Genomic DNA, 52,088 nt, shown 5'->3' with positions numbered 1-52,088 from the left:
TGGTGCACCAGTTGTCGTGCCAACGGCATAGCTGGGTAGCTACGTATGGACGAGATAAACGCTGAAAGCATCTAAGCGTGAAACTCCCCCTAAGATAAGTTCTCCCATCCTTTAAGGAGTAAGGGTCGATGTAGACTACATCGTTGATAGGTCGGAGGTGTACGCACGGTAACGTGTTCAGCTGACCGATACTAATAACCCGAGGGCTTGACCTGACTATGCAGGCAAACTGGCCTTGCTCCATCATCGCATATTCTTCATTGTTCGGTTTTCAGGGCGCAGGCCCTATATAGTTGGTGTTGCTAACGGTGGGGGTCCACCCGTTCCCATTCCGAACACGGCAGTTAAGCTCACTCGTGCCGACAATACCTGGCTGGCGACGGCCCGGAAAGATAGGTAAATGCCAACACAAAAAGACGAACTCTTTTGAGTTCGTCTTTTTTTCAGGCTTTATTCGACAAGGGGCTGCATGAGAAGTGCCGCTCTGGCGGCAAACTCTGCGAGGCTTTTCCCTCTGTATGCTGGTTCTTTGCGTCTAAGAAGATGCGGCAATTTCCCGCAGCGTAAGCCCATTGCGGTAAAGCCGCGCGCAGAGCGCCGTACATTCCCCATACCGGGTAAAGACCGCGGCGGCCTGCTTTTCGTTATGGTAAACCTTCCAGGCCCCGGTCAGCCGGCCGTTTTGCCCCTTGTTGTCGATAAAGGCGGCTACATCCGCAACGGGATAGCCCAGAAAAACGCCGACCTCATGGGGGAACGGGCGAAGCCGTATCAGCCGCGCTTTTAAAGCGTCGATATAATCTCTGGGGCAGCCGGGCGCATACCCCGCGTGCCGAAGGAAATCCCGCGTGCCTGGGTCCAGCAGGCAGCCGCCCAGAAGCGCCGGGCGGTACACGTAAATCAGGGACCGCTCCTTGCCGAAACGCACAGCCTCTAAAAAGACACCCCCGCCGTTCAGCTCCCGGTTCATTTTTTGGACAGCCGGCATAATTTGGCCGGGCTCGGCGCACGGATATGAAAACAGGCTGCCGGGTTTTAAATTTGCCAGCGTCGGCGCGCAGTATTTGATCAGATAATCCTCCAGCACAGTGAATCCTCCGCTGTCATATGGTATCAAGATATATTTTGTCCATGCGGCGCCGGGATATCATGCCCTTCCTTAAAAAGCGCTGCGCTGCCAGTATGACGACGCCCGGGCCATCATAGATTGGTAAGGAGACGCACGGCATCGCAATACTGTAGAAAATTGGAATTAACGGTGTTATATTGAAAGAGAAGTTTACGCGTACATGGTCCAGCTCCGGCAACTCATCTTTTCCGCCGTACAGCGCTGCGGTCAAAAGGCAGTAAATAAGTTGAATATATATTCAATAATGAGGGGAGTCGGCTTCATGAATTATTTTCGCGCGACATTTTACGACAGGTACACACCCCTGAACGAAGAACAGATCCTGCAAAAGCTTACACCGCCCTACGCCGCCTCCGGCGCTTCGCCCGTATCCGACGCACTGGAAGGCAAAACCCTCAGAATCGTCCTGGACGACGGCCCGGCCCTTGAGTACGCATTTTCGCGGGACACGCTCACGCTCGTGGAGGGCGGCGGCGCGCCTGTGGAGGCGCCTTATACCGCGAAGGAGTTAGGGGAGATCGTCCTGCTGACGCACCTGATCCCCGGCACGGTCCGGGGGTACAATGTTGTCGTCGACAGGGAAACCGGCCTTGCCACGGTGTTCGAGGTCTGGTTCTGCGGCTTTGAGCAGGACAAGAGGGAGGTTCGGCGCCACTGCAGCTTCGGCTATATCGATACGGGCGCGCCCGCGCCTTCGGCCCGCCACGGGCTCACGAACCGCATCGAGGGCCTGGGCACCTGGTGGAAAAACGACGACGGCGCCGAGCTGCTGTACTTTTTCCCGTCCGTCGTCTGGTCCTCCTTTGTGGAACTGAGCGATCCGCGCGGCGGCATCACCCGCACGGCCCCGTCGGACTATATTAAAATCAGCGACAGGTATTACATATACTCCCGGGCGGAGCAGGAATTTTCCGGCGCGTTCACGCTGGAGGTGCTCGACCTGTTCAGCGTCCGCCATATCGGGGTGCGCCTTGGCTTTGATCTGAGCGACGCGCTGGATTATAAGGTTTACGAGGGCAGCGGCGAGATCACGGGGCGATGTGCCAATCTGGAGTCCCTGACGGATTACGGCACCGAGATCCCCTTCGACGAGGCGCAGCGCAAAATGCTGGACGGCCTCAAGGGCGCGCGCCCGCAGTACCGCCCCCGCTTTCTCCACCGCGATTATACAAAAGACGAGGTGGACGCGATCGTCCGGGAGAACACCAGAGCCTTTGCGGGGCAGTCCATCATGTCGGGCTTCAACACCATGGAGGTTTCGGGATATTTGGCGGGCAGGCGCTTTACCCTCCGCTACGACGACGGCCCCGCATGGGAGTACGACGTCATGGATTCCTCCCGCCTGAAATGGCGGACAGAGGGGGAGGATGGCTGGCATGAGGAGACCTACCAGTGCTTTGAGCCGGCAAGGGATATCTTTCTGTTTGCCCATATCTGCACCGGCAGCGATCCGCTGCGCTGCCTGACGCACGCGGTCGATTTCTCAAACGCCCTGACCACCTGCGTGGACGCGGCGCTGGACAACGGGCGCAAGCCGTGGGAGGTCGGCCACAGGGCAATTTTCGGCGTGCTTGAGATGACCGGAGGCCCCACGCCCCCGGCGGTGCGCCGCCATGGCTTTACAACGGACCTGGTGGGCAAGGCTTACGCCTGGACGTACAGCGACTTTATGCAGTCCATCCACGTCTACAGCACGCCGGAATCCTATTCCTGGACCATCATGCTGCCGAAAAACGCGGGCGGCGTGATGTGGAGTTCCCCGTGCTTTTATGTCAAGCTGCGCGACGACGCGTATCTTATGAGCTGGACGGAGGATGCGTGCAACGGCAACCAGGGGACGTTTATCTTGAATCCGCGCATCATGCACGACGCTGGTTTTTTCTTCGGCATCGGCGACACGGAGGCGGCGCACGACGTCCATCTGACAGCCCTGGGTGCGTATGCCCGCCCCCTCGGCGAGTTTGAGCTCAAGCGCTTTTTCTGATATAAAGCGCCTTGTGTTGTCCTGAAAAGCGATACTCCGGAAGCCAGGCCGGAAAAACGGCCCCGCTTCCGGGGTATCGTCGCGAAAAAAAGGTTACAAAAATGATATCTTTTAATTGACAAGGCAACTTATCGATATTATTCTTAATAACATCATGCAATTGACAGATAGAGAATTACTAATATTTCACAGAAGACCGAGGCTGATGAAGAAACTTACTTTAACGCTGCTGCTGCTGCTGATTTTCCTGAGCGATATTCCTATTCCCGCCCATGCCGCCGACACGGGCGGCGTGCCGGACGTCGGGTCCGAAACGGCCGTTCTGATGGTTGCGGACACCGGGCAGGTGCTCTATCAAAAAGACATGGACAAGCAGATGTATCCCGCGAGCATCACGAAAATCATAACCGGCATGCTCGCGCTGGAAAACGGCAACCTGACTGATACGCTTACAATGTCCGGCAGCGCCGTTGACGCCGTGGAAAGGGATTCGGCAAACATTGCCTTGAGCCCCGGCGAGCAGATCAGCATGGAGCAGGCGCTCTATGCCATATCGGTCGCGTCGGCAAACGACGCGGCCAACGGTATTGCCGAAAACGTCGGCGGTTCGCTGGACGGTTTTGTAGCCATGATGAACGAGGCCGCGGCCGAGGCCGGCGCGACAAATACGCATTTTGACAACGCCAACGGCCTGCCGGATGAAAATCATTACACCACCGCCCATGATATGGCGCGCATCACGGCCAAGGCGCTGAAGGTTCCCGGATTTATCGATATATTCGGCACCAGCCGGTATAAAATCCCGCCCACGAACATACAGCCCGAGACGCGCATCGTCAATTCCAGCAACAGATTCTTAAATGGGGATATCCATTATGAGGGCATCCTTATCAGTAAGACCGGCTGGACGCAGGACGCGCAGCATACGCTGGTCACCGCAGCGCAGAGAAACGGCGTGACGCTCATTGTGGTGGTGATGAAATCCTCCGACTCAACGGTCAAGTGGTCGGATACGTCCGCGCTTCTGGATTACGGCTTTGATCAGTTCAGCCCGGTCACCGTCACCGAAGACGAGATTCTGGGCGCCCTGCCGGACGATCTGACCGTACCGGGCGCCGAGGCTTCGGAAATCGACGCCGCCACATATGCCGCGGAGGATGTCTCTGTCCTGCTGCCGAAAAATGAAACGCCGGCTGATATACGTTTTTCCGTCGGCGAAGCGCTGACCGCCGGCGGCCAGGTACAGATACCGGTACGCCTGAGCCTCGTGCCGGCGGCCTCGGCCGGCGAATTGCCGCTGGACCTGCTGACCACGACGGTAAAGGCCGCGCTCCGGCCTGTCAGCGCGCCCGCCGCCAACGCCGCCGCCGTGGCGGCGGAATCCTCCGGCCCCGGCGTTTTGCGAGTCCTCCTGACGGTGCTTTTGCTGATCGTCGGCTTCCTGGCCGCTGTATTTGTCCTGCTGCTTATCCGCCGCGCCGTTATTGTCAGAAAGAGAAGGCGCAGGAGAAGTGCCTCGGGGCATCACCATCATCATCACCATCACCGCCATCGGAGATATTGAGCGCTGAAAAAAGCCGCCTGTGCAAAGCCCGTTCCGGTTATGCCCGGAGCGGGCTTTTTTCAATCGCCCTTGCGTAAACGGCGATAAAATGTTAATTTTATATTAGATATATCAGAAAACAGGATGTGATGGGGGAGAAATATGGACACACTGCAGCTGAAGCTTTTTATTTCGGTATCCCAGACACTGAACTTCACCAGGACCGCGACAGAATTCTTTATGACGCAGCCGACCGTGAGCAACTATATCAAGTCGCTGGAGAACAGCATCGGCGTGCGGCTTCTGAACAGGGACAGCCACAGCGTTTCGCTGACCCCCGAGGGACAGGAGTTTGTCGGCTATGCCAGCCAGCTGCTGATGATCCAGACAGAGGCGGAGAACAGGCTGCGCAACATCTCCGAGGGCCGGCGGGGCTATATCCGCATTGCCATGCTGTCCAGCGCGGCGGAGCTGTTCTCCGCGTGCCTGGACGAGTTTTCCAGAGCGCAGCCCAACGTGCAGGTGGATGTGGACATCAAGGAGGGCACCGAAATGATGCGCGACATCAGCCAGTGCGCTTACGATATCTATTTTGCCAACCGTTACATGATGCCCGAAAACGACAGTATCGACTATATCGTGACCGGGACGCATCATCTGCACCTTTTCGTCCACAGGGATATCGCGGACAGCATCGACATAAACGACTGGTCGACGCTGGCCGGGCATAAGTTTGTCTCCGTGCCGGAGACGGATTTTGCCCTGTCCGGGCAGCTCAAGAACATCTGCATGAGCCGCGGCGTCGTCCCGGACATCATCAATTACTACAACAGGGCCGACACGCTCTTCCTGGCGGTGAACTCCAATATCGGGCTGACGATACTGCCGCCGGGGCTGACGTACTTTTACAACTTCCCGAATGTGGTGTCCATGCCCATCGGCGGAGACGACGCGGTGATCAACTCCGTTGTGGCGTGGCACAAGAGCAAAACGAATCCGGACGCGCATAAATTCCTGCAGCTGCGCGCGCTGGCCAGGGTGCGGCAGCCCTCTTGATTTGAAATCGTTATGGCGCTATAGGAACAACTTTTTGACAAAAGGCGTTTGGGTAATTTATAATTAAGGTTGGCACATTGCCGAATACTAAATTTGAAGCAAATGCACAATGATATTTTTATTATGAAAGGATCTTCATCATGGCCAGTAAGAGAAAAGTCATCCTGACAGTCGCCCAGACGGGCAATTTCCAGGGCAAAGCGCAGAACCCCAATTTGCCCGAGCAGCCGAATGAGATCATCCAGTCTGCCTATGAATGCTACAACGCAGGCGCCTCGATCGTCCATATCCACGCCCGCGACAAGGCAGGCAATTCCTCCAACGATCCCAAGATCTTCGCCGAGATCAACTCCGGCGTCCGGGCCAAGTGCTCCCTCATCATCCAGAACTCCACGGCGCCCGCCACAAAGCCGGGCTCGGAGGCGGACGACGGCGTTGCGCTCCTCTATGACGATTCGATCAAGGGTGCGCTGCCCGAGATGTGCTCGCTGGACACCTCCCTCATCACCACTGTCTGGGGCGATTTGTCCTTCATCTACAGATGGGAGCGCCCGTGGCTCATCAAGCAGGCCAAGAGGATGCAGGAGCTTGGCATCAAGCCCGAGCTCGAGGTCTTCAACCCCTCCAGCGTCGAGGAGGTCTTCGGCATACTGTCCCCCGCCGGCGTGCTCCCGGAGCCTATTTCCGTCACTCTCGTCATGGGCATGAACAAGGTCAGCCAGGGCGCCATCTCTTATACACAGTTAAATCACGACCATATGATCAATCTGATCCCCAAGGACCGTCCGGTGAACTGGACAACCATGGCCATCGCCGCCAACCAGCTGCCGGGCGTGACCTACGGCGTCCTGAAGGGCGGCAATGCCCGCGTCGGCATGGAGGATAACATCTATTATTCTCACGGTCGTCTGGCCAAGTCGAACGCCGAGCTCGTCGAGCGCATGGTGCGCATCATCCATGAGCTTGAGATGGACGTCGCCACCCCGGAAGAGGCCAGGCAGCTCATCGGGCTGAAACCCTTAAAGTAAGTCTGGAGAGCGACAAATGAAACTTGATAATGTAAAGCATATCGGCATCATCGGCCTGGGCATGATCGGCGACAGTATGGCCGTTTTGACCACAGGCCACGGCTACCGCACCACGTGCGTTGCGCGCCGGGCGGAGATGATCCCCGAATATCAGAAGACGTACGACATGTATTTCCGCCAGATGATCGACCAGGGGCTCATGCCCGAAAAGCAGCTCGACATCTGCAAAAAGTACGTCAAGTACACCCTGGACTACAACGAACTGGCCGATTGCGACGTTATTTTCGAGTGCGTCACGGAGAATATCGGCTTAAAGCACGATATCTATGCCAAGCTGGAAAACATCTGCACGAACCTCAAGGTGATTTGCTCGGTCAGCTCCTCGTTCGTGCCCGACGTGCTGGCCGAAAAGGCTACAAAGTTCAAGGACCGCATCATCGTCACGCATCCCTTCAACCCGGCGCATATGGTGCCCTTCTTCGAGCTCTGCGGCGGCGCCGCCACGGACCCGGCCGCGCTCCAGTTTGCCAAGCAGGTGCTTGAATCCCTGGACCGCAAGCCCGTCATCCTCAAAAAGCCCGCCCCCGGCTTTATCGGCAACCGTCTCCAGTTCGCCCTGTGGCGCGAGGCGCTGAACCTCGTCGAGAGCGGTATCTGCGAGCCCCGGGACGTGGACACTTGCCTTAATTACAGCTTTTGCCCCCGCTATACCTCCATCGGCATTTTCGAGCACTTTGACAACGGTGACCTGCGCCTGAACATCACCACCTGCAATACGGTGTTCCCGACGCTCAGCAATATCTCCGAGGCGCCCCCCGCCATTACCGACAGGATCGCCCGCGGCGATACCGGCGCCAGAGCCGATTCCCACAAAGGCTTTTATGATTGGAACGGCGTGGATATGCCGGCGTACAGGGAGCGCGTCAACGCCCCTTACTGGAAGTTCATCGACTGGGATATGCCCAAAGAGTAAGAAGGAGAAATTATGGTTTACGACAACAACAAAGGCGGCGAGTACGGCAAGTATTTCGTGCAGGAGCTGCAAGAGCCCGCCAATATGGGCACCCCGGAGTTCCGGGAGATATACAAGAAATTTGCCAAGCGCATCCTCTGGATGGACGGCAACGTTTGCCCCGGCGCTTTTCAGATGAACACCGCGTGGTATTGCGCCGTCCCGGAAAGAGATCCGATCTTTACCGAGCACAGCCACGATTATGACGAGCTCATCGGCTTCTACGGGAGCAACCCGGACGATCCCTACGATCTTGGCGGCGTGATCGAGTTTTCCATCAACGGCGAGGCCCACAGGCTCACGCGCTCAACGATGATCTGGCTGCCCGGCGGCTCGACGCATAACCCGATGCGCATCCTTGAGGTCAAGCGGCCGATCTTCCATTTCTCCATCGTCACAAACACGATTTATGACGGCAATGCGACATATAAATAAATAGCGGGCAGAAACTCAAAAAGCATTTTCGGCGCCCGGTAACCGTCCAACGAGGGAACGATTACCGGGCGTTTCGAAAACACAGAAGTTTTCAGAAAGGGAATTTAAACAGTATGCCTAAGTTCGTATCACTGGAAGAAGCCGTGAGTCACGTACAGGACAGCGTGGCGCTGATCGTGGGCGGCTTCGGTTCTTACGGCAGCCCCGAGGAACTCCTTGAAGGTCTGGCGGCGCGCTATGAGGAAACCGGCCATCCAAAGAATATCACGGCCATATGCGGCATCTCCCCGGGAGACAAAACGGAGAGCACCGAGCCGCTGAAAGGGTTTAATATCGGCCTGAACAGGCTCAGGGCGGAGGGGCTCGTCGACACGGTCATGGTGGGCAATCTCACCGACGCCAGAGCGATCGCCAAGGCTGTCGGCGACAATAAAATCGCCGGCTATCTCCCGCCAATGGGCGTGATGGTCAACCTGTTCCGGGCTGTCGCCGGCGGCAGGCCGGGCCTCGTCACGAGAGTCGGGCTCGGCACCTTCGCCGATCCCAGGCACGAGGGCTGCGCCGTCAACGACAGGGCCAGAGAAAAGGGCGCCATCGTCGAGCTGATGGAAATTGACGGCCAGGAATACCTGTTTTACAAGGGCTTTAAGCCGAACGTCTGCTTTATCCGCGCCACCTACGCCGACGAGGACGGCAACCTTTCCATGGATCATGAGGGGCTGACGGGCGCCGAGCTGGAGATCGCCGTCGCCACCCATAATAACGGCGGTATTGTCATCGCGCAGGTGGAGGAAATTGTCCGCCGCGGCACCCTCCATGCCAAGAACGTCCGCATCCACGGCAAGCTTGTGGACTATGTCGTGAAAGCGCAAAACCCGGATAATCACCGCCAGTGCTACGCCACCGCCAAATACCGTCCCGAGCTGACGGGAGAAATCCGGACTGTGGCCGGCGCTGTAAAGCCGCTCAAGCTGAGCCTGCGCAAGGTGATCGCCCGCCGGGCCGCCATGGAGCTGCGGTCGGACGTCATCATCAATGTGGGCAGCGGCATTCCCTCCGGTATCGGCAGCGTGGCCGCGGAGGAGGGCCTGGGCAAGGGCATGACAATGTCCGTCGAGTCCGGTCCCATGGGCGGCACCATACAGGAAGGGCTGTCCTTCCCGGGCGTGGCCAACCCCGAGGTGATCTTCAGCCAGACGGATACCATCGACATGTATGACGGCGGCGTGCTGGACATGACGTTTCTCGGCGCGGCCGAAATCGACGAAAAGGGCAACGTCAATGTCTCCAAGTTTGCCGGCCGCTGCATCGGCGCGGGCGGCTTCATCGACATCTCCCAAAACACCAAGAAGGTTTTCTTCATGGGGAACTTCACCGCCGGCGAGACCCAAATCGACCTCACGGGCGGCGGGCTGAAAATCGTGGGGGACGGCCCCAACGCGAAGTTCGTCAAGGAGGTCCAGCAGATCACGTTCTCCGGGGAATACGCCGTAAAGAACGGGCAGGAGGTCATGTACATCACTGAGCGGGCGGTGTTCCGCCTGACAAAGGACGGCCTCGTCCTGACCGAAATCGCGCCGGGTGTCGACCTTGAAAAGGACGTTCTCGGCAGGATGGAGTTTGCGCCCATCGTCAGCCCCGAGCTGAAGACGATGGACCCCCGTCTTTTCGGCGAGGCGAAAATGGGCCTGGCGCCGAACTCCGGCCGGAATTAACACAGAAAATTCCGTAATCCGTCCGGGCCCCCGCAAGGGGGCCCGCGGCGATTGCGGAATTCTCATGTTTACGGCACCTTTCGGGTGCGGCGGCGGCGCGTGTCGGTTATACTCATAAAAAACCGACAAATTAAAATGTTAACAGATTGTAAAATTCTAAATATTAATTCATTGTTAAGACAGAGAATTCAATGTATTATATATAAATATAATTTACCGTCGAAAAACCTTGAAATAACGAAATCATAAAGGATGTCGTGCATGAGGCTGTTGGAAGAGCGTATCCGGACGAGCGGAAGAGTCAAAGAGGGCGGCATTTTAAAGGTCGACAGTTTTTTAAACCATCAAATGGACATTACCCTGTTTGAGCAGATGGCAGACGAATTCTGGCGGCTCTACGGCTCCGACGGCGTGACGAAAATTCTCACCATCGAGGCCTCGGGGATCGGCATTGCCGTTCTCGTGGGGCAAAAGTTCAAGTGTCCCGTTATTTTTGCAAAGAAAACAAAGACTAAGAATATTGACGGCGCCGTCTATACCTCAAAGGTCGAATCGTTTACCCACGGCCAGGTCTACGACATCATTGTGTCGAAGGACTTCCTGCACGCGTCGGACAGAGTCCTGATCATCGACGATTTTCTGGCCAACGGCGCGGCCCTGTCGGGGCTTGCCGAGCTCGTCTCCGCGGCGGGCGCCACGCTGGTGGGCGCCGGCATCGCCATTGAAAAGGCTTTTCAGCCCGGCGGAGAGCAGCTCCGGGCCCGGGGTATCCGGATCGAATCGCTGGCGCGCATCAAATCAATGGGGCCGGACGGCGCCATTGAGTTCTGCTGAGCGGGTTTATGTTGTATTAAACGGCCGATGCCGTTCAATAAAACAAAAAATGGAGGTTTGTTCATGAAAAAAATCCTTGCACTGACTCTGGCGCTTGTCATGATGATCGCCCTCGCGGCGTGCGGCTCAAGCACCCCCGGGACGCCGTCGTCGCCCTCGGCCGAGGCCACGGCGTCCGCTTCACCGTCCGCGCCGGCAACTGCCGGAATCCCGAAGGACAAGCTTAAAATCGGCTTTATCCACATCGCTGATCCGAATGATAAGGGCTATACCTTCAACCACGATCTCGGAACTCAGAAGATGGCCGAAAATCTTGGCCTGAGCAAGGACCAAATCATCAACAAGTACAATATCCCCGAGGATGACAAGTGCGCCACAGCCATCAACGAGCTCATTGAGGCCGGCTGCAACGCGATCTTCGCCACCAGCTTCGGGCACGGCGACTATATGCTGGAGGCCGCCAAGGAGCATCCGGACATCCAGTTCTTCCACGCCACCGGCGCTGCCGCCGCCTCGTCCGGCCTGTCAAATTTCCACAACTACTTTACCTCCATCTATGAAGCCCGCTATCTGGGCGGTATCGCCGCTGGCCTGAAGCTCAATGAGCTGGGCGCCACGAAGCTCGGCTATGTGGGCGCTTATCCGTACGCCGAAGTCATTTCCGGCTTCACCGCCTTCTACCTCGGCGCGAAATCCGTCTGCCCCGATGTGACGATGGACGTCATCTATACAACCTCCTGGCATGATCCCGTCAAGGAAGCGCAGGTCGCCAAAACGCTGATCGACGGCGGCTGCAAGGTCATCAGCCAGCACTCCGACTCCACGGCGCCCGCCACGACGGCGGAAGATAACGGTGTGTTCCAGGTCGGCTACAACGCGGACATGAGCGAAGCCGCGCCGAACGCCTCCCTGATTTCCGCCCGCAGCGACTGGAGCGTCTACCTCACCTATGCCGTGCAGAGCATCATCGACGGCAAGCAGATCCCCGCCGACTGGTGCCAGGGCCTTGCCGAAGGCGCCGTCTTCCTCAGCCCGCTGAATACGAAGATCGCCGCCCCCGGCACGCAGGATGCCATCGACAAGGCGATCGCCGAGATCAAGGCCGGCACGCTGCACGTCTTTGCCGGCCCGCTGACCGGTTCCGGCGTGGACTTTGACAACAAAACCGTGACGGTCGACGTCAAAGCCGGCGACTGGTTCCATGAATCAGAGACGCAGTCCGCCCCGTACTGGAACTATATCATCCCCGGCGTCAACGTCATCGATTAGAACGCATAATTTCTGAATCCGAAGAACTTGCCCGTATCCACATGCTTGTGACATACGGGCAAGTTCGTGATTTTTCTTCGGAAAACAGACAAAAAGTGTCATTTCATTGCCCCTTCGGCTTTATTATGTTAAAATAATTCACTATTGCAATAATTTACGGAAAGGGTGGCGTGATTGGACCCTCTAAATGCCATAGAAATGCGGGATATCACAAAGACCTTCGGCCAGGTCCTGGCCAGCAGCCATATCAGCCTTGATATCCGCTGGGGCGAGATACTCGCGCTTCTGGGGGAGAACGGCAGCGGGAAGACGACGCTGATGAACATGCTGTCCGGCATCTATTTTCCGGACAGCGGCCATGTGCATGTGAGCGGAAAGGAAGTCACGATCCGCTCCCCGAAGGACGCCATAGCGCTGGGCATCGGCATGGTGCACCAGCACTTCAAGCTGGTGGACAATATGACGGCGGCGGAAAACATCGTCCTGGGCCTGAGGGGCTCCTGGCGGCTGGACCTGAAGAAAATCTCCGCCAAGGTCCGGGAGATCAGCGAGCGCTATGGCTTCAACATTAATCCCGACCGGAAAATTTACGACATGTCCGTCTCTGAAAAACAGACCGTGGAGATCGTCAAGGTTCTCTACCGGGGCGCCAATATCCTCATCCTCGACGAACCCACGGCTGTTTTGACGGTGCAGGAAACAGAAAAGCTCTTTGCCGTGCTGCGCAGCATGCGGGATGACGGAAAATCCATTGTGATCATCACCCACAAGCTCCACGAGGTGCTAGCGCTTTCCGATCGCGTTACGGTCCTGCGCAAGGGTGTGTATATCGATACGGTAAAAACAAGCGGGGCCACCGCTCAGTCGCTCACCGAAATGATGGTGGGCCGCGCCGTCAGCCTCAACATCGACCGGCCGGCGCCGGTGAAGCCGACGCCGCGCCTTGTCGTCAAAAACGTCAGCTGTATGGACGACGAGGGCGTTAAAATCCTTGACGACGTCAGCTTTACGGCGCGCAGCGGCGAGATACTGGGCATCGCCGGTATCTCCGGCAGCGGCCAGAAGGAGCTTTTGGAGGGCATCGCCGGCCTGTATCCGCTCGCCGGCGCCAGCAGTATTCAGTACTTTCCTGACGATTCCGGCCAGGCCACCGAGCTTGTCGGAAAGCGGCCCCGGCAGATCCGGGACCTAGGCGTGGCGCTCTCCTTTGTCCCGGAGGACCGGCTGGGCATGGGCCTCGTGGGCAGCATGGACCTGTCGGACAACATGCTCCTCCGGAGCTATTCCGAGGGCAGGAACTTCTTTACAAACCGCAAAGCGCCCAAAAAGCTGGCGGAAGACGTCGTTGAGCAGCTCAGGATCGCCACGCCGGGCGTTTCGACCCCGGTCAGCAGGCTGAGCGGCGGCAACGTGCAAAAGGTGCTGGTGGGGCGCGAAATCTCCGTGTCCCCCACGGTGCTGATGACGGCGTATGCCGTGCGCGGCCTCGACATCAACACGTCTTACACCATTTACGGGCTTTTGAACGAACAGAAAAAGGCGGGCGTCGCCGTCATCTACGTGGGCGAGGACCTGGACGTCCTCCTGGAGCTGTGCGACCGGATCGTCGTTTTATGCGGCGGCAGGGTCAGCGGCATCGTGGAAGGCCGGGCGACGACGAAGGAAGAGGTCGGCCTGCTGATGACAAGCCTGAAAAAGGAGGAGGCGCCGTGAACGAGACATCCATCCGCGACAGAAAGGAACCCTTTGCCCGCATCGTGAAGCGGGACGATATTTCCCGGGTCAAGGCGTGGGGCATCCGGCTCGCGGCCATACTGCTGTCGCTTCTCGCCGGCGGGCTTCTGATCCTGGCCCTCGGGCATAATCCCTTCGCCGTTTACCGCGATATGGTCACCGGCTCCCTGGCCACAAAGACGGCGCTCATCGCCACGGCGAAAATCGCCATCCCGCTTTTGGGCGCGGCGATCTCCATCGCCCCCGCCTTTAAGATGAAGTTCTGGAATATCGGCACGGAGGGCCAGATCATGGCCGGCGCCTTGGCCGCGTCGTATTTCGCGCTTTTCCAGCACGGCAATATGTCCCGGCCGGTCCTGATCCTCGTCATGTTCGCCGCCTCCGTGGTGGCCGGCGGCATCTGGGGCTTTATCCCCGCCTTCTTCAAGGCAAAGTGGGGCACAAACGAAACGCTGTTCACGCTCATGCTCAACTATATCATTATCGGCATCGTCAAGTATCTCCGCATGGGCCCCTGGAAGAATCCGGCCAGCGGCGGCTTTCCGAAAATCGCTATGTTCGACGATGCCGCCAGGCTCCCCAGCGTCTTCGGCGTCAACATCGGGTGGATCATCGTCCTGGCGCTGGCCGTCCTGATGTTCATTTACATGCGCTATTCAAAGCAGGGCTACGAGATCGCCGTCGTCGGGGAAAGCGTGCGCACATCGAAATATATCGGCATGAACGTGCCAAAGGTCATCATTCGGACGATCGTCATCTCCGGCGCCATCGCCGGTCTCGTCGGCTGCCTCATCGTGGCCGGCTCGGCCTATACGCTCAGCGACACCTCCTCCGGCGGCTACGGCTTCACGGCGATCACCGTGGCGTGGCTTGGCGGGCTCAACCCCTTCGCCATGATTATTATTACGGTCTTCCTGGCTGTCCTGACCAAGGGCGCCAACACCATCCAGACGAATTTCAAGATTCCTGCGTCGGCCTCCGACGTCCTCATCGGGATGATTTTGTTTTTCATGCTGGGGTGCGAATTCTTTATCAAATACCGGCTGATCTTCCGCACGCGGCGGAGAATCGAGGTGGTCCCCAATGACTGATGTTTTAAACTTTCTCGTCGCCGCCGTCCTGGCCCTCTGTCCGCTCCTTTTGGGCACCCTGGGCGAGACGCTGACCGAAAAGTCGGGCAACCTCAACCTGGGCGTCGAGGGCATGATGTTCATGGGCGGCGTCGCCGGCCTTGCCGGTTCCATCTACTACGAAAAGGCTGCGGCCCATCCGGTGGCCTGGGTCTCCGTTGTGATCGCGCTGGTCTGCGCGTTTTTGTGCGCGGCGTTCGGCGCCTTCCTCTACAGCGTCCTCACCATTTCCCTCAGGGCCAACCAGAACGTCACGGGCCTGGCGCTGACGATCTTCGGCACCGGCTTCGGCAACTTCTTCGGCGAGCTCCTCGGGAATTCCGCGGGCGGCTACGCGGCCGTGGGCGACGTGACAAAGGGCGCTTTCAACAACGGGATATTCCCGGGGCTCGCGAACATTCCCGTCGTCGGGAAGCTCCTGTTTTCCTATAACTTCATGGTTTATCTCAGCATCGCGCTGGCTCTTGTTATGGCGTACATCCTCTACCGGACGAGGACAGGGCTGAATCTCCGGGCCGTGGGCGAAAAGCACGCGGCGGCCGACGCGGCGGGCGTCAACGTCACGGCCTACAAGTATCTGGCCACCTGCGTCGGCGGCGGCATCTCCGGGCTCGGCGGCCTGTATATCGTCATGAATTCCAGCAACGGCGTCGGGGGCGTCTGGGTGCACAACTGCATCGCCGGCTACGGCTGGCTCTCCGTGGCGCTCGTCATCTTTGCCACGTGGCACCCTTCGCGGGCCATACTCTGCGCGCTCATCTTCGGGGGCCTGTCCGTCATGCGCTATTATTTCCCTGTGAGCTTTATTCCGTCCTCCATCTACGAGGTGTTCCCGTATATCGCCACGATCGTCGTGCTCGTATCGGTGAGCATGCGCCGCCGGCGGAAGAACCAGCCCCCCGCCAGCCTGGGACTGGCGTACTTCCGAGAAGAACGGTAGCAAAATTTAAAATGCAAAGCCTCTGAAGACATGGCTCTTCAGAGGCTTTTTGCATATTTTAGCCGATACGGAAAAAAATAACGGGGACAATGAAACGGAGGGATCTTTATGCCAACGATCACATACAAAGAGCCGGCCGCCCAGACGCCGGCGATTTTTCCGGCCCAGAAGCAGCCCAAGCAGCCCGGCGCGCAGCAGGCGATGAACCCCGCGCCTATCACCGATAACGCCGCCTATTCCGGCTCGGGCAAGCTGCGGGACCGCGTGGCCATCGTCACGGGCGGCGACAGCGGCATCGGCCAGGCGGCCGCCATCGCCTTCGCCAAGGAAGGCGCCGACGTGGCCATCGTCTATCTGGACAATAACGACGACGCCATGACGACGAAAAAAGCGGTGGAAAAGTACGGGCGGCGCTGCTTTCCGTACGCGCTGGACCTGAAGGACGAGCAATCGGCGGCCCAGGCGGTGCAAAGGACGATGAAGGACCTGGGAAAAATAGACGTCCTTGTCAACAACATCGCCGTCCAGTATCCGCAGAACAGTATCGAGGACATCACCGCGCAGCAGCTGCAGGAGACCTTCGCCACGAACATCTTCAGCTATTTTTATATGATCAGGGCCTGCCTGCCGAATATGAAGGAGGGGGCCTGCATCATCAATACGAGCTCCATCACCGCCTATAAGGGCGACGAAACGCTGATCGACTACTCAGCCACGAAGGGCGCCGTCGTCTCGATGACGCGCTCGCTGTCCATGTCGCTGATCAAACGCGGCATCCGGGTGAACGCCGTGGCGCCCGGCCCCGTCTGGACGCCGCTGATCCCGTCCAGCTTCTCGCCGCAGGAGGTGGAGAAATTCGGCCAGGATGCGCCGATCGGCCGCGCCGCCCAGCCGTTTGAGCTGGCTCCCACGTACGTCTATCTCGCCTGTGACGATTCGGCGTACGTCTCCGGCCAGGTGCTGCACGTCAACGGCGGAACCATCACGGAATCATAAACGCGGAGGACCATGCAGATGACCATTAAAAGACCGGCAGTTCTGCTCACCGCGGTTCTGCTTGCCGCGGCGCTCGCCGGCTGCGGGACGAATAACGGCGGCCCCTCGGCCGGCACAGGGGGTCCCACCGCCTCGGTAAGCGCGCTGCCGGCAACAGCCTCGCCGGCGTCGACCGTCACACCGTCCCCCGGCGCCTCGCCGTCGTCGGACGCTTCACCGGCAGCCTCAGGCGCTTCACCCGCGTCAAACGGTGCGGTAAAAACTTTTACCGCCAAGGTGACGGCGAAAAGCGGCAGCGTCCTGACGATTGACGTTCCGAACGATTCCTTTCAGACAAACGGGTCGCCGTCCCCGGCAGGAACGGGCGTTACCACAAATCTGCCCTTGACGGTGCCGGACTCCGCCGTCATTACGCTGGCGTCCGGCAAGACGGGTACGATCGGGGACATCAAGGTCGGAGATACGCTGTCGGTGACGATGAACGGCTCGGACGTCTCGGCGGTTACAGTAAACAGCTGAAAGAAAACAACGGGGGTAACGACAGCACGTTACCCCTTTTCTTTGTTTTAACGAAACCGGCCAAATTTGGAATTATACCGCGCCAGTTTTTACATAAACATGATTACACATTTAACAAATCGCCTCTATCATGACAGCGAGGAAGTAATAATGATACATGGGATTATTGATATCGGTGCCAATTCCATCCGTCTGACGCTGTATGAGGTGGATAACGGCGACATAAGGCTTATCCTGAGCAAGAAATCCGTGGCGGGCCTGGCCGGTTATGTGGAATCGGATATCCTGCAGCCGAAGGGGATACAGAAGGCCTGCGACGTTTTGAATAATTTCAAGGACGTGCTGTCAAGCTTCGGGATCGGGCAGGTTGACGTCTTTGCCACCGCGTCGCTGCGGAATATCGCCAATTCTCAGGCAGCCACCGGCGAGATAGAGGCCCGTACGGGCCTGCCGATCCGGCTGCTCTCCGGTGAGGAGGAGGCCAGACTCGGTTATCTCGGGGCGTCCCGGTCCGCCGCTATGAGCTCGGGCCTTTTTGCGGATATCGGCGGCGGGAGCACAGAGCTTGTCACCTTTGAAAACGGCGCTGTCCTGCGGGCGCTCAGCCTGCCGTACGGCTCGCTGAACCTGTCGCTGAAGTATGTCAAGGGGATCACGCCGCATAAGAGCAACATCCTGAGCATGAAGCAGGAGCTCCGGCGGGAGCTGAAGCGGACAAAGCTCTTCGATCTCAGCGGGCGCCTTGACCTCTGCGCCTCTGGCGGCACCGCCCGCGCCGCGCGTAAAATCTATAACGACATCTATGAGCTGCCGGGCGACAACGATATCCTCGAGTTTGAGAAATTTTCCGGCATACTTGTCAAATATAACGATGAACGGCGGGATATCACAAGGCGCCTCAAGCAGCTGGTGCCCGACAGGATTCATACGATAATACCCGGCATTGTCATACTCCAGACGCTGGGGACAATGTGCCAGAGCCAGTTTATCTCCGTCGTCGCCACCGGCATCCGCGAGGGGTATCTCGTCGAGCATGTGCTTCCCGCCCCGCGGCAGTCCCCGGCGCCATAAACCATCCGACAGCATGAAAGACCGGAAACGGTCTTTTTTTTGTTCCCGTCCGCGGCTTGGGCGGCTGACGACTTTCCCTTGCGATTTCACCGGCAAAGCGGTATGATGTGGACATAATCGCACCGGAGTATTCCGGGCAATATAACGAGTAAGGGGGAAATCGAAAATGGCAGAAGAGAATACTTTTATTATGCTGAAACCCGACTGCATGAAAAGGGGCCTCGTCGGCGAGATCATCACAAGGATTGAGCGCAAGGGCTACAGGATTGTCGACGCCAAAATGATGAAGCTCTCCGCGTCGTTTCTGTATGAGCATTACGCCCATCTGGCCGATCAGCCCTTTTTCCCGCTGATTTTGAATCATATGCTGTCGGGTCCCGTTTTCGGGATGATCGTCCGGGGGGAGAACGCCGTCCTCGGTATGCGGCATCTCGTCGGCGCGACGAAATTTGAGGACGCGCAGCCGGGCTCCATCCGCGGCGATTACGCACTGAGCACCGTCAACAACCTGATCCACTGCTCGGATTCGGTCGAAACAGGAGAAACGGAGATCAAGCGCTTTTTCGGCACCGGCGCCCCCGCATAGTACTTCAGAGAACGCCCCTCCAATAAATGCGATCCCCCGCCTGCCCGGCGGGGGATATTTTATATAAGGCCTTACCCCTTCAGGCAATCGAGAAAGTGCAGAATCTCGTAGGATAAAATGAGATGCATCCGCACGTGCTGGTCGCTCAGGTCGGCGCTGATGATTTCGGAGATTTTGTTCAGGCGGTAAATGAGCGTGGAGCGATGGATATTCAGCTGCTTGGACGAGAGGAGCAGGCTTTTCTCGTTGAGCAGATAGACGTAGAGGCAGTAGAAATAATTGTTGCCTGTCTGCCTGTCGTACTCGTGCAGCCTGAGTGCCGAGGCATGGCAGAGCACCCCCACGTTAAACGTCTCGTCGCAGAGGCTGATCATGTGGGGCATGATATAGTCCTCGTAACGGAAGAGGTTTTTCTGTCTGTCGATCATGCCGCCGAGCTCGATGGCGGCGCCGGCCAGCTTGTACTGCTCGTAGAGACGGGAAAAATCCTTGAACATCATGCTGACCCCGCAGATGAAATTGCGCTTGACCAGAAAGTCCTCCAGCTGTACAAACGCCTCGGGCAGCGCGTCCCGGCACAGGCGCGTGTTGACCACGAGCGCCAGCACGTCGCCCACCGAGAGCAGGACGCTGCCGGGGAACATGTTCTTCATAAGCTCACCGCTGTATTTGACGGTGCCGCCCGTGATGTCCTGCGGGTCGGGCATGATTTTAAATATGTAATAGTCGTCGTCGATTTTCCAGCTGATCTGAGACAGGCTGTGCATGATGAAGCTGACCTCAAAATCCGTGTCCTTGAGCATGTCGATCATGAAGCGGCTCATGTAGCCGGCCTTGACGTACCGCGCGTAATTTTCCTTCCCGACGGCCGCGGTGAGCACCTCGGCGACATATTTGAGGAGGCTCAGCTGGTTTTCCGAGACCTTGCTGTAAAGCTGCCGGACGCCGACAGAGCCGACTTTTTCGCTCTTGTCGTAAATGATGACGCTCAGAAAGGGCGGTATGGATTCAAGATTCACCAGCTGGGCGTCCCTGCCCAGCTGGTCCAGCTTTTTCAGGGAGTTGACCACCTCGACGCCGACGTAGCCTGTTGCCGCGAGATTGTTCCACTCGGCGTCGATGAGGTTCGAGCTGCAGGAAATCAGCTTCTGCGCCGCGTCGATGATGTAGACGGGATTGTCGAAAAACCGGGTGCAGATGTCGAGGATAGGCTGCAGCTCCTTCTCCTGCAGCACCGCGTTCACAAGCTCTGAATCGATCTGGTTGTAGTAGTCGAAAATATCCTGCACCCGGTTGTGCGCCTCAATAACGCTGACGCCCTCGAGCACCATCACGTTATACATGTTGGCTTCCACCAGGGGCCGGACGTCCCCCTTGCCGACGCAGATCATATTTTCCGGCAGGGCGCCGTGCCGGAGGGCCAGAATGTCGCTCGTCTTTCCGATATAGACGGCGGAGCGGTCAAACCGTGATATTTTCGGCGTCAAAAGGCGCGCGCTCAGCAACTCCCGGCTGTCGCTCGCGATGTGGAGCGCCGCGTTTTGAGGCATCCGGCAATAAATGATCTGCAGGTTGATTTTCATACAGTTCCCCCTGTTCGACCGAAATGTTGGTTTTTCATACTCTTCGTACTTATAGCAAATATCAAAAAGCGAGAGCTGCCGGGGTGACTTTATATATATAATACCAAATTCATGATATACGGTCTTCGTATCAGGCGTATTATAAATGGAAAATAATCGGTACTGCAAATTCTAATATGGATGGATTTTGCGGAAAATCCATCGGATATCATACGCGGCGTACAACGGCGGGGGTTTTATTTTTATCAATCAATACGATGACTTGATAGTCCCCATATGTTACCTTAGTATCATCAGTATGCACGAGGGAATCCCTGTTTGGCAAGTCTGTTCTGTGGCATTTCACAAAAATGAATTGAAAGAAGGTAAAAAATGAAAACAGCAAGGAAAATTCTCTCCGCCATATTCGCTGTCCTCATGATCGCGGCGCTCCTGGTAGCCTGCAGCACCACAAGCGGCAGTCCGGCGTCCTCCGTCTCGCCTTCCGCGTCTGAGGCATCGCCTTCCGCAGACGCCGCATCGCCTTCCGCCGGTGCCGAGGATACCATCGGTTATCTGACAGACAGGTTCGACCATTCTTCGAGAGCGCCGTTCAGAATCGCTTACCTGTGCAACGATATTTCCTGGGCCTGGAACGCCGCCATTTCCGACGCGCTTGAAAAGCTCGGCAAGGTGCTCAACTATGAGTATACGCCCTACTCCGCCAGCGGCGACCACGACGCCTACATCAACGAGATCACGACGCTTGCCGACCAGGGCGTGCAGGGCTTTATCGTGGGTATTGACGACACGCTGGGCGGGCGCGTTTTTGAAGTGTGCTCGGAGCTGAAGGTCGCATTTATCGCCGAATCCACGCCGTTTCATGACGACAGCGGGAAAAATATCTGGCTGAGCGTCCAGCAGGACCAGTACAACAACGGCGCGACGGCCACGCAGTGGCTCATCGACAACTACAAAAACTACTGGAAGGAGCCGGTCGACCCCGCGGCGCTTGGCCTGGTCGTTCTCAATTACTCCATTGTGTCCGGCATCAACGAGCGTGAGCCCGGCGCCAAAGACACATTCCTGAAAGCCTTTCCCGGGGCAAAGGACAACTACTTCCTGGGCGATCTGGTATCCATGGGGAGTGCGGGCTTTTCCATGCAAGGGGGGAGCGACATGACCTCTTCCATCGTCTCCGCGCACCCCGAGATCAAAAAATGGTTCGTGGTCGGCCTTGTGGACGACTGGTCCCAGGGCGCGGCCCGTGCGGCTGAAACGCTGGGCAAAACGGATGATATTCTGATCAGCAGCGTCCAGGCCGACGCCTTTATGAACGAGATGAAAACCGGGAATACGGACAGCTGCTATGTGGCGGCGTGCGCCGTCTCCTCGTCGGAATTCGCCGTGGACCTGGCCTGCGGCGTCGTGGCGCTCCTGGAGGGCAGGGCCACGGCCCAGACGCTCTGGCCTGAATGGCAGCTCGACGGCTACGCCACCATAAAGGTGCGGGGGATCATGATCACAAAGGCTACATATCAGGACTTTGCCGACAAGCATACGATAGAGGCGCTCGTCGCCGCGGCGAAGGGCTGACCGTTCCGCAGAAGGGCCGGCAGTAAAAACGGCGGTTTAATGAAATTTAAATCGTAATTTAATATAATTTTTCATAATAATTAAAGAGAAATTGCTATGATATACGCATAGCAATTTCTCTTTGATCTTTGGCGGCGGCGCCGCAAGACGGTTTTGAAGCCCGCCGGTGCTTTATGGAGGTTAATAATATTATCCAAATTGAGATTGATAAATTAATAAATCATGGTAAAATTAACATGGTTTTGTATATCTTTGATTATATTATTTGGCCTGATGATGTCGGATAATAATGATGGGCATATTCTGACCTGCTTCCCGGAAACTCAAGTACCTCAAGGGAGAACATGAATGAGCAGAAAGATGAAGCTGCAGCTCATACTCGGCGTGCTGATCACAGCTGTTGTCATATATTTTTCGTATGTCGTCGTCAAAAGCCTTAACATAAACGTGATTTTCCGTTCGGATATCAACTGGTGGCTGGTGATTGTCTCCGTCGGCATTTATATGTATTCCAATTACGTCCGGGGCCTGGCCTATTCCAAAGGCATCACCCCCGATATGGACGATATGACGGCGCTGGAGGTCATCGGCATCGGGCACGCGCTGAACATGGTCCTGCCGCTGCATGCGGGGGAGGGGATAAGACTGGCTTTTTTCCCGGCGGGCTACTCTGTCCTGCGCCGGACAAAGCTGGCCATCATTTCATCCCTGTCCGACGCGGTCGTCGTCATCATCATCACCGCGCTGACCGTACCGTTCGCGCGCTTTACCGACAAGACGCTGCTGAAGGCCATGTGGATTCTGCTTTTCGTCTGCGTCGGCGGTTTGCTGGTTGCCACGGTTTTGATCATTCTGGTGGAGCGCATCAGAAACTATGTGAAAGAATTTCTGAATATTTCCCTGCTGAAAATGCTCATGTGGGTGGCGCTCTCCTGGGTTATCCTCATCGCGGCCTTCTGGCTGGGGCTTGTGGCTTTCGGCTTCAGCATGACCGGTTCCGTCCAGATGGCCCTGGCCGTTTTTGTGGCGACGAATATCGTCAACCTGATCCCGGCGTCCCCGGGGGCCATCGGCCTTTTTGAGTATGGGACTGTTGTCGGCCTGGGCGGGCTCGGCGTGGAGAAAAGCGTGGCGCTGTCGGCAAGCCTCCTGCTGCATGTCATCCAATACGCCGCGCTGCTGCCGATGGGGGCGGCGCTTTATATCAAGGCCATTCACGGAAAATACGGCGACGCCGTCAAAAAGGCCCGACTGAAAAGCGGCGACGGTACGCCTCCCGCCGCCGCCAACGCCTCAAACACGACCGATACGACCCATACGGGCAAGGAAGACTGAGGGCCGGACACGCAAAACAGAAAAAGATTCTTCGGGGCCCAGGCCCCTCGGAATGACGGCAATGTCATTCCGAGCCGAAAGGCGAAGAATCTTTTGAGGTTTTACGCAGCCTCTGCCGCCGTTATTCCGGTTCCTCCGCCGGCGCGCTTTCCGCTATGAGCAGGTTATAAAAACCCGCCCGCGTCACGCCCATGTACGGGAAGAGCCAGACGGAAAACAGCCGCAGCACCACCATGGCCCGGACGGCAACGTCGACAAAATACCAGCCCAGAAAGGACAAATCCAGAAAGAACAGCTCCGTTTTATAGCCGTCCATCATGCGCTTGGACGCCCGGATGCACTCCAGGGGTCCTGCCTCCCGGTTGTCCAGCAGGATGTAAAACGCCAGCCGGTACCGGTAGTAGGCGGCAATGCCCGGCAGGAGAAAAAGGAGAGACCACAGGGAGATAAAAACGAGCTGCAGAATTTCAAGCCAGATAATCTTCAGGAAAAGGCCGAAACCATCAAAGATAGTTCCGGATTCCGCTTCCTCGTTCCGGCTGATTTTCAGGCAGTAGCCCATATACCCCACGTCAAGGACCAGCTTGACGGCCAGTATGGCGAGGATCAGGATGCCGGCGGCCAGGGGGAGGGACGGCAGGACGGCAAGCAGCTCGCCGTACGTGGGGAGCGGCGTGACGAGCAGGATGCGCTGCAGGCCGGCCAAAAACTTGTCATAACCGGCCAGGGCGGAGACGAGGCCGATGAGTATCGTGAATATTGCGATGTACAGGGCGGCCACAAGGAAGACGCTCGGCTTTTTGCCGCTCATGCTTTGCCGTGCCGAGATCTTCAGCGCTTCTCTGTCTATCATGCCTCTTATCCTCTCCTTTGCTGCTCCCTGATATTTTATCATCCTGCCATGCATTTTTAAACAATTAATTGCGCCGCGCTTTGTTTTTTGGAAAAATATCATAATTACAGCTTGACTTGTCTAACTATACGTTGTATCATTTATGTATAAAACTTACTTGCAACACTATATATAGTGGTCGGTTGGTTTCTAGTTTAAAGGGGTGTGGAAGATGCCTGTGATAAGCATTAAGAAGAGGGACGGCAGGACTGTCCTGTTTGACGTTGATAAAATAGCGGAGGCCATCAAAAAAGCGTTTGACGCCACCTACAGGCCGGACAACGGCGATACCGCGGCGGCACTGGCCCGCGAGGTGCTGTCCATCCTCGAGCTCGAGGGGAACGAGGTGCCGGATGTCGAGCATATCCAGGACATCGTCGAAAAGGTCCTGATGGACAACGGCTATATCTCGACGGCCAAGGCGTATATCCTTTACAGGGACCAGCGCAACCGCCGCCGCCAGATGAATACCCGTCTGATGCAGACATTTAATGAAATCACATATGCCGACGCGCGCGACAGCGACGTCAAGCGCGAGAACGCGAATATTGACGGCGACACGGCGATGGGCGTCATGCTGAAATACGGCTCCGAGGGCGCCAAGCAGTTCTACAACATGTTTGTGCTGAATCCCGATCATTCCAAAGCGCATCAGGAGGGTGACATCCACATTCATGACCTGGATTTTCTGACGCTGACGACAACCTGCACGCAGATCGACATCAAGAGGCTGTTCAAGGGCGGTTTTTCCACGGGGCACGGCACGCTGCGCGAGCCCAACGACATCGCGTCGTATTCGGCGCTGGCCTGCATTGCCATCCAGTCCAACCAGAACGACCAGCACGGCGGGCAGAGCATCGTCAATTTTGATTACGGCATGGCCGACGGAGTGCGCAAGACCTTCGTCCGCCTGTACCGGCAGAACCTGGCCAAGGCCATCATGCTCTGGAAGGGCCTCGAGGACGATATCGAGGCCGATATCAGGGATATGATCGCCGGCATCACTGAAAGAACCGGCCTGAAGCCGACGCTGGAGAACAACGCGGCGTATCTTGCCGAGGAGCTGCCGCTGATCACCGAAAGATTCGGGGACGAGGAGGGCGCCCAAAACACGCAGAGGCTGGCGCTGCACTATGCGGCCAAGGAGACCGACAGGGCCACATACCAGGCCATGGAGGCGTTTATCCACAACCTCAATACGATGCACTCCCGTGCTGGCGCCCAGACGCCGTTTTCCTCCATCAACTACGGCATGGACACGACGCCCGAAGGACGCATGGTCATGAAAAACGTCATGCTGGCCACCGAGGCCGGTCTGGGCGGCGGCGAGACGCCGATTTTCCCCATCCAGATTTTCAGGGTCAAGGACGGCATCAACTTAAATCCCGGCGAGCCGAATTACGATCTGTTCAAGCTGGCCTGCCGCTGTTCGGCAAAGCGCCTGTTCCCCAACTTCTCCTTCCAGGACGCGCCGTTTAATCTGAAATACTACAAGGAAGGCGATCCGGATACCGAGATTGCGTATATGGGCTGCCGGACGCGCGTCGTGGCCAACGTGTACGACCCGACCCGCGAAATCTGCCCCCGGCGCGGCAACCTGTCGTTTACCTCCGTCAACCTGCCGCGCCTGGCCATCAAGGCCAAAGGGGATATCCAGCGGTTTTTCGAGGATCTGGACCACATGCTGGATCTGGTCATCGACCAGCTTCTGGAGCGCTTTGAGATACAGTGCCGCAAGCATGTCTACAACTATCCGTTTTTGATGGGCCAGGGCGTATGGCTCGACAGCGAGAAGCTGGACTGGAACGACGAGGTCCGCGAGGTCCTGAAGCACGGCACCTTGTCCGTGGGCTTTATCGGCCTGGCGGAGACGCTGGTGTCGCTCATAGGCGAGCACCACGGCCAGAGCGAGCGGGCCCAGAATCTGGGGCTCGAGATCATCAGCCATATGCGCGCCCGCTGCGACGCCGAGAGCCAGAAGAGAAAGCTCAACTTTACGCTGATCGGCACCCCGGCCGAAGGGCTTTCGGGCCGGTTTGTCAAGATCGACAAGAAGAAATACGGCATTATTCCCGGTGTTACAGATAGAGACTATTATACAAACAGCTTCCATATTCCTGTTTATTTCCCGATCAGCGCTTTTGAAAAGATCAGGCTCGAGGCGCCGTATCACGCGCTGACCAACGCCGGTCATATCAGCTATATCGAGATGGACGGAGACCCGCTGGAGAATCTGGAGGCCTTTGAAAAGGTCATCCGCTACATGCAGAAGTGCGGCGTGGGCTACGGCTCGGTCAACCACCCGGTGGACCGCGACCCCATCTGCGGCTACACCGGCATCATCAAGGACGAATGCCCTCACTGCGGCCGGAAGGAAAACGACGGGGAGCAGGGCTTTGAGCGCATCCGCCGGATCACGGGTTACCTCGTCGGCACGCTCGACCGGTTCAACAACGGCAAACGCGCGGAGGAGGCCGACAGAGTCAAGCACGGCTGCGGCGCGAGCGCGAATTAGTTAGATTGGAAACATAAATCGAATGGCGGGGCGGGGGGAAAACTCCCGCCGCCTTTCTCGTAGGGGCCGCCGGAACATATTAAAGGAGAGATTTTTATGCGCATCGCCGGCCTCGTACAGGATTCGATCGTTGACGGTCCCGGCCTTCGGTTCGCCGTTTTTACGCAGGGCTGCCCGCATCATTGCGAGGGGTGCCACAATCCCGAAACCCACGACCCGAGCGGCGGCAGCGAAACGCCGGTGGCCGACGTTATCAGGCAGCTGCTCGGAAATCCGCTGACGGACGGCGTGACGCTGACCGGCGGGGAGCCCTTCGCCCAGCCCGGCGCGTGCGCGGAGATCGCCGGGGCGGCCAGGAACGCCGGCCTGAACGTCTGGGCGTATTCGGGCTATACCTTCGAGGAGCTCCTCGCCTCGGCGGACCCCGACATCCGGCGGCTGCTGGAGCGCGTCGATGTGCTGGTGGACGGGCGGTTTGTCCTAAAGGAGCGCAGCCTGAATCTCCATTGGCGCGGCAGCAGGAACCAGCGCATCGTCGACGTCCCCAAAAGCCTGGCGGCAGGCAACGCTGTAATAATTGAATAGAAGTTCAGTTTATTAAGCTGCTGTAAAAATCGGCAGGGGCGGGGGCCTCTGCCGATTTGCTTTGCAAAAAATCTGTCGTCCGTCTTGACAAACTAACAGTTGTTAGTTACACTTGAACTAACAACTGTTAGTTTGGAGAAATGACCGATGAATGAAAGCCCCGCGCAGTACCCGGAAAAGGCGGCGCCGCTCACAACGAGAGAAAAGATCCTGGCGGAAGCGCTGGACCTCTTTTCCGTGAGGGGATACGACGCCGTGTCGGTGCGCGACATCGCCGGCGCCGTCGGCATTAAGGAATCCTCGCTTTATAACCACTTCAAAAACAAGCAGGATATCTTTGATTCGATCGTCAGGGAGTATTCCGGGCGGTGGGAGGAGATATTCAGCAGCCTGAGCCTGACCGGGGCCGACCGGCAGATTGTGGTGGACGAGAGAACGGTCGCAATGTACAAAAATATGACAAACGCGCAGTTTGCAGCGATTGCCGGGGCGATCTTCGATTATTACATGACGGATGCGCTGAACGTCAAGCTCCGGCGGATGCTGACCATCGAGCAGTACGGGAATGAGGATATCCGTGCCCTTTTCAGGCGCATCTCATTTGACGACAGCATCGATTTCCAGTCCCGGCTTTTCGCGGCGCTGATGGACGCGGGCTGTTTTGTCCGGGCGGACCCGTATATTCTCGCCCTGGAATTTTTCTCCCCGATCTTTTTGATCTTCTATAAATACGATAACGACCCCGAAAGCCTGGCGCGGGCGAAGGCGCTGTTTTCACGCCATATCGGCAGCTTCACCGCCACGTACGGCAAGACTCCGGAAAAAGAGGAGGGCGCGCAATGAAAATCACAGTTATCAACGGCAGCATGCGGCACGGCAGCACCTGGCACTGTATGGAGGCCGTCCGGCAGGAGCTCGGGAAGTACGATACCGTTCAAATGACGGAATTTTTTCTGCCGGGAGATATGCCGTATTTCTGCAGCGGCTGCTATTCCTGCTTCTACAACGGGGAAAGCACCTGTCCCCATGCGTCCGCCACGGAGCCGATCGCCCGGGCCATTCTGGAAGCGGACCTCGTCGTCCTACTGTCTCCCGTTTACGGGTTCGACGTGTCGGGACAGATGAAGGCGCTGATCGACCATCTGTGTTATATGTGGATGAGCCACCGGCCCGACCCGAGGATGTTCAATAAAATCGGCCTGACGATCACAACGACGGCGGGCGCCGGTCTCGCCCATACCACAAAGACGCTGCGGAACAGCCTGACCTTTTGGGGCGTAAAGAAAACGTTTTCACTGAAATACCGCGCCGCCGCGACAAAGTGGGACGAGGTTCCGGCAAAAAAGCAGATAAAAATCCGCAGGGACGCCGCCAGGAGCGCCGCGCGTATCGCCAGGGCCGTCAAAAATGTAAAAAAGCTTCCGAATCCGCTGTTCAGAAGCTTCATGTTTAAGATGATGGCCGGGGCGCAGAAGAAAAACGACTGGAATCCCGTCGACCGGAAGCATTGGGAGTCGCAAGGCTGGCTCAGCGGTGCCCGGCCGTTCTGACCGCCGCTTTTTCTCCGCCGTGCCGGGATAGATATTTCTCGAAACAGGCCGCTTCCGACCTGTTTTCATAAATGCCGTAATTCGGTATCTCCAGATAGCCGTTCCGCCGGTAAAAGGCGACGGCTTTTTTGTTGCTGCGCCGTGTTTCAAGCCGGAGGACTGCGTATCCCATCCGGGCCGCCCCAGCCTCCAAATAGGCGAGAATTTTTGAACCGACACCGGAGGATTGAGCCCGGGCGTACATCCGTTTGAGCTCCGCGGCATGAGCGTCCAAAGGCCGGAAACCGCCGCAGCCAACGGCGTTTCCGCTGAGATCGCGCGCGACGGCAAAAAGGGATCGGGCCTGCAGAAAATCCTCAACCCGGATCGAGTGTCTGCCGCTGCTGCCCGTCATGGCCTGCAGACAGTCCGAGAGCTCCTTCATCAAAGCGGACGCGTCCTTTGAGCGCGGATCTTCAGCCTTGACGGTGATATTTTCAGGCATGCCGGCATATCCCCGTGGGTCAGACTCGTAGAGCATGATGCACGTCCTTTTAATTACTACACCAGGTTGGCGTCCGACAATTCGTCGTAGATATAAATCATGTCCTTCATTATTTTGGACCGGTAGAGCGCCGTGTCGGTATTTTTCAGGAGCTGCGCCGTCGTCATCCCCGGCGCGCGGAGGGCGATGCCGAAGCTGGCTGTCAGGGGCAGGTTCTGTGAAAGCTCCTCCGTGCCCTTCCTGTAGTCCGCCTGTATTTTGCGGCAGATCGCCAGCACCCCGTCCAGGGGTTTGCTTTTAAAGAGGATGCAGAATTCGTCCCCGCCAAAGCGAAAGGCCCCGGCGCCGTCGACATCTGCGGCCAAAATAGCGCCGAACGCCCTCAGGCACCTGTCTCCGGCGTCGTGGCCCCAGGTATCGTTGAGGAGCTTGAAATTGTCAAGGTCGATCATGACGAAAATATACGGGTTGTCCGATTTATCCTTCTCCATGGACTCAAACGCCGTCCGCAGGGCCGTCCTGTTTCCAACGCCCGTCAATTCATCGGTCAGCGTTTTCAGGCGCAGCTGGCGGCGCTCGATCTCCTTTTGTATGCCGGCGGAGTTTTTCGCCTTTTCAAAATAGATCACGACAAGGCACACGGCGAAAAACACGCACAGAATGACGACGGAAGCGAGGAAATCGCTGAGAATAAACACGTCCCCATAATCGTGCGTGACGTCGGGGTCCCACCGGACGAAAAGCCCGGAGATGATCCTGGCCGCCAGGGATGCGACCGCCGTCACCGCCGTCAGGAGGTAATTGCCGTACACCACGGTGAGGACGACGGGGAGGGTAAAGGCGAGATACAGCGAATAAAATATGCTGTGCACCGAATAAAAAATAAAGCACAGGACTACCGGACACAGGGAGACGATATAGATTCTGGCGGTGTGCGTCAGGCGCGGCGAACGCGTTGCCCACCACCCGAGAGCGATCAAAACGGCGTTGATCGACAGCGGGGCAAGGATATATTTCGCGGCATAAAACAGAAAGCCGAGCCGGACGTCCCCCGTGTTATATATAGCGACGCCGAACAGACATTCCATAAAGAAAGCGGTCAGCACCAGAACAACGGACGTTTTGAAATGCAGCTTCAGCCACTTGGCATCGATGCGCCGGTATTCCGCCTCAATTTCGGAAATCAACGTATTCTCAGGCATGATTTTTCTCTACCACCCAAAACGCATGTACGGCACTACTATAGCACCCGCGGGGGCCCAAGTCCAGAAGCTGGATAAATTAGCAGAAAAAACTTTTTTCGGTGCGCTCTCCCGGCTAACGCTGCGCGGCGTTCAAAACAAGCAAAATGAAAAGGACGGCGGCGATATAGAAATCCGTCACCATAGCGAATGACTCTTGTTCAGCGGTTTTTGTTCTGAATATGTGCAGCAGGCCGGCCAAAGCGAAAAACAGGCCCCCCGCCATACCCGCGGCAAATCGGAACGAGGGAAAAAACAGCGACAGTATCCCGATAACCCCGAAGCAGATATTGGCAAGGCCCAGCTCCCGGATAACGGGGTAGCATTTCTCATTATCGATCTCGAAAATCACCTTGGCCGTGAACTCGGGCTGCAAGGCCTGCTTTAAGCCCGATGAAAACAACCTTAAGCCGACACCGGAAAAGACGAACCATTTTAAAAGAGTGCCGGCCAGGGCGGCGGTATGCAAAAAGACTTTAATTTCAACGGCGGCGGCGATGACCGGAAGCAAGAGAAAAAACACGACGACGGATATTTCGTATAAACCTATCTTTTTTATTTTCATATTTTTATCACCAGCATAACTTCTGCCGTTACTTTTCGTCGGGAAGGTCAAGCGCCGCCGGGTCGCCTTCCCGGGGGAAGAGCTCCCAGGTGTCGACGGTGCCGTCAAATTCGGCGATGTCCGTGAGCTTCAGCTTCATATACCTGGCCGACGCGGTGACGGCGGTGGTGCCGTCCGGGAGAATAAGCCGCCCTTCGCCGGAGAAGAGCCGGCTCCTGTTTTCGGTGATCCTTCCGATGACGAGGAGCGGGACGTCGTACGGCACCGGCTTTTTAAAGCGCGTCGTGATCTCCACCGTCACGCCCCATGTTTCCGGTTCCGTAATATTGATCGCCCGGCCGATCGTCTCGTCCAAAAGCGCCGTGCTGACGCCGCCGTGCACCCGGCCCGGATAGCTTTGGTGAAAAGGGTGGGCGACGGCGGTGGCCGCCAGCGTTCCGTCCTCCAGCTCGTAGAATTCCGTTTTGAGCCCCTCGTTGTTATCAACGCCGCAGACGAAGCAGCGCCTGGCGTTGTTCTGTTTTTTGAGGATTTTCAGTTTCATGGCTTTCCCCCTGCGGTGACGATTGCCGCCCGGCCGGTTAGTTCCCCGGATATGTGTCAAACTCCTGAACCGTGCCGTTAAACACGTTCATGTCGATGTACTTTTCCGCGCCCTTATATCCCTCCAGCGTCGCCTTGTCCGTGTACTGCCAAAAGGCCCAGTCGTGTCGGCCAAGGAAGGGCTTCATAACGGTGTTTCTGATCCAGATGTCGTAGCCGTTAAAGGCGCCGGCGATGTAAAGCAGGTATGATTTTTCGTTGGCATAGATGATCGGCCGGACGCCGTAATAATTTTCGAGCTTGCCGAGCAGCAGAGACAGCTCCCGCCGCGTCGGCTTTTTGCCGGGCGGATTGGCGCTTTTGTCGCCGTAAAACTCCAGGTCGATGACGGGGGGGAGCATATTCTCCGTGCGCGGGACGGTGGCGATGAAATTGTCCGCCTGCGTGCTGCCGCTGCTGTCATAGCTGAAAAAATGATACGCGCCGACGCGCAGGCCCGCGCCGATGGCCGCCTCGAAATTCTTTTTGAAATACGGGTCGGTATGTCCGCTGCCCTCCGTCGCCTTTATAAAGGCGAAGCGGATATCCTGCCGGCCCAGGGCGCCCCAATCGATGTCGCCCTGATAGGAGGAGACGTCGACGCCTTTGACGGGATAATCCTTATACGAAAAATAGTCCAGCCGCAGGTCGCGCAGATAGAGCGTCGACGCGATGGCCAGGCTTAATATGACAAGAACTGCAGCACCAAAAATTTTCTTCATAAGCTCTCCATGACGTTCGGATACATGTACCCAAGAGTACCACCAAGCGGCCCAAAAGTCCAGTAAAGATGTCCGGGACGCGGCGTGATTTGATACTTGACGGATGCATAACGGCGCTATAAGCTGAATATGTAAAGGACAGGCAGTTTCGGAAGAAAGCCTGAAAAAACATAGGAGGCGCAAACCATGAAGCATCGGTATCTGATCAATTTGCTCGACCCGGAATGCTACCTGAGCGTCAGCCAGATGTTTAACCCCGAGACAGGCGCCCTGGAGGAAGACCAACGCATCATCAGCCTGCCGGAAGGCCCGCACCAGATGCTTGATTTCGTCGACACCATCATGTACGGCACGGCGCGTTACCATGAGCACTCTGTCGGCTGGGAGACGTTCTTCATCACCACGGGTTGCTGCGACCTGACCGTCCGTGGCAAGACCTGCCGGCTGGTGCCCGGCGATATCATCCACATCCAGCCCTGGATGGGGCACCAGATGTCCTTCCCCGAGCCCACCGTTTATAGGGGAATTTTCCACGACCTCAACATGTCCGGCACGCTCCGGGGCCTTGCGTACATCCGCGAGGTCAACCCAAAGCAATTGGAGGGGCTGGCGTCTTTCCAGCGATACCTCATGCGGGCCGACAATATCATCCGGGAAACGCCCCTCAGCGTCTGCGTTCCCAAGGAGGAAGTTCCGGAGGCGCGTACGCCTGACAGGCCCCTGAGCGTCTTTGAGTTCGAGGGGATCACACTGAAGCAATATACGGGCCGCTGGGAAAACAACGGGCTCACGGAACTGTGGAAGGCGGAAATGGACGACGGCTTCACCGCCCGGTTTTATGAGGACGACCCCAATACGGACCTTTTCTACATCGTCGAGGGCAGCGTCGGGTTCTCCGTGGCCGGCGAGGAGTTCACGGCCACCCGCGATTGTCTTGTCAAGATTCCCGGCTATGCCCCGCGAGCCTTTACCGCGCAAGGGAGGGCCGTCATGTTCGACCTTGCGGGTATCACCCACTGGCTCGACCTCTTTGAGGACTATACATCAATAAAAGCAAACGCCCCCGAGCGCCTGGGCGATAAGGACGGGATGGCCGCGCTGAAGGCAAAGTACAACTGCCAGATAGCATCGTTCGGCATAAAGGAATAGCGGTGCCGTCCGGACGGATGCTTTACAAAAAATTAACAGAGATTCCATCAGGTATTATAAATTGTCTGATAATATGATAACCTATAAAATAACAGGCAGGGTGAACGTATGATCGAATCAAAGTCGTGGGACTGGTCCAAAAATACCGAGGACAGATGGCTCAAGCCGGCCACGGACGCCTACTATCTGAGCGAGCGGTGGAAAGAGCGGGGCTTCAAGTCGTTTCTCGACCTGGGCTGCGGCATGGGGCGGCACACGCTCTTTTTCGCGCGCCGGGGCTTTTCAGCGGACGCCGTGGACCTGTCGGAGTATGCCGTGCATTACGTCCGTGACAGCGCGGCGGCGGAAAATCTGCCGGTCGGCGTTCAGCAATGCGACATGCTGAACCTGCCGTTTGGGGACGCCGGCTTCGACTGCGTGATGGCCTATAACGTCATCTACCACACCGATACGGCCGGCTTTGTCGCCGCGCTCAGCGAAATCACCCGGGTGCTGAAGCCGGGCGGCGAGCTCTACATCACGCTCATCTCCAAAAATTCGCAGTCGTTTCTGAACGCCGCCCCCGAGGCGTATGTGGACGACAACACAGTGCTCCGCAGCGATAACCCGACGGAGCACAATGTGCCGCACTTTTTCGTCGGCGGCGAGGATATCGGCAAGTACTTTACCGGCTATACACTCATAAACCCTCCAGTCGAGCAGAGATTTCACGACAACGACAGAGGCTCCAGCCATTTCGTCATTCTCGCGGAAAAGAAACTCTAACCAGTCTTTTTCGACAGCCAAAGAGCGCCATCGTCCCATGGTGCTCTTTCATCGTGCCAACATCTGCTTACAGAGGGTAAGGCCTCGCAGAGTTTGCCGCCGAAGCGGCAAATAAATTCAAAATTGTCACGCAGGAGGACATGCGCCTCCGGAGTGACTCTTCTCATGTAGCGCGCGGCTGAGCGTGCGGCATGCAATCCCCTTGTCGGATAAAGCCCGAAGGGCTTTATCGACAGCAAAGAGCGCCATCGGAAGATGGCGCTCTTTGGCTGTTGCCGACTTTTTTTGCCGCGGTTATTTTAGGGACAGGAGCGTCCGCTTGACCAGCGTCTTGGCGATCTGCACCTTGTATTTCGTCGCCCGGAGGGGTCTCGCGTCCTCGACGGCGGCGGCGCCGGCCGCCTCGGCCAGCGTTTCGTCGATTACCTTGCCGGCGATGAGCTTTTCCGCCTTTGCCGCCCGGATGGGGCTGGTGGCCACGGCGCCCAGCGCGATGCGCGGGCTGCTGCCCGTGACGACGGCGCAGCCTACGACAGGGAAGTCGATGGACTTGCGGAAAGCAAACTTCATATACGCGCTTTTGCTGCCCGCAGCCGGCGCGGGGACCTGGATCTCCGTGATGATCTCATCCGCGTCCAAAACCGTGTTGCTGGCGACCTTCACGGCGAAGAAGTCCTCCGCGTCGACGGTGCGCCGGCTGGTGACGATTCTGGCGTTCAGCGCGATGAGCGCGGGGGCCACGTCGGAGGGATGGATGGCATGGCAGCCGCAGTTCATGCAGCGCCGCGTCTCGGCGAGGGCTTCCTCCCTTGTGGCGGATGTGGAATCCTCCAGATCGATGCGGCGCTTTTCAACGCTGAGCTCGCGGAGCACCAGCGGCTCGGTGGCCGTGACGCCCTCGGCGTCAAAGGTGAGGGGACCAGGAGCGGCTGTCACGGCGGTATTCGGCACGCCGAGATAGGTGTTCATACCGGCGGCGGCTCTGCGCCCGGCGGCGATGGCAGCGATGGCAAGGCCCGGCCTGACGGCGTCGCCGGCACCAAAAATGCCCTTGCGGGAGGTCATGCCCGTCGCCGCGTCGATATCCAGGAACCCGCGGCGGTTGAGCTGAATCTCGTACTTCTCGCCGAAGTAGGACAGGTCGACCCTCTGGCCGGTGGCCAGCATGATATTCTCCGCCTCGATGATCTTTTTGTCGTTTTCGTCATACTGGGGGTTGAAGTTGCCGCTGGCGTCGATGGTATTGAGGCAGCGCTTGATTTCCATGCCCTTGACAACGCCGTTTTCCTCCACGACCTTCGACAGGCCCCAGCCGGGCATGATGATGATGCCTTCCGCTTCCGCCCTTTCGATTTCCTCGGGGCTCGCGGGCATCTTCTCCCGGCTTTCCAGGCAGGCCAGAGTGACCTTTTTCGCCCCCAGCCGCTTGGCGGACATGGCCACGTCCATGGCGACGTTGCCGCCGCCCATGACGAAGACCTCCTGCCCGAGCTTGCCGTTCATCCACTCCTTGATCTCCACGAGGAAGTCCAGGCCGAAGACGGTGAGCTCCTCGCCGGAGAGACCCATAACGGGACGTTTCCAGGTGCCGGTGGCGTACAGGACGCTGTCATAGCTGCGCTCCAGCTCTTCGGGCATCACATCGGTGCCGACCTTTATCCCGAGCCTGAACTCGACGCCCATCTTCTTATAGATGTCGATGACGCGGCGGACGAGGTCTTTCGGCAGGCGGTAGGCGGGGATGGCGTACATGAGCATGCCGCCGGCTTCCGGCTTGACGTCGAAGACCGTCACCTTATTGCCCGCCTTGCGCATGAAGTAGGCGGCGGACAGGCCGGCGGGGCCGGAGCCCACGATGGCCACCGATTTGCCGGTCTCCGCGGCCGGCGGCGCGTAGTATTTATCGGCGTTTTCGAGGATATAATCACCCAGCGTGCGTTCCACACAGTTGGTCGCGACGCTTTTGTCGGTCTGGTTGCGGTTGCACCCCTTCTGGCAGGGATGAGCGCAGATGCGTCCGGTGATCATCGGCAGGGGATGGCGCTTTAAAAAGATTTGGGCGGCCGCATCCCAATCGCCTTCGCGCAGCTTGGCAAAATAGCCCGGGATATCGGTGCTGTTGGGGCATTCCCTCGTGCAGGGCGTGTCGCAGATCTTCGCCCCGCCGAAGGCGGAGTGGTAGCGGTTGTCGCCCAGAATGGCGAAGCATTCGCTCCCGCCCTTGCGCAGGCAGGGGAAGCGGTTATCCGGCTTGCGGAAGTACCAGCAGCGGGGGAGCTGGGAGATGGTGCCGCCGATGGTGCCCATGTCCCGGAGGTGCGGCGTGGCCACAGCCTTGGCCGCCTGGGCCAGGGCTGTGTATTTTTCCGTGACGGCCGGATTTTCGGCGATGTCGGCCAGGCGCGCCAGCGCGCCGATTTTCAGCGTGCCGCCCTCTTCCCTGATGTAATCGAGGCCGGGGACGGACTTGAGGTTCACCACCGTGGCGGGGTACTCCGGCAGGATGTTGTCCTTGAGGGTGCCCAAAAGATCGGTGCCGCCGGCGATGAGGCTGGACTTTCCGCTGTGAAGGGCGGAGACGGCCTCGTCCAGAGTTTTGGCGTTTATATGGCTGAATGGTTTCATAATCGTGTCACCTTATGCCTTTCCCAGCGCTTTGAGGACTTTATCGGGTGTTGCCGGCGGGTCCACCCAAACGCCGATGGCGTTGTGGATGGCGGTGATGACCAGATGGGTGTTGGCCATCGAGTGGCTGATACCGTTGGCGCCGTAAGCGCCGTTGCCGGAGCGCGTTTCCAGCAGCTCGTGCTCCACTGTGGGCACGTCCATCATCGTCGGTTTCTTGTAATCAATCATGTTGCTGTTGAGCTTGACGCCGGTTCTGGCGTCGTACACGACATCCTCCAGCAGCTGGCTGCCCTGGCTGAAGAACATGACCTGGTCGATCTGGCTTTCCAGCGACGTCGGCCGCAGGGCCTTGCCCGGGTCCACCACCGCGCCGAAGCGGAGAATCTCCACCTCGCCCGTTTCCGTATCCACCGCCACCTCGCAGTATACGGTGTTCATCGTGTCCAGAATATTTCCGCAGCCGCCGACAAGCCAAGCGGAAAGGGGCGGCCGGCCGGAATAGGTCGCCACAAGCTCGCGGTTCGTGGCCTGCGCCAGAGGCGCAGATCTCTCGGGATCGGCTTTTACAAAGATTTTGCCGTCCATAATGTCGAGGTCTTCCGGCTTGCAGCCCTTGAAGGGGCCCGGCTCCGGAAGCGGCATACCCTGGAGCGGCGCCATCAGTATGAGAGGCCAGCTTTCGGCGTACTCAACGGCGGCTTCAAGGATCTGCTTTTTCAGGATGTTGGCGCATTCCTTCATGGCCCAGGAGGACGCGGTGGAGCCGTCCGAGCCGCCGCCGACGGGTGAGAACTTCGCCCGATAGTTGAAATCGACCTTGACGTCCTCATATTCGAGGCCCAGCTCCTCGGCAACGACCATCGCGTTGGGCTCGACCATATAAGCCCCGAAAAGCGGGCCCTGTGTCGGCATGTGCACCACGCCGTCCCGGAATTCCAGCCTGCAGACGTAGCCGGAGACAGAATGCCTCGGGCACATCTGATAGCGGAAACTCATCCCGTGCTTCCGGCCGTCGGGCAGCGTCTTTGCGTTGGAGGGATGCCAGTCCCAGTCCATCATCTTTTTGCCGGCCGCCACGCACGCCTCAAAGCTCGGAACGGGATCCCGGTCGTCCTTGGAGGTCGGGCCGTGGAGGTTCAGGCGGGCCACCTCGATCGGGTCCATCCCCAGCTTTTCCGAGATCATATAAAGGGCAATCGTCACGATGTCCCAGTTAAAGGGCGTGTGCTGGCCGCTGACCCACATCATATGACGGTTCGAGTCGACGATCTCCATGCGCTGGGATATATTCTTGCACTTCAGGGTGTTGTACGGCCCCTGCTTCTGATCGCCCACGTGGCCGAAGCTGGAGCTGCCCCAGGTACCCGCGTCCGAGACGGAAAAGTCGTCGACGGCGGTAATGAGGCCCTCCTTTGTGAAGCCGACCTTCAGGTGCATATAGCGCTGCTTCATAATAACAGAGTCAAACGTCTGCTCCCGCGTCAGAACGCAGCGAACGGGGCGGCCGGTCCTTTTGGCAAGGAGCGGCGTGATCTCCTGGGACCGCCGGAGACCCCAGTCGCAGTACCGCCCGCCCATAAACAGGCCTTCCTGAACCACATTGTCAAGAGGCGTGTCGTACATCTGGCTGATGGGCAGGCGTTCCCGGACGGCGCCTTCGATGTGCAGGACTTCGTCCTCGCCGCTGTAGCTGTCCTTGGACCACCACGCCACCGAACCGGGCGGGTTGGGCACGTGGGACGCGAAAGCAGGCATGTACATGTCGTATTCCATGATGTGGTCGGCCTGCTTGAAGCCTTCCTCGATATCGCCCTGGACGACGTTTGAATAAGCCACGTTGCCCTCTTTCGGCGGGTTGGGCGGGGCGTTCGGGTCGGGCGCGCCGAAGTGCGGCGTCGACCTGTCCTGTGGGCGGATCACCGGGGCGTCCGCTTTCCGGCCCTTTAAGATGTCGACGATGTGCGGCAGCACTTCCCATTCGACGTCCAGCTGCCGGAGCGCTTCCTCACAGAGTTCCTCGGTTTCCGCCACGACGATGACGGCCACCTCCGCGCCCTCCTGGTCGGCGAGGTTGTCCAGCCACGGGCGCGGGGCGCCCCAGTGCTCGCCGTAGCTGACAAGCTTTTTGATATCCTCGTCCTCCCAGGTGAGGATGTCCACGACGCCGGGGATGGCCCTGGCTTTCGCGGTGTCCACGCGGAGGACCCTCGCGTTGGCGTAGGGGCTGCGCAGGAATTTCGCGTGGAGCATGTCCGGGAGTACATAATCAATGCCAAATCTCGCAACGCCTGTTGCGAGGGCATAAGAGAGCACGCCGGGGAGATTGGGCTTCCCGACGACTCTGAAATTTTCTCTTTGTCCGTTGGCGCCGGCTAAGTCTGCCATGCGGTCACGCCTCCTTTGCCATTTTCAGCGCCGCTTCCATGATCGCGGTCGAATGGCGGGGATATGTGCCGCAGATGCAGATATTGCCGGCCAGCGCCTCACGGCACTCGTCCTCGGTGGGATGCGGGTTCTTGTCCAAAAGCGCCTTGGCCGAGATCAGAAAGCCCGGCGTGCAGTAGCCGCACTGCATGGCGTCCCACCGGCAGTAAGCGTCAACCAGAGGCTTCCATTTCGGGTCGGCGGCAATGCCCTCGACGGTCGTGATGGGCTGCCCCTCGCACTCGATGGCCAGCGTCGTGCAGGCGAGGACAGCCCGGCCCGCCATGATCACCGTGCACGAGCCGCAGACGCCGCGGTTGCACATATGCTTGGCGCCGGTAAGGCCGAGCCGGAACTGGAGGGCGCGCTGCAGCGTCCAATGGGGCTCGATCAGCACCTCGCAGTCCTTGCCGTTGATACGAAGCAGAACGATTTCGGGAATGACGCTCTCCGGGTGCTCTTCGGCACAGTGGGCTTTCAAATCCGCGAGGGTCAAAAAAATCCTGCCGCAGGTGGGGCATCGGAATTCCTGCAGCGCCGTCGGTATGGACTTGATCGCCGCGGCCGCCTGGGCCATTGTGGTTTCGTGCGTAAACTGTACTCCGGAGCCTGGGGAGCTGCCGGAAGCGTTTCGTGTCTTTTCTTCCTTCATTCGATTGATCCTTTCTCAGATGGTGCGATTTACTTAACATAATCATAACTGATTACGGGCAATAAATCAATAAAAAGGGCACAAAGCCACGTCGCGGCTTTGTGCCTTTTTTGCATCGTTGTATCTACATTATGTATGGATGATGCAGCCTGTCCTGGTAAATGGAGGGGGCCTGATGTGCCCGCGCCGCTGTACCCGGCGTTACCGGGGGAGGATGCCACGCTTACAGCGTCCCCCGCGCTTCCTTTCCGTCGAGCATCAGGCTGTAACGCTCTGTTTTAAAGCGCAGAACGCAGTAATCGGGGTCGTCGGGCCCGCTGAAATGATTGGCGAGCCCGCCGTACCACATCTCCTTTTTGACCTCCGGATCGGTGACAAGCTCGATCGTCCCCACGAGTGTGATATTGTAATCGTCGCTGAAGCAGACGCTGGCGCGGCGGCATTTTCTGATGCGGCCGGCCTTCGGGCCGTTCAGCCCGGTGCAGAAGGCGACCCAGCTGATTCCCTCCGCCTTTGCCGCGGTAATCGCGGACGCCGTCGGATAGCCGTCCGGGTCAATGAGCGCCAGGACGCAGGACGTCCCTCTGCCCGTATTCTTTTCAACGATTTCCCCGGCCTTGACAATGATTTCCCGATTCATATTCAATCCTCCGCTGACTGACAGATTTACGCGCCGAATGACATTCCCGATAAAAGATCGTTCATTTGCCTCCGTCCGGCGGCGCCAAAGCCCAAAGCCGGCTTTGAATAGTCGAATATAGAATATTCTGTTACTTTCGACTAAATATCGAAATTCAATTATATAATATTACAAATTCCGAAGCGGAGCAACAAACTTTGCCATATTGTATTGCATATCGATATCCGAGGAGGTATAATACTTGTAACAATTTGCAATAACTTGTAACAACTCGGTGGTGTAATATGTTTTCTATTTCCGCAAAAAGGAAAAAGGTAATATTGGCAGGGCTGTTGACATTAGTTTTGATGTTTAACATGAGCGTCTCCCTGCTCGGCACGCCTGCGGAGGCTGTCAGCAAATCGCAGATAAACGCGCTGAAGCAGCAGCAGTCGCAGCTGGCCGAACAAAAGGCGAGCGTTCAAAAGCAGGCGGATGCGCTCAACAGCAAGGTGACCTCCCAGACGGAAAAGCTGAACATCCTGACCAAGCAGCTCAACGTCACAAACTCGGAGATCAAAAACCTGTCCGATCAGATTGCCGTGTATACCAACTCTGTAGCGGAAATGGAAAATCAACTGAATGAGAACGAACAGCAGCAGCAGATACTGCTGGAGAAATACAGAAAACGCATTCAGAACATGGAGGAAAACGGCAACTCTACATACTTGGGGATCCTGTTCGGAGCAACCAGCGTTTCCGATCTTCTGGGCCGCATCGATTTCGTCAGAGAGATCATGGAATACGACAACGGCCTCATTAAGGATGTCCAGGAAGCCCAGGTCAAGGTTCAAAACGCCAAAGCGGATATGGAAGCCGAAATGGCGGAGCAGGAAAAGGTCTTTGCATCATACAAGGAAAAGCAGGCGGACCTTCTCACGCAGCAGAACGAGGTTAAAGCCGTCCTTTCAAGCCTGACGTCAGACTCGGCGGATTACCAAAAACAGCTTTCATCCTTAAACACGCTTCAGTCCTCAATAACCGGACAGATCAGCAACATGGAAAAGCAGCTGGCGGAGCAGCAGCGCATACAGGCGGAGCAGGCCGCGGCAAACAAGATTTCGTCGGACAAAGGCAACAAATGGTATGGCGACTCGGCCGGCACCGGCACGGGACAGGATATTGTCAATTACGCAAAGAAGTTTCTCGGCGTTCCGTATGTCTACGGCGGAACCTCTCCCTCGGGATTTGACTGTTCGGGCCTTGTGTACTATTGCTACAAGCACTTCGGTTATTCGGTAAACCGCACGGCGTCGGGCTTGTCTTTTAACGGCGCCTCGGTATCGTCATCTTCGCTCCAGCCAGGGGACGTCATCCTTTTCACAGCGCAAAGCGGCGGTTACATAGGCCATACCGGCATTTACATAGGGAACGGCCAGTTCATCCACGCGCCGCATACCGGCGACGTCGTCAAAATTTCGAGCCTTTCGGAGAGCTATTATAAGAACCACTACTACAGCGCACGGCGGATCATTTCATAGTTAACAATAAAGCTTAAACAGGCCCGGCGCCGTCAAAGGCGCCGGGCCTGCTTTATATCCCTTGCTTAACCTAGTTTTTTGTCCTTATAAAAACCGTATAAGCGATCCACAATTTCAGTACCCGTGTCTTCGCCTGCCTGTGCCGGTTGGACATCCGCTGGTGCCGGCGCTTTGCTGTTTTCCGTGGCTTCCCGGCTTTTCTCCGCGGTTGCCTTTTTGAGTGCCTCTTCCGATTCGTCGAATTTTTCTAAAAGCTTATCCCAATCCTTAACTGTGTAGGATGTACTCCCTATTTGGATTTTCTCTTCCAGTTCTCCGTTTTTCAGTTTTTCCTTCATTTCCGTGATGTTTTTACTGAGTGCCAGCATCAGGCCCGATATGTCAAGCCCACCCGCGCCCGCGGTGTCGGGCGGCGCCGATGGCTCCGCTGCCGTCAGGCTTTCATTAATATACAGCTTAAATGCGCCGTTGCTCTTCTTCTCTTCGAATGAATTTTGGCAGCTGTACAACAGCGAGTTATTTTGTGTTGTATCTATTTTCATAACTCAATCCACCTCAATAAGTTATCAAACCTGAACAATAATACCACAACAATGCAATATTGTATATTACTTCCTGGAAAATCGGAAGCCGCCGGACACCTACTGCCGCGAGGTTACAATAAAATCCTCCAGGCTTTGAGAAATTTGTTCCTGTGCCTCGTATGAGTAATAGTAATGTCCTGAAGCTTTTGCTGTAATCACTCGGATATTCTGCCTGTTTTCAACGTGCTGTAAAGACTTATTACTAACGATTTCATCTGTTTCTGATTGAACTATGACAATAGGCAGTTGTAATCTTTTTATGAGTACTCGCGTTAATTTGCATTTTCTTAATAATTCAATATAGCGCGGTATACCTGTTAAATATTCAAATGGATTAGACACCGATGTACTGTTTCCTTTTCTGGCCGCGGTAATGACGTCGTTTTTTTCGCCTTTGCTAAAAGCTATCAATATATTATTCTTGATATAAGCATAGGTGACGTGAATATTGAGTGGCATTGCAATCAAATATAACCCGCGAATTTTTTGAGGATATGAAAGCGCCGACTGTACAGATAGAAGGCAGCCCATCGAATGACCAACAAGAATAATATTTTCGTAGTCTTTTTCCAGCAAATTGATTCTTTCATCAACGTAATTTTGCCATTGGTTGATATTGCTCTTTATAAACGCCTTCATTGTTTTACCATGTCCGGGTAAAAGAAGGTTTTCTATCGAATATGTCCCGTGAAGCTTTTTTATCAAATAATCAAATTGCAGCGGACTTCCTTGAATACCATGAATAAAGACTATGACAGTGTCCGATGTCTTTAATCTGTAGTGATATTCCAAATGCGCAGTTTCCATCGCAAGAGTCTCCATTCCGTTATGTATCCATTATAATAACATCAATGCTGAATGAAGTAAATCAAAGCAATAATGAAGAGGCCCGGCACCCTTGTGTGCCGAGCCTCCTGTGCCTATTCAAATTTTTGTCTCGCCCGATAGCCCTGCCTGTCATCTTGGGGCCGATTGCCGGTTAGCTGCCCGCCAGCATTTGTTCCAGCGCTTCGCTTGCGGCGGGCAGCTCCATGCCTTCCTTCCAGATCAGAATACCGTTGCCTACCGGGCCGAGATAGCAGGATGTGATGACGATTCCGTCGCCATAATGTTGCTGGTACGCGTTATCCTCAGCGATATCCACCATAAGGTATTGATTAAACAATCCAATGTCTGATACGCGTTTGCTTTCAATGACTGAACGCATAGGGGTCATATAGTAGGAGCCGTCTTCATTCGTTGTAAACTTGATGAAACGGAGATTTTTGTTATCTTTTACATTGAGGTGGTATACAATTCTTCCATCCAAAAGCTGTGAAACTTCCGATACTTCCAGAACATCCGGCGAAACGGGGACGATTTTCCACTGCGTCAGTCCTATGTACCCGCCAACAAGCACTGCGCAAATGATAACAGCAATTAGTATGCCCCTCAAGAATGCTTTTTTCTTGCTCCTTTTCCATGCGGACTGAATAGCTTGTAAGGGCTTTATTTCCTCTCGCGCCGCTGCTGGATGCTCCAGTTCCTCATCCATATTCGACAATAAATTTTGGCACTGTTTGCATTCTTCCAGATGTTCTTCAACTAAAGTGCGGCTTTCCGCGCTGCATACTTTGTCATGGTACAGCGGCAGTAAGTCCTGAATAACGTTACATGGCAGCTTCATGCTAATTCCTCCTTGATTTTCAATCTTGCGCGGTGGTATGTGACTCTTGCCCAGCTTTCGGTTTTTCCAAACAACTCGGCAATTTGGGAAAACGGCAGTTCTCCAAAAAAACGAAGTGAGAAAACCTCTTTATATGGTTCCGTTAATTTGTGAAGAGCCTTATGCACCTCGAACGCGGACTCACGTATTAAAAACCCCTGCTCAAGTCCGTCCGCATAAAATGTGTCCACACCTTCCGCATCAGTGGCTAGCCGGTTTTCTTTATTAAAGAAAGTATAATATGTATTTTTTGCGATTTGACACAACCAGACATATAGTTTGCACTTGCCGTCAAATTTGCCGAGGCTCTTTAACGCCTTGAAAAAGGTCTCCTGAGTTATTTCCTCTGCAACAGCTTCATTTCTGCTGAGCGATAAGGCATATTTATATACGTCTATAAAGTACTGGTTATATATTTGATTGAAATCAGTCACTGGCTCACCTCGCTTTCACACATAAGACTGACGAACATTAAATTCGTTACAAGAATTCGAGAAAAAGTCCCATATTTCCCAAGCATGGTTCCACGATACAAAGAGGCCCGACGCTGTTTGCGTCGGGCCTCTTTCATATGATTTGATATTGTTGAATACTTGCCTGTTATCTCTTGGAGAACTGCGGTGCGCGACGGGCGGCTTTGAGGCCGTACTTCTTACGCTCTTTCATTCTCGGGTCGCGGGTAAGGAGACCGGCCGCCTTGAGCGGGGTGCGATAGGCCTCGTCGACCTGCAGGAGGGCGCGGGCGATGCCGTGACGGATGGCGCCGGCCTGTCCGGTGACGCCGCCGCCGACGACCTTGGCTTCGATGTCGAACTTGCCGGCGGTGCCGGTGGTATTGAACGGCTGGCGGACAAGGAGCTTCAGAGTTTCAAGCCCGAAATAATCGTCCATATCGCGCCCGTTGATGGTGACGGTGCCCGTGCCGCCGGCGAAGAGGTGGACTCTGGCGACGGAGGATTTTCTGCGGCCAGTGCCGTAGACATAAGGCTTTTTGCTTGTATACATCGTTTATTTTCCTCCCTTATTCCTGAGTCCAGGCCGTCGGCTTCTGTGCCTCGTGCTTGTGGACGGCGCCCTTGAAAATGCGCAGGCGCGTCATGGCAAGACGGTCCAGGTTGTTTTTGGCCATCATGCCCTTTACGGCCAGCTGCATGGCGAATTCAGGCTTCTCGGCCATGAGACGCTTATACTGAACTTCCTTCAGTCCGCCGACCCAGCCGCTGTGACGGCGGTACATCTTCTGCTCGAGCTTTTTACCGGTGAGAACGGCCTGCTCGGCGTTGATGATGATGACGAAATCGCCGCAGTCGACGTTCGGTGTGTATGTCGGCTTGTGTTTGCCGCGGAGCAGGACGGCAGCCTGTGCCGCCGTGCGGCCCATCGGCTTGCCGGCTGCGTCAAGGATGTACCATTTCCGCGAAACGGTCTCCTTTTTAGCAAGTGTTGTTGACATAATATATCCCCCATACGATATAAATAAGTGATAACAAAAATAGTAAGGCACGAAAATACTGCAAGTCGTGCCTTACTTTTATAACATAACGCCATTTCAATGTCAACACTTGTTTTCGTTATTTTTAATTTATCCTCAAACGAACTCGGAAATGCGCCTGATTTCTCGCAAATGCTCGCGAATACTCGAAACCAATTTTATTTTTGGCGCGCTGCTCCGAGCTGAAATATTATAAAAAAATGCCAGGGACAGAACCCCGGAATTTTTATTGCTTTTTTACGGTTTTGTCGCCGCGGTCCTCGCTGTCGCTGTGGTCTTCCGGCTTTTCGTCGCAGAAGATAAGGTAGTAGAGCTCTTCGTTTTCCTGCCGCGAGATGAGCATGACAATCCTCCTTTCTGTTTTTGCCGACATCGTTATTATATGGTTTCCGGTGCGCGGCTGCTACAACAAACCGGTTAAAAATTCGTTAAAATTACGGTGCCCGCGCCCGGCCGGCGCCGCCGCGATTGTAATCCCGGCCGTTTTTCGGTAATATATGTCATATAGGGGAGCCGGGGAGGGGTTTGAATTGGAAAAGCAAACGCGCCGCGGCGGTATGGTATTCTTCGAGCATAGGGCGGCGCCGTAAACAAAGCTCCGGGAGGGCGGCGCCGGCCGAATAATAAAGAAAGGTGAGTTATGTTATGAGTTTATTGTTGATCATCGTCAGCGTCATTGCCGGGCTTTTTGTCCTGTACCTCTTCATCGCCAAGATTCTTGGCCTTCGGGTCATCAACCCGAACGAGGTGGCCGTGGTCGAAAAGTGGTGGAGCGTCAGGGGCTCGCTGAAGGATGCGATCATCGCCCTGCACGGCGAGGCGGGTTATTCTCCGGACCTTCTGCGAGGCGGCATCCATTTCAGGACCGTGCTGATGTACCGCATCCACAAATACCCCCTGATCACCATCCCGCAGGGGCAGATCGCCTACATCTTTGCGCGGGACGGCATCCCTCTCACGCCGTCTCAGATTCTGGGCAAGGTCGTACCCGAGGCGAATAATTTCCAGGACGTCCGCGGCTTTTTGAACGAGGGGGGACAGAAGGGTCCCCAACGCGGTATCCTGAGAGAGGGTACATACGCCATCAACCTGGCGCAGTTTATCGTCATCACCTCCAATGAGATCAAAACGATCTTCAGCGGCACAAAGGCGGAGATGCAGGAAATCTCCGGTATGCATCAGACGCTGGTGGAGCGCGACGCGTTCCGGCCGATCGTCATTATGGGCAAGGGCCGCGACTCCAGCGATTATATGGGCATCGTCACCATCCACGACGGGCACCCGCTGCCGCAGGGCGAGATCATCGCGCCCGACGTGGGCGAGGATCACCAGAATTTCCAGGACCCCGAGAAGTTCCTGGAGCTCGGCGGATACAAAGGCAAGCAGATCAAGGTGCTGATCGACGGTACTTATTACATCAACCGCCTGTTCGCCACCGTGGAGTTCAAGGAAAAAACCGTCGTACCCATCGGCTATGTGGGCGTCGTCGTCTCCTTCTTCGGCAAGGAGGGCGTCGACACCACGGGCTCCGACTATAAGCACGGCGAGCTGGTGGAGGAGGGGTGCAAGGGCGTGCTCGCAAAGCCGCTCATGCCCGGCAAATACGCGTTCAACACCGACGCGGGCAAGGTCATCCAGGTCCCCACGACGAATATCATCCTGAAGTGGAACAAGGGCGAGGTGGGCGACCACAAGTACGACGAAAACCTGGCTGAGGTCGACATCATCACCAAGGACGCGTTCGAACCGTCGCTTCCGCTGTCCGTCGTCATGCACATCGATTACAAGCAGGCGCCCTGGGTCATCCAGCGCTTCGGCGATATCAGCATGCTGGTCAACCAGTCGCTGGACCCGCTGGTCGGCGCCTACTTCAAGGACGTGGCCCAGACGAAGACGCTCATCGAGCTCATCCAGGAGCGCAGCGCCATCCGCGAGCGCGCCGTTGCGGAGATGAAGGAGAAGTTCAACAAATATAACCTGGAGCTGGAGGAAGTGCTCATCGGTACGCCCAAATCGGCCGGTATCGGCGATCAGCAGATCGAGAACATCCTGACGCAGCTCCGCGACCGGCAGATCGCCGAGGAAAAGAAGACGACCTACCACAAGCAGCAGGAGGCCGCCGAGAGCGAGAAGACGCTCCGCGAGGCCGAGGCCGTCGCCGTCCAGCAGAGCAAGCTGACGGAATCCAAGATCCAGATCGAGGTCGAACGCAACAACGGCGCCGCGCTGGCCAGCAAGGCCGAGCAGGAGGCCACCCAGATCACGGCGCTGGCCAAGGCCAACGCGGAGCGCGTCCGCGTGGAAGGCGAGGCGGAGGCCTCCAAGGAGAAGGCCGTCGGTATCGCCAAGGCCAATGCGATCGAAGCGCAGGTCAAGGCATACGGCGGGGCCGAGTACAGAGTCACCCAGGAGGTCATAGACAAGCTGAGCGACGCCATCAAGAACACGCAGGTCGACCTGGTGCCGAAGACCGTGGTCAACATGGGCGGAGACGACCAGAGCGGCAGCGGCAGCGTCGTGCTGGAAACGCTCCTCAAGCTCATCACGCTCGGCAAGCTCGGCGTAACGCTGCCCGATAAAACCTCCGGCGAGACGCCCGAGGTCAAGTAAATTATATATCTAAAAGATATATATCTATTAGAGAGGTCCGGCTTTTGCCGGACCTCTCTTTTCGTGCGCAGCTCAGGCCAACGCAATTCGCCCCTACGCCTTTTTGGAGACACCCCACAGGGGCGGACCGTGTTCGCCTGTGCTCCTTCAGGAAAACATGGCGTTTAGACAAATGGTATAGTAAAATATTATGAATTTTTGTAAAATGCATATATACAAATTGGAATTTCAAACTTATAATGAATTGTAATTAATGGATGAATTGACAGTTAATTCAAATAAAAAAGCAAAGGACATGAGCTGACGACGAACTCCGGCAGGGGCTGGCGGTCACGGAACAACTACCCGCGTTTTCCTTTGGGGCATCTCGGGCGGCAATTGGATTATCATGAAAGGGAGCGCATCTTATGGGTTACGAAGCGTATAAAATCACCGCGAAATATCAAAATCTCTCGATGGAAGATATGACGGGCGCGCTTTGCCACGCCGGCGCCGTTCCGGTGGAACGGTTCGGCGGCACGGTGACGATGGAAATGGTCAATGACTACGGTGTTATCGAGCTGGTACTGCGGGAGGAAAACCACGTTAATCTGCGGTTTTCCCCGGGGGGAAGAGTGCTCCTCACGGTGCGCTTTGCCAAAGTGAACGACGTGAGGATATCTGGCAGCGTCATCGCGCTGCTGAAAGAGCTGGCCGCGACATTTGACACGGTGTACATAAGAGACCAGGAGACGAACAGCGACATCGATCTGTGTGATACCGCGCCCCTTCTCCAGGCCGTGACATACGCCAAGTATAATTTTGAATATAATTTTCCGGTTTGCCGCCACAAGGTCCGCTGCAGGGACGTATTCTGCCTCTGCGGGCACGATTACCCGGCGGCCGGCACGGAAATTCTAAGTTAAAGCACTCAAAAAAATATAGCAGGCCGGCAGTGTTGACTTGCCGGCCTGTTTTTGTCATAATGAAAAAAGCAGGGAAAAAAGGGATTTTTCGCCTTGCCGGGCGTTGCGTCGAGGAGGGGAGAGGCGGTGGTGCGATTGTCGGCCGATGAAGAGCGGTATATCCGGACAAATGTCGGGTACTACGCGGCTGTTTTTGAGAGGCTCCGAGGCCGGAAAAGCAGAGCGTGCTGGAACTGGGCGGCCGCGCTTTTCCCCACAGGCTGGTTTTTCTACCGGAAGGTATATTCATGGGGGATTGCGTCCATGGTGATTTCCGCCGGCCTCTGCTTTCTGGGCGGCATCGTCACGCTGGTGCTGGCGCTGCTTTTCCGGCTGTTTGTCGCGCTTTGCGGCAACATGTTCTACATGCAGCACATCGAGAACGTCGCCCGCGGCGGGATGCGCCTGCGGGAACCGGCCAGATCGCGCTACGCAAAGCTGTACGGCGGCACCTCGGCGGTTTTGGCGGTTTTGTCGTTTATCGTCCTTCTGTCCCTGGAGTGCGTCATCTTCCGCTTCTTCTATTCCTGACCGGCCGCTATAACTGCACTTCGGTTATTCGGAAAATTTCGTGAAAGAAAAGCGCCTCGCAGAGTTTCCGCCGCGCACGGCGGAAATAGAGTTTTATTCGTCCTTTCCGGCGGCGTGTACGTCGGAAAGGACTCTTTTCGTGCAGGTAAGCGGTGGAGCGTCCTGCACGCATACCCCTTGTCGGTAAAGCCCTAAGGGCTTTACCGACAATAAGTTTTTATGCCGTGGCTTCCGCCTCGGGCAGCGCGCTTTGGCGCGGCTGAACGATGGATTTGTTGCGCCAGTTGCCCTTCCTGTAATAGATGATGGTGATCAGCGCGCCCAGGATAATGGCGGCGCTCAGGGCGATGAAGGGCGAATTCGGGTCGCCGTTCGGATGAGCCGCGCTTTTTGTAAAATGCGCGATCCCATAGGAGAGCGGGACGCGGAGAATGACGTTGGTGGCAATGGAAATCCACATCGGGCCCATGCTGTCGCCGGCGCCGCGCATCACGCCGCTGAAGGTGTTGCTGACCACCATGGCGATATACCCGGCCACCATGACCTGAATAAAGCCCATGCCCATATCGATGACCGATTCCGTCGTCGTGAACAGGCCCAGCAGATGCCGGCCGAAGATCAGCATGCACGCGACCATGGTAACGGTGAAAACGAGGCACATGTAAAACACCGTCCAGGTGCCCTTCTTAACGCGGTCCATTTTGCCCGCGCCGATATTCTGGCCGGTAAAGGTGGAAGCCGACATGGAAAAGGTCTGGCTCGGCAGCACGGCAAAGCCGTCAAGCCGGAACATCGCCGTGATCGCGGCCGTGACAAGATAGCCCATGCTGTTGATGAGGGACTGCACGATGATGGTGGCAAAAAACATAACCCCCATCGACAGCCCTGTCGGCACGCCCAACCGGACGATGTGCCGCACGATGCCGCGCCGGAGCTTCAGCATTCCCGGCTCGATTTTAACGATCGAGCGCATCCTGAGTATCTTGAAGAGACACGCCGCCGCCGATACGGTCTGCGCGATGACGGTCGCCCAGGCCGCGCCGGGCATGCCCCAGCCAAGGCCGGCGACAAACCAGATTTCAAGCCCCGCGTTCAGGAGCACCGAAACGAGCAGCACAGCGAGCGGGAAAACAGATTCCCCGAGACCGCGCAGGATACCGGCCAGGATGTTGTAAAAGCCGTTTCCTGCCGTACCGATAAACAGGATTTCGAGATAAATCTTCGCCATATCAAAGGTCTCGGGCGGTGTGGCGACAGCCCGGAGCATCGCTGCCGACAGCGGTGTGGCGACGGCGGTGATCAAAACGGACATGATGATAATGAGCGTGATGGAATTGCCGATCGTGCCGCCGACGTTGCGGAAGTCCTTCGCGCCGAAGTACTGGGCGACCATCACGGTGACGCCGGAGCCGATCGCCATAAAGAAAACAAGGAACAGATTCTGTATGGGGCTGCTGACGCCGATGGCTGCCAGGGCAGCGTCGCCCATATATTTGCCGACGACGATGGAATCGATGGTGAAATACAGCATTTGCGCGATGTTGCCGATAAGCAGAGGCACAGAGAATTTAAGCAGGCACATGAAGGGGCCGCCCACAGTCATGTCCTGCGCACCGAAAAGCGCTATGAACTTTTTGAGCATTATGTCCTTTCACCTCAGAAATCGCTACGGATATGTAGCATGATACTTTTTGCATCCAGTGTAACATATGCAATTCCATATTTCAACATATCGTCTTTATACGGACAGGGCAATTTTACTCGACCGTTCGCGGCCTTTCACAAGGGATTCCGACAGCCTGAAAAAGACAAGGGATTCCGTAAGGAATCCCCG

The 52,088-nt window shown here is 56.6% G+C and carries 47 protein-coding genes and 2 rRNA genes; 30 read left to right on the top strand and 19 right to left on the bottom strand.

All coding sequences use genetic code 11. From position 1 onward, the window contains the following. Together BUB60_RS14895 and rrf are read left to right on the top strand one after the other, a co-directional pair. A 23S ribosomal RNA gene (locus BUB60_RS14895) occupies positions 1-215 on the top strand; the annotation flags it as partial. Between the two features lie 77 nt (positions 216-292). Beyond that, a 5S ribosomal RNA gene (rrf, locus tag BUB60_RS14890) occupies positions 293-409 on the top strand. A 126-nt stretch (positions 410-535) separates the two neighbouring features. Here rrf and BUB60_RS14885 read toward each other — a convergent pair. Continuing rightward, positions 536-1,087 (bottom strand): DUF3793 family protein, encoded by a 552-nt coding sequence (locus BUB60_RS14885; protein WP_073080638.1) that lies wholly within the window; start codon positions 1,085-1,087, stop codon positions 536-538. 304 nt (positions 1,088-1,391) lie between these two features. Here BUB60_RS14885 and BUB60_RS14880 point away from each other — a divergent pair, with 304 nt between their 5' ends. The 16 genes from BUB60_RS14880 (at position 1,392) to ndk (ending at position 18,981) form a co-directional block, all read left to right on the top strand. Further along, positions 1,392-3,113 (top strand): MoaF N-terminal domain-containing protein, encoded by a 1,722-nt coding sequence (locus BUB60_RS14880; protein ID WP_073080637.1) that lies wholly within the window; start codon positions 1,392-1,394, stop codon positions 3,111-3,113. Positions 3,114-3,318: 205 nt separating this feature from the next. After that, a complete protein-coding gene (locus tag BUB60_RS14875) occupies positions 3,319-4,677 on the top strand; it encodes a D-alanyl-D-alanine carboxypeptidase family protein (protein ID WP_073080636.1) in 1,359 nt (452 codons plus the stop codon). A gap of 141 nt (positions 4,678-4,818) precedes the next feature. Beyond that, entirely contained in the window at positions 4,819-5,712 is an 894-nt protein-coding gene (locus BUB60_RS14870; protein WP_073080635.1) for a LysR family transcriptional regulator, read from the top strand. Between the two features lie 140 nt (positions 5,713-5,852). Further along, complete coding sequence (locus tag BUB60_RS14865; RefSeq protein WP_073080634.1) at positions 5,853-6,740, top strand: beta-keto acid cleavage family enzyme; 888 nt, start codon at positions 5,853-5,855, stop codon at positions 6,738-6,740. 16 nt (positions 6,741-6,756) lie between these two features. Then, the gene (locus BUB60_RS14860; protein ID WP_073080633.1) at positions 6,757-7,713 is read left to right on the top strand and encodes a 3-hydroxyacyl-CoA dehydrogenase family protein; all 957 of its coding nucleotides are present in this window, start codon (positions 6,757-6,759) and stop codon (positions 7,711-7,713) included. A gap of 12 nt (positions 7,714-7,725) precedes the next feature. Further along, positions 7,726-8,187, top strand: coding sequence for a cupin domain-containing protein (locus BUB60_RS14855; RefSeq protein ID WP_073080632.1), 462 nt, complete (start codon positions 7,726-7,728; stop codon positions 8,185-8,187). A gap of 113 nt (positions 8,188-8,300) precedes the next feature. Beyond that, a complete protein-coding gene (locus tag BUB60_RS14850) occupies positions 8,301-9,902 on the top strand; it encodes an acyl CoA:acetate/3-ketoacid CoA transferase (protein ID WP_073080631.1) in 1,602 nt (533 codons plus the stop codon). Between the two features lie 261 nt (positions 9,903-10,163). Continuing rightward, positions 10,164-10,736, top strand: a complete 573-nt coding sequence (locus BUB60_RS14845) for a xanthine phosphoribosyltransferase (protein ID WP_073080630.1) — start codon at positions 10,164-10,166, stop codon at positions 10,734-10,736. 63 nt (positions 10,737-10,799) lie between these two features. Next, positions 10,800-12,005 (top strand): BMP family ABC transporter substrate-binding protein, encoded by a 1,206-nt coding sequence (locus tag BUB60_RS14840; RefSeq protein ID WP_073080629.1) that lies wholly within the window; start codon positions 10,800-10,802, stop codon positions 12,003-12,005. Positions 12,006-12,179: 174 nt separating this feature from the next. Next, positions 12,180-13,718 (top strand): ABC transporter ATP-binding protein, encoded by a 1,539-nt coding sequence (locus tag BUB60_RS14835; protein ID WP_341444229.1) that lies wholly within the window; start codon positions 12,180-12,182, stop codon positions 13,716-13,718. Next, the gene (locus BUB60_RS14830) at positions 13,715-14,830 is read left to right on the top strand and encodes an ABC transporter permease (protein ID WP_073080624.1); all 1,116 of its coding nucleotides are present in this window, start codon (positions 13,715-13,717) and stop codon (positions 14,828-14,830) included. Before BUB60_RS14835 ends, BUB60_RS14830 begins: the two co-directional genes overlap by 4 nt. After that, positions 14,823-15,809: an ABC transporter permease gene (locus tag BUB60_RS14825; RefSeq protein ID WP_073080622.1), complete on the top strand. Its 987-nt coding sequence runs from the start codon at positions 14,823-14,825 to the stop codon at positions 15,807-15,809. Before BUB60_RS14830 ends, BUB60_RS14825 begins: the two co-directional genes overlap by 8 nt. Positions 15,810-15,917: 108 nt before the next feature. Next, on the top strand, positions 15,918-16,805 hold the full coding sequence (locus BUB60_RS14820; protein WP_073080619.1) for an SDR family oxidoreductase: 888 nt from the start codon (positions 15,918-15,920) through the stop codon (positions 16,803-16,805). An 18-nt stretch (positions 16,806-16,823) separates the two neighbouring features. Beyond that, positions 16,824-17,324, top strand: a complete 501-nt coding sequence (locus tag BUB60_RS14815) for a hypothetical protein (RefSeq protein ID WP_073080617.1) — start codon at positions 16,824-16,826, stop codon at positions 17,322-17,324. Between the two features lie 150 nt (positions 17,325-17,474). Continuing rightward, positions 17,475-18,395: a Ppx/GppA phosphatase family protein gene (locus BUB60_RS14810; protein ID WP_073080615.1), complete on the top strand. Its 921-nt coding sequence runs from the start codon at positions 17,475-17,477 to the stop codon at positions 18,393-18,395. Between the two features lie 166 nt (positions 18,396-18,561). Next, entirely contained in the window at positions 18,562-18,981 is a 420-nt protein-coding gene (gene ndk, locus BUB60_RS14805) for a nucleoside-diphosphate kinase (protein ID WP_073080613.1), read from the top strand. A gap of 71 nt (positions 18,982-19,052) precedes the next feature. Here the strand turns inward: ndk and BUB60_RS14800 are convergent, their stop codons facing one another. Further along, entirely contained in the window at positions 19,053-20,564 is a 1,512-nt protein-coding gene (locus tag BUB60_RS14800) for a PucR family transcriptional regulator (RefSeq protein WP_073080611.1), read from the bottom strand. Positions 20,565-20,936: 372 nt separating this feature from the next. Here BUB60_RS14800 and BUB60_RS14795 point away from each other — a divergent pair, with 372 nt between their 5' ends. Both BUB60_RS14795 and BUB60_RS14790 read left to right on the top strand, forming a co-directional pair. Beyond that, positions 20,937-22,139, top strand: a complete 1,203-nt coding sequence (locus tag BUB60_RS14795; RefSeq protein WP_073080609.1) for a type 1 periplasmic-binding domain-containing protein — start codon at positions 20,937-20,939, stop codon at positions 22,137-22,139. A 348-nt stretch (positions 22,140-22,487) separates the two neighbouring features. Next, a complete protein-coding gene (locus BUB60_RS14790) occupies positions 22,488-23,474 on the top strand; it encodes a lysylphosphatidylglycerol synthase transmembrane domain-containing protein (protein WP_073080606.1) in 987 nt (328 codons plus the stop codon). A gap of 121 nt (positions 23,475-23,595) precedes the next feature. Here BUB60_RS14790 and BUB60_RS14785 read toward each other — a convergent pair whose 3' ends face one another. Continuing rightward, entirely contained in the window at positions 23,596-24,327 is a 732-nt protein-coding gene (locus tag BUB60_RS14785; RefSeq protein WP_073080604.1) for a DUF975 family protein, read from the bottom strand. A 211-nt stretch (positions 24,328-24,538) separates the two neighbouring features. Between BUB60_RS14785 and BUB60_RS14780 the strand changes: the two genes are divergently transcribed. The 4 genes from BUB60_RS14780 to BUB60_RS14765 all read left to right on the top strand — a co-directional run bounded on the left by BUB60_RS14780 (position 24,539) and on the right by BUB60_RS14765 (position 29,016). After that, positions 24,539-26,881 carry an anaerobic ribonucleoside triphosphate reductase gene (locus tag BUB60_RS14780; protein WP_073080601.1) on the top strand — a complete coding sequence of 781 codons (2,343 nt, stop codon included), beginning with the start codon at positions 24,539-24,541 and terminating at the stop codon, positions 26,879-26,881. 96 nt (positions 26,882-26,977) lie between these two features. Further along, positions 26,978-27,466 carry an anaerobic ribonucleoside-triphosphate reductase activating protein gene (gene nrdG, locus BUB60_RS14775; RefSeq protein ID WP_073080599.1) on the top strand — a complete coding sequence of 163 codons (489 nt, stop codon included), beginning with the start codon at positions 26,978-26,980 and terminating at the stop codon, positions 27,464-27,466. 147 nt (positions 27,467-27,613) lie between these two features. After that, a complete protein-coding gene (locus BUB60_RS14770; RefSeq protein WP_073080597.1) occupies positions 27,614-28,309 on the top strand; it encodes a TetR/AcrR family transcriptional regulator in 696 nt (231 codons plus the stop codon). Continuing rightward, on the top strand, positions 28,306-29,016 hold the full coding sequence (locus BUB60_RS14765; protein ID WP_073080595.1) for a flavodoxin family protein: 711 nt from the start codon (positions 28,306-28,308) through the stop codon (positions 29,014-29,016). The genes BUB60_RS14770 and BUB60_RS14765 overlap by 4 nt, the downstream gene beginning before the upstream one ends. On the opposite strand, the gene BUB60_RS14760 is transcribed toward BUB60_RS14765, so the two are convergent. The 5 genes from BUB60_RS14760 to BUB60_RS14740 form a co-directional block, all read right to left on the bottom strand. After that, positions 28,994-29,536 (bottom strand): GNAT family N-acetyltransferase, encoded by a 543-nt coding sequence (locus tag BUB60_RS14760; RefSeq protein WP_242941218.1) that lies wholly within the window; start codon positions 29,534-29,536, stop codon positions 28,994-28,996. The two genes, BUB60_RS14765 and BUB60_RS14760, sit on opposite strands and share 23 nt — an antisense overlap. A gap of 20 nt (positions 29,537-29,556) precedes the next feature. Next, complete coding sequence (locus tag BUB60_RS14755; protein ID WP_073080591.1) at positions 29,557-30,702, bottom strand: GGDEF domain-containing protein; 1,146 nt, start codon at positions 30,700-30,702, stop codon at positions 29,557-29,559. Between the two features lie 115 nt (positions 30,703-30,817). Then, positions 30,818-31,306, bottom strand: a complete 489-nt coding sequence (locus tag BUB60_RS14750; RefSeq protein WP_073080588.1) for a DUF6790 family protein — start codon at positions 31,304-31,306, stop codon at positions 30,818-30,820. Positions 31,307-31,334: 28 nt separating this feature from the next. Beyond that, complete coding sequence (locus tag BUB60_RS14745; RefSeq protein WP_073080585.1) at positions 31,335-31,850, bottom strand: PaaI family thioesterase; 516 nt, start codon at positions 31,848-31,850, stop codon at positions 31,335-31,337. Between the two features lie 37 nt (positions 31,851-31,887). Next, on the bottom strand, positions 31,888-32,610 hold the full coding sequence (locus BUB60_RS14740) for a glycoside hydrolase family 25 protein (protein WP_073080583.1): 723 nt from the start codon (positions 32,608-32,610) through the stop codon (positions 31,888-31,890). Positions 32,611-32,796: 186 nt separating this feature from the next. On the opposite strand from BUB60_RS14740, the gene BUB60_RS14735 reads away from it, so the two are divergent. Together BUB60_RS14735 and BUB60_RS14730 are read left to right on the top strand one after the other, a co-directional pair. Continuing rightward, a complete protein-coding gene (locus tag BUB60_RS14735) occupies positions 32,797-33,759 on the top strand; it encodes a cupin domain-containing protein (RefSeq protein WP_073080581.1) in 963 nt (320 codons plus the stop codon). Between the two features lie 108 nt (positions 33,760-33,867). Continuing rightward, positions 33,868-34,524 carry a class I SAM-dependent methyltransferase gene (locus tag BUB60_RS14730; protein ID WP_073080578.1) on the top strand — a complete coding sequence of 219 codons (657 nt, stop codon included), beginning with the start codon at positions 33,868-33,870 and terminating at the stop codon, positions 34,522-34,524. A 294-nt stretch (positions 34,525-34,818) separates the two neighbouring features. Here the strand turns inward: BUB60_RS14730 and BUB60_RS14725 are convergent, their stop codons facing one another. The 4 genes from BUB60_RS14725 to BUB60_RS14710 all read right to left on the bottom strand — a co-directional run bounded on the left by BUB60_RS14725 (position 34,819) and on the right by BUB60_RS14710 (position 40,868). Beyond that, a complete protein-coding gene (locus BUB60_RS14725; protein ID WP_073080576.1) occupies positions 34,819-37,149 on the bottom strand; it encodes an FAD binding domain-containing protein in 2,331 nt (776 codons plus the stop codon). 12 nt (positions 37,150-37,161) lie between these two features. Next, the gene (locus BUB60_RS14720) at positions 37,162-39,537 is read right to left on the bottom strand and encodes a xanthine dehydrogenase family protein molybdopterin-binding subunit (RefSeq protein WP_073080574.1); all 2,376 of its coding nucleotides are present in this window, start codon (positions 39,535-39,537) and stop codon (positions 37,162-37,164) included. Positions 39,538-39,541: 4 nt separating this feature from the next. Next, entirely contained in the window at positions 39,542-40,228 is a 687-nt protein-coding gene (locus tag BUB60_RS14715; protein ID WP_143162372.1) for a (2Fe-2S)-binding protein, read from the bottom strand. Between the two features lie 223 nt (positions 40,229-40,451). Beyond that, on the bottom strand, positions 40,452-40,868 hold the full coding sequence (locus tag BUB60_RS14710) for a pyridoxamine 5'-phosphate oxidase family protein (protein WP_073080572.1): 417 nt from the start codon (positions 40,866-40,868) through the stop codon (positions 40,452-40,454). Positions 40,869-41,224: 356 nt separating this feature from the next. On the opposite strand from BUB60_RS14710, the gene BUB60_RS14705 reads away from it, so the two are divergent. After that, positions 41,225-42,388, top strand: coding sequence for a C40 family peptidase (locus BUB60_RS14705; protein WP_207650775.1), 1,164 nt, complete (start codon positions 41,225-41,227; stop codon positions 42,386-42,388). Between the two features lie 65 nt (positions 42,389-42,453). On the opposite strand, the gene BUB60_RS14700 is transcribed toward BUB60_RS14705, so the two are convergent. The 6 genes from BUB60_RS14700 to rplM all read right to left on the bottom strand — a co-directional run bounded on the left by BUB60_RS14700 (position 42,454) and on the right by rplM (position 46,130). After that, complete coding sequence (locus tag BUB60_RS14700) at positions 42,454-42,930, bottom strand: hypothetical protein (protein ID WP_073080567.1); 477 nt, start codon at positions 42,928-42,930, stop codon at positions 42,454-42,456. Positions 42,931-43,029: 99 nt separating this feature from the next. Further along, positions 43,030-43,779, bottom strand: coding sequence for an alpha/beta hydrolase (locus tag BUB60_RS14695; protein WP_073080565.1), 750 nt, complete (start codon positions 43,777-43,779; stop codon positions 43,030-43,032). A gap of 172 nt (positions 43,780-43,951) precedes the next feature. After that, positions 43,952-44,638, bottom strand: a complete 687-nt coding sequence (locus tag BUB60_RS14690) for a zf-HC2 domain-containing protein (RefSeq protein ID WP_073080562.1) — start codon at positions 44,636-44,638, stop codon at positions 43,952-43,954. After that, positions 44,635-45,111: an RNA polymerase sigma factor gene (locus BUB60_RS14685; protein WP_073080561.1), complete on the bottom strand. Its 477-nt coding sequence runs from the start codon at positions 45,109-45,111 to the stop codon at positions 44,635-44,637. The genes BUB60_RS14690 and BUB60_RS14685 overlap by 4 nt, the downstream gene beginning before the upstream one ends. 166 nt (positions 45,112-45,277) lie before the next feature. Next, positions 45,278-45,682 carry a 30S ribosomal protein S9 gene (gene rpsI, locus BUB60_RS14680; protein ID WP_073080558.1) on the bottom strand — a complete coding sequence of 135 codons (405 nt, stop codon included), beginning with the start codon at positions 45,680-45,682 and terminating at the stop codon, positions 45,278-45,280. Between the two features lie 16 nt (positions 45,683-45,698). Then, complete coding sequence (gene rplM, locus BUB60_RS14675) at positions 45,699-46,130, bottom strand: 50S ribosomal protein L13 (RefSeq protein ID WP_073080556.1); 432 nt, start codon at positions 46,128-46,130, stop codon at positions 45,699-45,701. A gap of 684 nt (positions 46,131-46,814) precedes the next feature. On the opposite strand from rplM, the gene BUB60_RS14670 reads away from it, so the two are divergent. The 3 genes from BUB60_RS14670 to BUB60_RS14660 all read left to right on the top strand — a co-directional run bounded on the left by BUB60_RS14670 (position 46,815) and on the right by BUB60_RS14660 (position 50,254). Then, positions 46,815-48,779: an SPFH domain-containing protein gene (locus BUB60_RS14670; protein WP_073080554.1), complete on the top strand. Its 1,965-nt coding sequence runs from the start codon at positions 46,815-46,817 to the stop codon at positions 48,777-48,779. A 407-nt stretch (positions 48,780-49,186) separates the two neighbouring features. Further along, the gene (locus BUB60_RS14665) at positions 49,187-49,684 is read left to right on the top strand and encodes a hypothetical protein (RefSeq protein ID WP_073080551.1); all 498 of its coding nucleotides are present in this window, start codon (positions 49,187-49,189) and stop codon (positions 49,682-49,684) included. Between the two features lie 126 nt (positions 49,685-49,810). Continuing rightward, positions 49,811-50,254 (top strand): DUF2628 domain-containing protein, encoded by a 444-nt coding sequence (locus tag BUB60_RS14660; RefSeq protein WP_084726518.1) that lies wholly within the window; start codon positions 49,811-49,813, stop codon positions 50,252-50,254. A 217-nt stretch (positions 50,255-50,471) separates the two neighbouring features. On the opposite strand, the gene BUB60_RS14655 is transcribed toward BUB60_RS14660, so the two are convergent. Beyond that, a complete protein-coding gene (locus BUB60_RS14655) occupies positions 50,472-51,896 on the bottom strand; it encodes an MATE family efflux transporter (RefSeq protein ID WP_073080535.1) in 1,425 nt (474 codons plus the stop codon). Between the last annotated feature and the right edge of the window lie 192 nt (positions 51,897-52,088).

Origin of the sequence: Sporobacter termitidis DSM 10068 (assembly GCF_900130065.1) — a bacterium.
GTDB classification, from domain to species: Bacteria; Bacillota; Clostridia; order Oscillospirales; family Oscillospiraceae; genus Sporobacter; species Sporobacter termitidis.
This window is presented reverse-complemented; position numbering and strand designations above follow the sequence as displayed.

Bases quoted from the DNA above. Each gene is read 5' to 3' on its own strand.
- BUB60_RS14880 (WP_073080637.1), top strand. From the start codon at position 1,392: ATGAATTATTTTCGCGCGACATTTTACGACAGGTACACACCCCTGAAC.
- BUB60_RS14875 (WP_073080636.1), top strand. From the start codon at position 3,319: ATGAAGAAACTTACTTTAACGCTGCTGCTGCTGCTGATTTTCCTGAGC.
- BUB60_RS14870 (WP_073080635.1), top strand. From the start codon at position 4,819: ATGGACACACTGCAGCTGAAGCTTTTTATTTCGGTATCCCAGACACTG.
- BUB60_RS14865 (WP_073080634.1), top strand. From the start codon at position 5,853: ATGGCCAGTAAGAGAAAAGTCATCCTGACAGTCGCCCAGACGGGCAAT.
- BUB60_RS14860 (WP_073080633.1), top strand. From the start codon at position 6,757: ATGAAACTTGATAATGTAAAGCATATCGGCATCATCGGCCTGGGCATG.
- BUB60_RS14855 (WP_073080632.1), top strand. From the start codon at position 7,726: ATGGTTTACGACAACAACAAAGGCGGCGAGTACGGCAAGTATTTCGTG.
- BUB60_RS14850 (WP_073080631.1), top strand. From the start codon at position 8,301: ATGCCTAAGTTCGTATCACTGGAAGAAGCCGTGAGTCACGTACAGGAC.
- BUB60_RS14845 (WP_073080630.1), top strand. From the start codon at position 10,164: ATGAGGCTGTTGGAAGAGCGTATCCGGACGAGCGGAAGAGTCAAAGAG.
- BUB60_RS14840 (WP_073080629.1), top strand. From the start codon at position 10,800: ATGAAAAAAATCCTTGCACTGACTCTGGCGCTTGTCATGATGATCGCC.
- BUB60_RS14825 (WP_073080622.1), top strand. From the start codon at position 14,823: ATGACTGATGTTTTAAACTTTCTCGTCGCCGCCGTCCTGGCCCTCTGT.
- BUB60_RS14820 (WP_073080619.1), top strand. From the start codon at position 15,918: ATGCCAACGATCACATACAAAGAGCCGGCCGCCCAGACGCCGGCGATT.
- BUB60_RS14815 (WP_073080617.1), top strand. From the start codon at position 16,824: ATGACCATTAAAAGACCGGCAGTTCTGCTCACCGCGGTTCTGCTTGCC.
- BUB60_RS14810 (WP_073080615.1), top strand. From the start codon at position 17,475: ATGATACATGGGATTATTGATATCGGTGCCAATTCCATCCGTCTGACG.
- ndk (WP_073080613.1), top strand. From the start codon at position 18,562: ATGGCAGAAGAGAATACTTTTATTATGCTGAAACCCGACTGCATGAAA.
- BUB60_RS14800 (WP_073080611.1), bottom strand. From the start codon at position 20,564: ATGAAAATCAACCTGCAGATCATTTATTGCCGGATGCCTCAAAACGCG.
- BUB60_RS14795 (WP_073080609.1), top strand. From the start codon at position 20,937: ATGAAAACAGCAAGGAAAATTCTCTCCGCCATATTCGCTGTCCTCATG.
- BUB60_RS14790 (WP_073080606.1), top strand. From the start codon at position 22,488: ATGAGCAGAAAGATGAAGCTGCAGCTCATACTCGGCGTGCTGATCACA.
- BUB60_RS14785 (WP_073080604.1), bottom strand. From the start codon at position 24,327: ATGATAGACAGAGAAGCGCTGAAGATCTCGGCACGGCAAAGCATGAGC.
- BUB60_RS14780 (WP_073080601.1), top strand. From the start codon at position 24,539: ATGCCTGTGATAAGCATTAAGAAGAGGGACGGCAGGACTGTCCTGTTT.
- nrdG (WP_073080599.1), top strand. From the start codon at position 26,978: ATGCGCATCGCCGGCCTCGTACAGGATTCGATCGTTGACGGTCCCGGC.
- BUB60_RS14770 (WP_073080597.1), top strand. From the start codon at position 27,614: ATGAATGAAAGCCCCGCGCAGTACCCGGAAAAGGCGGCGCCGCTCACA.
- BUB60_RS14765 (WP_073080595.1), top strand. From the start codon at position 28,306: ATGAAAATCACAGTTATCAACGGCAGCATGCGGCACGGCAGCACCTGG.
- BUB60_RS14760 (WP_242941218.1), bottom strand. From the start codon at position 29,536: ATGCTCTACGAGTCTGACCCACGGGGATATGCCGGCATGCCTGAAAAT.
- BUB60_RS14755 (WP_073080591.1), bottom strand. From the start codon at position 30,702: ATGCCTGAGAATACGTTGATTTCCGAAATTGAGGCGGAATACCGGCGC.
- BUB60_RS14750 (WP_073080588.1), bottom strand. From the start codon at position 31,306: ATGAAAATAAAAAAGATAGGTTTATACGAAATATCCGTCGTCGTGTTT.
- BUB60_RS14745 (WP_073080585.1), bottom strand. From the start codon at position 31,850: ATGAAACTGAAAATCCTCAAAAAACAGAACAACGCCAGGCGCTGCTTC.
- BUB60_RS14740 (WP_073080583.1), bottom strand. From the start codon at position 32,610: ATGAAGAAAATTTTTGGTGCTGCAGTTCTTGTCATATTAAGCCTGGCC.
- BUB60_RS14735 (WP_073080581.1), top strand. From the start codon at position 32,797: ATGAAGCATCGGTATCTGATCAATTTGCTCGACCCGGAATGCTACCTG.
- BUB60_RS14730 (WP_073080578.1), top strand. From the start codon at position 33,868: ATGATCGAATCAAAGTCGTGGGACTGGTCCAAAAATACCGAGGACAGA.
- BUB60_RS14725 (WP_073080576.1), bottom strand. From the start codon at position 37,149: ATGAAACCATTCAGCCATATAAACGCCAAAACTCTGGACGAGGCCGTC.
- BUB60_RS14720 (WP_073080574.1), bottom strand. From the start codon at position 39,537: ATGGCAGACTTAGCCGGCGCCAACGGACAAAGAGAAAATTTCAGAGTC.
- BUB60_RS14715 (WP_143162372.1), bottom strand. From the start codon at position 40,228: ATGAAGGAAGAAAAGACACGAAACGCTTCCGGCAGCTCCCCAGGCTCC.
- BUB60_RS14710 (WP_073080572.1), bottom strand. From the start codon at position 40,868: ATGAATCGGGAAATCATTGTCAAGGCCGGGGAAATCGTTGAAAAGAAT.
- BUB60_RS14705 (WP_207650775.1), top strand. From the start codon at position 41,225: ATGAGCGTCTCCCTGCTCGGCACGCCTGCGGAGGCTGTCAGCAAATCG.
- BUB60_RS14700 (WP_073080567.1), bottom strand. From the start codon at position 42,930: ATGAAAATAGATACAACACAAAATAACTCGCTGTTGTACAGCTGCCAA.
- BUB60_RS14695 (WP_073080565.1), bottom strand. From the start codon at position 43,779: ATGGAAACTGCGCATTTGGAATATCACTACAGATTAAAGACATCGGAC.
- BUB60_RS14690 (WP_073080562.1), bottom strand. From the start codon at position 44,638: ATGAAGCTGCCATGTAACGTTATTCAGGACTTACTGCCGCTGTACCAT.
- rpsI (WP_073080558.1), bottom strand. From the start codon at position 45,682: ATGTATACAAGCAAAAAGCCTTATGTCTACGGCACTGGCCGCAGAAAA.
- rplM (WP_073080556.1), bottom strand. From the start codon at position 46,130: ATGTCAACAACACTTGCTAAAAAGGAGACCGTTTCGCGGAAATGGTAC.
- BUB60_RS14670 (WP_073080554.1), top strand. From the start codon at position 46,815: ATGAGTTTATTGTTGATCATCGTCAGCGTCATTGCCGGGCTTTTTGTC.
- BUB60_RS14665 (WP_073080551.1), top strand. From the start codon at position 49,187: ATGGGTTACGAAGCGTATAAAATCACCGCGAAATATCAAAATCTCTCG.
- BUB60_RS14655 (WP_073080535.1), bottom strand. From the start codon at position 51,896: ATGCTCAAAAAGTTCATAGCGCTTTTCGGTGCGCAGGACATGACTGTG.